Genomic DNA, 57,671 nt, shown 5'->3' on the forward strand with positions numbered 1-57,671 from the left:
AAATCGAGCATGTCTAAGGCGACACACAGAGGGATGATTATTCAACGTGCGAGATTCCATATGACCATTGAAAATCAAATTATAAACAGATGAAAATAAAGATTGCCCCGAAGCAGATGAAATAAGCGGGTAGCGGAAAAAAAAGCACGAAAGCTTGGCGGCAGGAATTTCATTCCGAACTGAGACTGTTTTCTACGATAGACAAACCAAGGTAAGATAGAATTAGTAGGGGAATTCCGGCTAATCCAAAAAGCAAAATCAAAGTTAGTCCAATTGCCAAAAGCGCATACCTGAATTTGTTTTCAGCCAAAGAGTAAGACTTAAATTTGAGTGCAATTAAGGGGAGTTCGGCTAGCAAAAGCAAGGCAAAAATCCAAGCGATCGCAATCAAGAAAACCGGAGATGTAAGCCAAGTTCCCACCCAAGGCCATTTAATAGCGAAGTAAGGCAGGGTACAAATGAATAGGGCATTTGCAGGAGTTGGAAGCCCAATGAACTTGTCGCTTTGTCTAGTGTCCAGATTGAACTTGACAAGACGTATAGCAGATAATAGGGGAACTATTAAAGTGAGATAGGGAAGCCATTCTATCCGGGTACCTACTTTAGCCATTTGGAAAAGTATCATCCCCGGGAGCACGCCAAAGGACACTAAGTCAGCCAGGGAATCCAATTGCTTTCCGATTTCACTTTGCACTTTCAAGAGTCTGGCGGCAAATCCATCAATGAAATCAAAAACTGCTGCCAGAATAATGAAATAGGCACCTGAAACTATATTTCCATTGATTACCCAAATTATTCCAACCACTCCGGAAAGTAAGTTGAGAAGTGTGACCGCATTTGGGATATGAGATTTAATTTTCAAAGTCTTGCGTTTTTACCCACGAATGGGTTGTGAGTTTTTTCGAAAGCTATGGTAGTTTCAGGGCCATGACCTGGGTAAATCACGGTTTCCTCGGGAAGTGCGAAAAGCTCTGATTTGATTTTACTTAAAAGTAAATTATGATTTCCTCCCGGTAAGTCGGTGCGTCCAATACTACCTCTGAAAAGAGTGTCTCCTGCTATGCATTGATGTGAAGGCTCATGGTAAAAGACCACGTGGCCGGGTGCATGGCCCGGGACGAAGATGATTTTGAGCGCTTCATCCCCGACTTTGATGTTTTCTCCCTCGATGAGATATCCATCCGCCTCACTGGTTTCGTAGCCCACAAAACCATAATTAGGAGCATAGACTTCCACTGCTTTCAGTATCGCAGCTTCTTCCTTGTGTATGAGAAGTTCTACGCCGAAAGTTTTTTTTGCCCAGGCATTTCCCAACACATGATCTACATGACAGTGAGTGTTCAGTAATTGGGTGACTCGTATTTTTTTTTCCGTCACAAAATCCAACAGCTCTTTTCGCTCGGCGAGATCAAAGCAACCTGGATCGATCAAAGTTCCCGTGCCTTTATCATCATACAGCAGATAGGTGTTTTCCTGAAAAGGGTTGAATGTAAAAGACTTAATATGAAGCATGGGAAATGTATGTGGGTATTGGAACAAAATAAGGAATTAAACCTTTATTTTGGGCTATGGAAATTGATTTTTTGCTCATTGGTCATGGACTTGCCGGTACAGCACTGGCTTATAGACTGAAGCAAGCAGGCAAGAAAATTAGGGTAATCGATCAGCCTGAGGCTAATAATTCGAGTAGAATTGCTGCAGGGCTTTTCAATCCGGTGACAGGGAGGAAGATGGTGAAAACCTGGAAAGCGGATGCATTGTTTCCGGTGATTGTACCATTTTATAAAGAGCTTGAAAGAATTACCGGAAGCAAGTTTCTAACTGAAAAAGCGATTTACAGGCCTTTTCTATCGATAGAAGAGCAAAATGAATGGATGGGACACAGTGCCGACCCTGACTTTGAAGTATACTTGAAGCAGATTTACTCCGAAAGCCAGTCGGAGTTTCTCAGGGATCCTTTTGGCGGGGTGATGCTACGCAACTCAGGTTGGTTGAATATCCGTAATCTACTTGATGCGATGTCCTCGTATTTTGAAGAGGAATTGATTTTGGAAAAATTTGATGAAAGCTTATTTTCACGTGAAGATGCATGTTGGTCTTATAAAGACCTGAAGGCAAAAGCTGTGGTTTATTGCAATGGTTTGGGAGCAATGAATTCCAGATTCTTCAGTTTTCTTCCTTTTGCTCCGGTGAAAGGAGAGATTTTGGAAGTAAAGCAGAAATTTACTCCTGATTACATAGTAAACCGCGGTGTTTTCAGAGTTCATTTGGGTAAGGGGATTCACCGGGTAGGTTCTACCTATACCAAGCATGATCTGGACGTAGGGGTGACAAATGCTGCCCAAACCGAAATTTTGGAAAAGTTGACAGATTTGGTTCGACTGCCGGTTGAGGAAATTATCAGTCATAAGACAGGAATTAGGCCGGCTACGAGAGATAGAAAACCTTTTCTGGGAAAACATCCTACTGAAGAAGGCGTTTACATATTCAATGGTTTTGGAGCCAAAGGAGTGTCATTAATTCCTTATTTTAGTGGAATAATGGCGACACATTTACTAAATGAAAAGGCTATTGACTCCGAAGTGGGCATAGCTCGGTATTTTAATTATATTTAAAGACATCTTTCAGCAACTCGAATGCGATATCATCTTTTCCGAATTTTAGTTTTTGCTGGTTTATGGCTGAGTTCATTTTTTGCCCTTGCCCAATTTGACCAAGAGCGTTTTGGGAAAAACAGAATTCAGCATAAACAATTTGAATGGTATTTATATTCCTCAAATAATTTTGAGGTGTATTATTATGACCGTGGTGGGGCAAACGCCAAAATGGCTATTGATTACCTGGAAAGCGAGTTTAATCGACTTACGCAGATGATAGGTTATGTGGCATACACAAAGCCTAAAATTTACATTTACAACTCCCCTGAGGAACTTTTACAAAGTAATATCAATCTCAACAAGGAGGAGTATAACGAGCAAGGACAGACAAATTTCAATCGATTGCTGGCTGAGGTAGCTTACAAAGGTGAGATAGATGCATTCAAGGAAGATTTGATCTACGGCACGGTAAAAGTGATCATTGAAGAGATGCTTTACGGCTCTTCTGTATCTGATGCTTTTCAGTCCAATCTTACCAATAGCTTTCCTGAATGGTATGTGAACGGTATTTCATTGTATTTGGCAAAAGGGTGGAGCAGGGAGATGGACGATTTTGTACGTCACTATTTCGAGGAAGATCAAAATCCAAAAATTCTCAAGCTTAGGGATAAGGAAGCTGCATTGGCAGGCCAGGCAGTATGGAATTACATAGCCGAGCGATATGGAAGAAGGTATGTCTCCAGTATCCTAAACCTCTCCCGGATAAATAGAAATGAAGAAAATAGTATCGCAAATACAGTGGGGCTGAATTATAAGACCTTCACTGCAGACTGGAAGAAGTTCTATTTGGATATAAATAAACAAGTTTCTTCGACCTTCAAAGATCCAAACAAAGAAGCATCTGTAGCACAGACGTCTCCCAGATTCATTGGAGCGATAAATGACATCAAATTTAGCCCTGATGGATTGAATCTGGCTTATGTGATTAATAACGGGGGCAAGTATAAAGTTCAGGTAAGGGAGTTGAGTTCTGGGAGAGAGCAAACAATTTTTGCAGGCGGGACGTCACTTCAGGACCAAGAGCCCAATTTTACTTCCCCAATAATTGCCTGGAGGGATTCGGCAAACATTGCTATCGCTTCTTTCAAAAGAGGGTTTACCACCTTGAGACTGAGGTCCCTTGATGGTTCTAATCAGGATAAGATTTTTTTAAGGAACATCACCCAGATTCTTAGCTTGGACTTCAACAGTACCGGTAAAAACATGGTGCTCTCGGCTATATCAAACGGTAAGTCTGATATTTATACCCTTAATGCCAGAGGAGCGGGAAGAAGGCTGACAAATGATTCCTTTGACGAATTGACTCCTGTTTTCTTAAATGATTCTACCATTATATACTCTTCAAATGCGACGAATCTGCCAGATTCCCTGATGGGAAAAAATTTGGAATTGGGTTCTTTGCCTAATTATTACAACCTCTATATGGTACAGGTGACAGATACTATTGTCACCAAGCAGCTGACCAATTCAAACAGTAAAAATATAAGGCCCAGAAAAGTAAACAGCAATACCATCGTATATCTCAGTGATCTGAGTGGGATAAATAACCTTATGCGTATGAGTATAGGAAATCAGGTTGCCAATCAAATTTCTGCATATAATAAAAGTTTAGAGGCTTTCGACGTCAATAGTAGAATGAATAAAATGGCTTATTCTGTCCGTGATGGGAGGGAGAGTTATCTGGTGGTGGAAGGATTCTCCAGTTCGGATCAGTTTACTCCCAGCACTCCAAGAATACAGCTGGAACAGGCCAAAAGCCTAAATGAAAGAATGGCTGCGAGAAGATTGCTGGAAGAAAAAGAAGCGAAGGAAAACCTGCCACAAGTTACCAGGGAGCCAATCCGTCCCGCCGAGCCATTAATACAGCTTGATACTATTCAGCTTGACACTATTGCGAAAAATACTACCTCGTCGATCGATCTCAAACGGCTGAGTTTTGAATCTAAAAATGGCATCAATACGGATAATTATACATTTGATACACTGCCAAGTAACCTTACTTCTCCTGCGGCTGCAGCTCCCCAGACCACCACAACTTTGCTGGAAACTTTTAGAAAACAGAGTCTTCAAAAGCGGGTGACCGGTCCTAGGAAAATGGAACCACAGTTTTTTGTCAATAATATCAATACCCGGTTTGTGGTAGATCCTTTAAGGGGATTTGGTATTGGTCTGACAGGGAAAATGACCGATTTGCTTGATAATCACTCGTTTCAAGGTGGAGTAATGACTACACTTGACTTTCGGTCCGGAGGAGATATTTTCTTTGAATATGAGTATTTGAAAAGTCGAGTGGATTTCAAAGGAAGATTTGACCGTAGAACTATCCGTATTTCTGAAGGAGATATCACATTCCAGAAATATGTGCTTACCAAAGTGGAAGCAGGATTTTCTTATCCTTTGAATGCCAACGCAAGATTTTCCCTTTCGCCATTTGTGGCTAAGACTCAATATTTCAACCTAAACCCTGACTCTCTTATCAACGGTCGAGATCCGGATCAAAATCGTTTTGACGTCAACTATGTGGGAGGAAAAGCAGAGTTTGTGTATGATCGTACACAGCCTTTGGGTCTTTATTCCCAAACAGGATTTAAAGGAAAAATCGGGTACTCCCAGTATCACTCTTTTGGCCAAAAGGACCGTTCGTTTAATAACTTCTATATGGATCTGAGAGAGTATAAGACGATTCATAAAAACATTGTCTTAGCCGCAAGATTATATGCCGGATCATTTATGGGAAACAATCCCCAGACATATATGGTAGGCGGAATGGACAACTGGCTCTTCAACGAGTTTTACCGGCCGCCGTCCAACAGACCTGAATCTTCTCCGATCAGAAACCCTACAGGAGTAGAAAATTCCAATATTCTCTTTGCTGACTTTGTCGATCTGAGAGGATATAATTACGATGAGATTAGGGGTAGGAACGTGATTACCTTTACAACTGAATTGAGAATTCCTGTGTTCTCTTACCTGACTAGAGGAAATATAACTTCGAATTTTATCCGAAATTTCCAGCTGGTAGGCTTCTATGATCTTGGATCAGCATGGAACGACTCAGCACCATGGGAGCGTGTAAATGATCAAAATACCGAGGTCATCAATACCGAGGGATCCCCATTTACTATAGTGCTGAATAATTTCAACAATCCTTGGTTGCAGAGTTATGGAGCTGGTTTAAGAACAGTTTTACTGAATTATTATGTAAAGCTGGACGTGGCAAGGCCAATCCGAAATTATGAAGCGGAAGACTTAAAGTTCTATGTAACTTTGGGCTACAATTTCTAACTACAAATCTTATTATGATTAAATCAATGACCGGCTTCGGAAATGCCGGATTTGAAGATGAGCGAATGGTAGTCCAGGTGGAAGTACGAACGCTCAATTCAAAGTTTTTGGATCTCTCCATCCGTAGCCCAAGACAGTTTAATGATAAAGAGCAGGAAATCAGAAATCTGGTCCAGTCCATTTTAGATCGTGGTAAAGTGAGTATATCGATAGACTTCCAATCTAAGGGGTCTGCCGAGATGCCTGTGAGCATTAATGAAGAGTTGTTCAAGCTGTTCTACTCCAAATACAAAGAGCTTGCTGATAGTGTGAAGGATAATTCCCAAGATATTTTCAAACTGGCTCTACAGGCCCCGAGTGTAATCACTCAGGTGGCCGGTGAGCAAAGGGATGATCAGGAAGATTGGGAGCAAATCAAAAAAGTACTCACAGTGGCACTTAATAAATGCGATTCTTTCCGACGGGATGAGGGAAATTCTTTGGAAGAAAAACTTCGCGGAAATATCAAAGCAATAGCTAGTGGTTTGAGTAAAATCGAGGCTGAAGAAGGTGCTAGAAAAGATAGGATCAAGCAAAAGATAAGAAACCATTTCAGCGAATGGCTTGACGAGAATTCATTTGATGCCAACCGTTTCGAACAGGAGTTGATCTATTATTTCGAAAAATTGGATATTACCGAAGAGATCGTTCGGCTTGACACACATTTGAAGTATTTCGCCACCTGTCTGAGTGAAGAAACCGGCCAAGGCAAAAAGCTGGGGTTCATTAGTCAGGAGATAGGCAGAGAGATCAATACCATAGGATCAAAGGCAAATGATGCTGCCATGCAGAAGCATGTGATTTTGATGAAAGATGAGCTGGAAAAAGTGAAGGAGCAATCATTGAACGTTTTATAGAAAAGGGGCCAGATGGCCCCTCATTTTTTTAAAAATACATCTGCGGCTAGTTCAGTCGAAAGCGAATCGGCATAGTCATACGGGATCTTACTGATTTGCCACCAATTCTTCCGGGAGTCCAATTTGGAGAGTTTTGAATTACTTCTTTGGCTACTTCATCACATCCTCCTCCGATTGTCCGCACCAATTCAATGTCCTGAATCGACCCATCAGTATTGACTACAAAGCGGACTATTACCATTCCTTCTATCCCCATTTTTTTCGCTTGAGAGGGGTATTTGAGGTTTTTGTTGAGATAGGTATACCAAGCGTCCATCCCACCCATAAAGGTTGCCTGAACATCTACGAAGTCTACAATCTCATCCACTGTCTCGATCATTGGAGGGCTGGATAATTCTATATCAGGGATAATAGTCTCCACTGAGGTATTTATATCTATCGTAGGGCTTGTGAGATCGTCTAGTATAATATCATCGGGTTTGATATTTATCTCGATAGGAACTAGGGGTGGAGGCGGAGGTGGAGTGTGGATGGTAATGGGAATATCGATGTCGTCCCAATCATCTTTCATTCCGTGAGATGTCTTGATACTCCCCTGATCTTTAGCTTTCCATTCGAAAGCCACCAAAACTACACCGAGACTGGCTGCCAGTCCCAGATTAAACAACATGCCGGACCATCTTTTTAGATCAGACTTAGGATTTTTTTTGTGTTCCATGAGTGTAATATTAGAGGTTAGAAAAAACTACTCTAATAATTTACACTACTTAAGTCATTGATACTAACGTGCTAACACTATTTAACTAAGCTAAAAGTTGTTAAAGGCTAAGACAAAAAAAAGACCCGATTTCTCGGGTCTCAAGGTCTGTATGATTAGCCAAGTTTGAATCTAATCGGAAGTCTCATACGGGTACGCACCGGGCGCCCACGTTGCTTACCAGGCTCCCAATTAGGAGCACTTTTCACTACTCTTATAGCTTCTTCGTCACATCCTCCGCCAATTCCTCTCAAGACATCAACATCTTGGATAGAACCATCCGTATTTACTACGAAAACTACGATTACTGTGCCTTCAATCCCCATTCTTCTTGCTTGAGTTGGGTATTTGAGGTTGTCGCTGAGGTATTTATTCCAGCCGGACATGCCCCCTGGAGGGTTCGGCTGAGTTTCCACTACGTCAAAGATAGCATCTACTTTTTCCTCTACAGGAGCTTCAGCGATTACCACTTCTTTGATTACAGTAGTTTCTTTTACATCGACATCAAAGTTTACTTCGATTTTTTCTTCGATTTCTACCTCATCAGGAATCTCCTGAATAATCGGCTGCTCTACAGGCGGCGGCGGTGGTGGCGGTGGCTGCTCTGTGATCGGAATATCTAGCAATTCTTCGAAGTTGTCAGATACTTGACCAAGGTCTTTCAAAGAACCATCGTCAAATGACTTCCATTCGAAGGCAGCAAGGACAGCACCTACAGCTACTGCCAGACCTAGATTCAGGAACATTCCTGACTTTCTGGTTAGATCAGCGCTGGGAGTCTTTTTTGCTTCCATGATAAGTTTGGTTTATAAAGGTTAATTTTTCTTCTATTTCAGACTAACAATTGTAATAATTAATAGGCATTAATCCAAGCCAATCTTGCCGGTTGGGATCTTAAAATATGCTAATAAGCCTAAGGCTCCGCCTATTCCATTGACAATCATGTCCATATAATCAAAAGATCGAAAAGGGATAAAGAGTTGGGCACTTTCCAAAACTATACCAGCGGCTAAACCGAAAATCAGATAGTTGATAAGTACCCGGCCCTGTAGACCTTTTACATCTGCTCTTTTTACTCCTACTCCGCACCATAGAAAACTTAAACCTCCAAAACAAATGAGGTGAATCAGTTTGTCCTCAGAATTAAATGAAGGCTCAGGGAAATTTCCCCCGGGAGTCAGCATGGCAACGGATATGGCTAGTAGCCAAACTATTGCAAGTCCTAATCTCACAATGACCGGCTTATTCTCCCACTAACTCAGCATACGCTGCTGCAGACAGCAAATCAGAAGGAAGCTCACCGGTGATTTTCACTTTGATCATCCAGCCTTTTTCATAGGGAGATTCATTTACCAATTCCGGAGAATCTTCCAAATCAGGATTTACTTCCAAAATCTCACCTGCAACAGGCATGAATAAATCTGAAACAGTTTTCACTGCTTCCACAGAGCCAAAAACTTCGTTGGTATCCAGTGTATCGCCTGTTGTTTCAACTTCTACATACACAATATCACCCAGTTCACCCGCGGCAAATTCAGTGATTCCAATAGTTGCAACATCACCGTCAATTTTAACCCATTCGTGGTCTTTGGTGTACTTTAGTTCTTGAGGGAAATCCATATTTGTGAATAGTTATATTGGCATCAAAATTAATAGGAATCGAGTAAGGATGAAATCTATTGACCTAAATTAAATCGAAGTTGACCACCGAAAGCTGTGGAAGTTCGCCTGTAGGCGGTTGTTACTCTTGGATCATTGATTGTTCTGTCGAAATAGAGGGTAAGGTTTAGATTTTGATTGATCAAATACGAGACTGTTGGTCGAAGAGATAGGTTTAGATTTCCACTTGTGACGGTACTTCCTTCTTCGATCTTTCGCTGAATTTGTTTAGTACTGACCACCTTTGAATCCAGTTTGAACTGGAGGTCATTCTTGAGAATTGTTTGTTTTCCCTGAAATTTGAAAGGGACTTTTACTCCGGCTTTAGTATATCCCAGCGACAAGCCAAAATCATTGCTTTTCTGTTCTGTCACTTGGGCGTTGGAGAAATTCAAGCCCAGATTCCGTTCTTTATTGTATAAGATAGAGATATTCAATCTGTCTTTTGTCAACATATCTATCCCCAGTAACGGTGCAAATCGCTCGGAGAGTACGACCTGATTAAGTACATAGATTGGGATGTACTGCCCTTCTTCATTTACTTGGGTAGGTCTGGGGATTTGTTGAAGAGTGTTGTATAGCTCTAGTCCTTGCTGATACTGCAATGAGTTGGAAAAATTGCTCACGTCATATCTAGAAGTGTACATATGCGTGATATTGATGCTGCTGAAGACCTCGCTAAGTGCTTTAATTCTGGAAAGACCCCGATAGTCCAAGCGCCAGTTTGGCAATGGCATTCTAGGGAAAGGATTCATGTTGAAATCGGCTGCATCCTTCCCTCGATAGGCTGCCAAGAAAGCAGGTATCAACACATCCTGGCCGTTGATTCCATATTCACCACCCCCGCCCAAGCCATCGAGCCTACTTTTGATGATGGCTCGATTATTCTCAAAATCCCTAAACAGGGATGATGCATTGTCAAATCCATCTTTGCTGAAGGTTGTCCCTATCATAATCGTCGATATGCTGTAAGACCCCAGTCGACTGGGACTTAAGGACTCATAAGTGCCGGGGTTGTCTATGGAATTTCTGAAAATCTCCTGATAGTCTCCCACCTCGCGTTTAGTGGCACTTAGGGTGATTTTAAAGTCTTGAAAAGGTTCTACCAAACTACCAAATGTCATATTGGTAACTTTGGATTGTCTGAAAGTTTGCGTGAGTTCACTACTTGGTGCCATGATTCCGGCTTGGGCAAATTCATTTCGCAGTCCGGGATCCTGACTACCTAGCAAGAATGCCAAACCTGGATTGTCAAATAGGCGGTCCATTCCCAAAAGGCCCGTATTTGGCATATAGCCAGGAAGAAAAGTCCCTTCGATTTTTCCGTAATTGAAGGTGACCTCTTTTACCATCATAAGCATTTTCACCAGCTTATTGGTGAAAGGTGTACCTATTGTATCTTCTGCCTGCACTCCGGTCCTGCCCGGAATGCTTGGTCGTTTGGGTGCATTTAAAGCTGCAAGCTTTTTGTTTTTATTGTAAAGCCTGATAAGGTCAAATTTACCGTTGAGCGATTGATCCCGGGTGTTTTGTATGGAATTACCCAGTGTGTCTCTTTGACCTATAGCCCCCGTAAGCCAAGTATATGTGGTGACGTATTTGTATTCCGCTCTTATCCAGTCTGTAAGAGGGGATTTGTCCAATGGTAGGGTATAATTGAGGTTAATGGAATGGTTGTAATTGGTACGCCTCCCAAATCTCCAAGCATTGTGCCTTACCGAATCGGATTTTTGCTCCGTGTCCAGATCACCTTGGGGTTCATCTACTACAGCCATTACACTTCCTGTATAATCGACACGTAGATTTTTAGTCAAATCCCAGTTTAAGGAGTAAAATCGGTTTATAAAGAAACTTTTCTGGAATAGCGGATCTACTCCGGTAGTAGTTAATTCATCATTTCTGTATTGGGATCTCAGATGCTTTCGATCAACATCCAATCTAGCCAATATTAGCGTAGGAGATAGGTTAAGATTGAAATCCTTAATCAGTTTCAGATGAGGGGAATTTAGGAAATCCGCATTCTTAAATGGCTCAAAGGCAAGGGGCTTTGGCTGAAAGCTGTAGGTAGCGTTACCACGATAGGTTTTGTAAGTGTAATCCTGAATTTGGGCATTAGTCTGATTCATTAATCCAAAAGCATACGAAAAGGAGAAATTGCTCAAATCGTAGAAATTGCTTTTTGCTTCAGGATTGGTCTTGATTTTTCTTACGTTATTGAAACTTATGTTTTTACGGTTTACTTGATCCATTGCGATCTTACGATAAGCATCTTTTTCATCCCGTGTTTCAAATTTCTGCAGAGCCATTTCAAAGGGAACATCGGGATTCAAAGGATCGTACTCAGGCTTGGTCGTGCTGTTTTCAATTGAAAAGTACATAGGAATACTTACACCCAAGGCTTCCGGAAGAAGTTTATGTATATCCACATTGGTGGAGATATCGTATTGAGTAGTTGATTCTCTGGCCCGTTGTGATAGCCTGGTTTCCAGTCCTCCAAAACCTATTGAGTTATGTCTGATAGATCCCGACACTACAGCCACATCAGCGATCTTTACGTTCATCAGCGCGTTGGCGGCCCAGCCATTTGATTTGGTGAAGCCGGTTACCCTAAGCTCATTAGCCCAAATACAAATACTTCTGCTTCCTCCACCGTTGGTGCCGGGATTCCGTACGCCGATCATCGCCGTTTGGGATTGGTTCAGTTCCGGACGGCCAACCACCGTTACTTTATATCGGTCTACTTGCTGGGAAAAGGGGATATTGAGTGGTACTTGCTGGTTGTCTCGGGCTACTTTCACACCTACTATATCCTGGATAGCAATGTCGATTTCATTTGCTTGAGGCCAGATCTGCCCAGGATCCCTCGTTCCTTTTGGCGTGATTATAAGAGGAACCTCGATCTCGTAATAGTTATCCGTATTGTCTGTGCCTAATCGTAGAAATGCCGTGATTTCCCCATCCATTGCATTTTCACTGTCTGCATGCAAGAACATTTTAATCCGTTCAAACTGCACCAAATCCAACGTGACATTTTTGAAAACAGCCCGGGCATCTTTAGCTCCAAGATCTTCTACGCACACCCGAAGTGATTGCTCGTTCAGCCTTCTTTCCACTGTGGATGTATTGTCCCTGTCTCTGAATATTCCCGGAGGGAGCACGTAAGGACTTTCGGTGGCACTTCCCTGACTATTTTCTTCTATACTTACCACATCTACGGTCACATTAGAATTGTCAGGTTCAGGGATTTCGAAGAGACCTTTCTCAAAAAGTGATTCTTGAAAAACTCTCCACTGACTTCCCACCATTCGGAAGTTGGCCATTCTAAGTACTACCGGTTGTTCGAAATCCGTCAAATAAGTCCTGATCCATCGAATGGATTTGAAACCTGAAATATCGCCTTCCACATGATCCGGCTGACGGACAGGAATACGGAATAAGTACCAATCCACATTTTCTCCGCCTTCATTGTGAGTGGTCTTATCCACAATGTAATTTTGACCTACTACCATGTTGCCCGGCTTCAGCTCCATCTCGTAGGAGTAGTAGTTTTCCAGCTCGTTGATCGTATTGTCATTGTTCAAATCCTCATTGTCAGGAGTGTTGGATCCGGAGGGAGTATAGGGAAGGTTTTGGTTGGCAGTTACAGGAGTATTGCCTTCCATACCGTTAAACTTTTTATAACGTTCTAGAATTTTAACATTGTTTTGATCAAAACTCTCATCTAGGTAGTATTTGAATAGATCTCCGGAAACATCCTCCAGAATTTGATTTCTCGCTGTAGCGTTTACATTTAAGCGGTTTAGGAATCGGGAGCCGAAATAAGCAGCTTCATCATCGTTTTTCAATCCATCCAGACCTACATCCTGATTTTGTCTAGATGTTTCCGAATTGTCAAATGCAGGTAACAGGAATTGCTCGCGGGTAATTCTTCCCCATTCATTCTCGCCGGTCTTGGCAGGATCTCCGTCAGCGGGAAGCCCGTTTTCGAAAGAATGACGGCCATCTTTCATTAAATCTTCCGAGATGTCTCCAAGGTTGATTAAAAGCTTACCCCCCGTAGTATTGTTTTGGTTAAATACACCATCAAGCACCCGTCCGTTTTCCCCCTCTATAAAAGGATCCAATAGCCAAAATTCTATGTATTCTATATTTGTTCGGTCAAAATCAACCTCCGTAGTAATAGCTCGGGTTACCCCACCATAATTGCTTTTTGGATCCGGAAGAAATCCATCTGAAGTCAGGTTTGTATTATAGTTATACATTCCCCGCTCGCTGGGGAAATAAGCCAGTTCAAAAAGGGGTTCTGGAGTGACAATTACCTCCCGGTCTTGCTGAGGAAAAATCTCTTGGGGTACTACACGTCTGACGTAGTGGTTTCGCCTATCTTCTCTGGTAATATTGGAAGGAACTCCCGGGCCACTCTCCCTATAGAAAATATTATCAATATTATACCATGCCACTCTTGCTCTACGGTATGATGCACCCAGGTTATCTTCTGTTTGGTGACTTAGGTCAAATTTATTGTCAAAGGTCTGGGGTGTAGATGCCAGTTTCCAGTTTTGGTTGGCCGCCCCTCCCAAATTATATGGGGTGATTGCAGCTTCAAAATCATCAATATAAGAAGCTTGATCTCCATTTACCCGATTGGATGTCCCCGGGATAAGGTGGGCGAATTCCCCACTGAACTGCACAAGGGAGGTCTCTTTGGTGTTGGTAAATGGGAGGGCATCCGCCATTTTGGTAAGCCATCTGGATTCATCACTGAAATTCCCATCCAAACCCCACAGACTATTCCTTAGAGTTTCATTGCCTGTGGCAATTCTGGTGACATTGGGCCTTTCATTTAAATAAAGGAAAGTACCTCCCAGATTAAATTTGTCGTTGAAGAGGTAATCAAGTCTGGTGCCCAACAAACTTCGGGTTTGGAAGGAAACCAAATCCGCTTTTTCAAAACTCACATTGATCTGTTTTCCGGATTGGAGTATTGCATCATTGATGATTACAAGCCTCCCTACATTATAATCGACGGTGAAGTCAATCCCTTCTGTCAATGGAATATTTCCTGCCTGTACTATCACAGAGCCCGGAGAGATGTTAAGTCCGGGTAGTTGGATCTCACTGGCAGAGCCGGCTGTCAGTCTGCCTTTAATAAAATACTTGTTGAGTCTGGTGACCAGCTCCGCATCTGCTTGGGTGGTTCTGTATAGTGTGTCGTAGACGTATTTCTCTTTTAGGACTACTTCTCCTGGTTGAAAATATTTTCCAAGATTTGATCCAAAGGGTTCTAGCACCGGAAATACCAAAAGTCCTTGATTTGTAAGTATGGTAAGCCCTTCCACAAAGTCAAAATTCCCATCAGGAGCAGGGTCATTTTGCGGATTCAGATTGTCCAGCCCTGTAAGCCGGATCAACGGTTTGTCTTTTACTTCTGCTCCCTCCAGAAGGGAAGGATTGTCAAGACCGGTTCTGTCATCCCGATAGATTACCTGAAGCTGAAAGCCGTCCCGCATGATTTGATTTGCATTCAGGCTGTAGACGTTTTTCATCATCAGGTCCCACGTTGGGGTACGGGTATTGATTCGGGCAGGTCGAAGAAGTTTCATGAAAATCATTTCATCTTCCCGCCTATTTTGATAGTCTTCAGTTAGTTCACCGACTTTATATACTTGTCCGTTGTAGGTATACTCGTAAGAAACAGCGAGAACTTCATCATTCTGTAGTCTTCTGAAAAGAGATAAATAGCCTAGTTGGGGATTGAAAAAATATTCCGTTTGATCCAATTTTCTTGCACCGTTTATTTGCTCAAAGTCCACTCCTTTTTTGATCCCCAAGCTTGATTCCATTGCTCTGGATCCAGTGTCAAAAGCGCGATAGACCGGATTGTTGGCTATACTTGAATATAGATTGTTGGCTGAATTCCCGGCTGGAGCAGAAGGGTTTCCAGATCCGATATTGGGGTTGTTGGGATTGTAAATCACTCTTCCCTCACCCAGATCCATGAATGCAGCAAAGTTCCTGAGTGTTTCGGTATTGGCCGCCCGGTTCATGATATAAACCTCAATTCTCGTCACATTCACACCGGAAAGTACCTGCGGAAGTCCTCTGAGCCATCTTTCATAATTGTCTCGGAAGAAATGTCCAATGAAGAAATGTCGATTTTCATCATATTGGGAAGCTTGAATATCAAAAGATCTGCCCTGACCATTTGCATCAATTGTGAGATTGTCACGCCGCCCCCGCTGGGTAGATGCCACGGCTGTGACGCCTAATTTTCCAAACTTAAGCTGGGTTTTGACACCAAATAGATTCTGGGCTCCTTGGATCAGCTGGTTTTGTACAGGCATGCTGACATTACCGATTTCAATGGATTGGATGATGTCTTCTTCAAAGCCGTTGAATTCCAGTTTCATTTGATTTTGAAAGTCGAAGGAATTGTTTGAGTCGAAATTGGCTCCGATTTTCACTTTTTCCCCAAGTGACCCATTTACAGCCATTTGAATCTGCTGATCAAAGTTGAAACCGCCGTTTCGCTGCTGTCTGATTGGTAGGGTAGGGTTGTCAACTCGTCTGAAAATGCCTCCAAAATCAAGATTGACATAGCCTGATGGAGTAATGTTGATTTCGCTTCCCCCGAAAAGCCTATCCAAAGAAGGACTTACGGTAAGAGGGGGAATTAACCCCCTTCCTTCTACTGCACTTTCACCATCACCCCCACGGGCTCTGCTTCTCCAGTAGCTCTGTCTTACTTTATACTCCTGGATTTTGGAAAAATCCTCAAAATCGTATTCTTGCTCATTGCCAACTCTGACGGTGTCCATCTGATCTGCGACATTATATCGAAGTGTGGAATCTACTCTTACTTGTACATTTTGGGTAATGGGATTAGCTTGAAAAAATGGAGCTTGTGACTGTAAAAATGGGTTGCGGGTGGGGAATAGTGGATTCGTCCTCAGATTTTGCCAGAGCAAATATGAGGGTGCTAGTCTCCTTCGATTCAAAGAATCAATCCGGGACTGAACACTGTCAGGATTGGTTTGTTGAGCCTCAGAAGTGGAGTAAGCAAGTAGGAGGCCACAAAGAACAAATAATTGAGGCCAACTACTGAGAAATCTCCTTCCGAAAAAAGTCAGTAAACTCCAAAAGTTCAATACAACTTAAAATTATGATGTCTTTAAAGATGCTTTAATTAAATCTTCCAATGAAATTTCTCCCGGGGTTTTTTTGAGAACTGTTGCTATATTTTTTTCAGCAGCGGCTTTTGGAAAACCCAACGTAATAAGTGCTTGTAACGCCTCCTCGCGTATTTTATTGTTTGGCTTCAAGAAACCAAGTGGCGCGAGGTTAGCATCAATTCCTCCTTTTCCTACTTTATCTTTTAACTCTAAAATTATCCTTTGGGCAGTTTTTGCTCCTATCCCTTTGACATGCTGTATGGTAGCTACGTCTCCGGCCAGAATCGCTTGTTCTATTTCGGCAGAACTAAGCGATGATAGAATCATTAAGCCGGTGCTTGGTCCAACTCCATTGATAGAAAGCAACATTAAAAACAGACGCTTCTCCTCTTCTTTCTTGAACCCAAAAAGTGTGTGAGCGTCTTCTTTGATATGAAGGAAGGTGAGGAGCTTTATTTGCTCCTCATCCTTAATTTCAGTATAGGTCTGTAGTGAGATTTTCACATGGTAGCCTATTCCATTTACATCTATGATGACATAGGTGGGGTCTTTGAAAACCAGTTTTCCCCGTAGATAATCGATCATAAATTGTTAGTGGATTGGGCATCGACTACAGCTACAGCCACCATATTTACTATTTCCCGAATAGAACTACCCAGCTGCAGGATGTGTACGGGCTTGTTCATTCCGAGCAAGATTGGACCGATTGCTTCAGAGTTACCCAATTCGGAAAGAAGCTTATATGCGATATTTCCTGAGCTCAAATCAGGGAAGATCAAGGTATTCGCTCTTTTATTGATGAGTTTGGAGAACGGATACATTTCGCGTTGAATGTCTTCATTTATAGCGACATTTGCCTGCATTTCTCCTTCAATCACCAAGTCCGGATATTTTTTCTGGGCAATCGCCGTTGCTTTGGCCATTTTCCCGGAAATATCTCCTTTGGCGGAGCCAAAATTAGAGTAGGAAAGAACAGCGATCCTAGGCTCCATATTAAAGAATCTCACCGCATCTGCCGTCAACCCAATGATCTCTACCAATTCTTCCGCAGTTGGATTGAGGTTTACTGTGGCATCAGCAAAGAAATATGGGCCTTTTGGAGTATTCATGATGTACATACCCGCTACGCGATTCACTCCAGGTTTCACACCAATCGTCTGAAGTGAAGGCAAAATAGTTTTCGGGTAATCTCTGGTAAGTCCGGAAATAAATGCATCTGCAGCTCCTGATTCTACCATCAATGCACCGAAATAATTTCTCTGACTGACTAGTCTGGCCGCATCACCGGCGGTCATTCCTTTTCTTTGACGTTTCTGGAAAAGCATACTTGCGAATTTCTCCAGCAGGTCTTTTTCTTCCAGAGGATCAATAATGGTGACGTTAGTCAGATCCAGCGCATTGTCTTCGATTAGCGATAATATTTTCTCCCGATTTCCCAGAAGTATTGGTTCTCCGATTTTTTCATCACGGATGATTTGCGCGGCCTTGAGGATTTTTCTATTATCAGCCTCTGCAAATACCACGCGTTTAGGATCTTTCTTAGCTCTGGCTATGACTACAGACATCAGTCTCTGATCTATCCCGATTCGCTCTTGAAGCTCCAGCTCGTAAGCGTCCCAGTCTTTTATAGGGTACTTTGCCACACCGGATTCCATCGCAGCTTTAGCTACAGCAGGAGCGATAGTTGTTATCAATCGAGGGTCGAGAGGTTTTGGGATCAGGTATAGTCGACCAAATCCCAGCTTATCTTCACCATATGCTTTGTTGACTATATCCGGCACCGGTTCTTTGGCCAATTTGGCAATGGCATGAGCTGCAGCGAGCTTCATTTCTTCGTTGATAGCCGTTGCCCGTACGTCCAATGCTCCGCGGAAAATATAGGGGAAACCAAGTACATTGTTCACCTGATTAGGATGATCAGAGCGACCTGTAGCCATGATGAGATCTTCCCGGGCTGCAACTGCTAAATCATAGGAGATTTCAGGGTCAGGATTTGCCAAAGCAAAAACAATCGGATTTGGTGCCATCAACATGAGCTGCTCTTGTGTCACAATATTGCCGGCGGAAAGCCCCAAAAATACATCAGCATCTTTCAACGCATCCGTAAGTGTATATAGGTCCCTATCAGTACAAAATTCTCTCCTGATATCATCCAGATCTATTCTGTCAGATCGAAGTATACCTACGATATCTATAAGGACAACATTTTCTCTTTTGATGCCAAGGGAAATGTAAAACCGGGTGCAAGAAATCGCTGCGGCACCGGCTCCGTTTACTACCAATTTGATTTTGGAAATATCCTTGCCAACAAGCTCCAAGGCATTTAGTAATGCTGCTCCTGAAATAATTGCGGTGCCGTGCTGGTCGTCATGCATGACAGGAATATTCATTTCCTGTTTGAGTGCGGCCTCGATTTCAAAGCATTCAGGTGCTTTGATATCCTCAAGATTTATACCCCCAAAAGTAGGCTCCAGGGATTTTATTGTCTGAATTAGCTTTTTCGGGTCTTTTTCGTTGATCTCAATGTCGAAAACGTCTATCCCAGCGAATTTTTTGAAAAGCACTCCTTTTCCTTCCATTACCGGTTTGGACGCTTCAGGCCCAATATCACCAAGCCCCAGTACTGCTGTCCCGTTGGATATCACCCCGACCAAATTACCTTTGGCGGTATATTTATAGATGTTTTCTACGTCTTCTGCGATTTCCTTGCATGGCTCAGCTACTCCGGGGGAGTAAGCAAGGGCAAGATCCATCTGACTGGAAAGCGGCTTGGTAGGGTTTACTTCGATTTTGCCGGGCGAGCCTTGCGTATGATAATTAAGTGCGTCTTCCTTGCGGATTTTGATTGCCATAAAAAACTAATATAATTGGGTTTTAAGCCCCCTGGTCATCCTTCCAACTCACGTTAGTGTTGAGAAGAATGGTCTCGATTTCACGAAGGGCATCTCTGTGTACTTCATTTGGATAAAATACGAAGCCCTCAATGTAATAAAGTTTTCCTTTTTTCTGATCAACCATCAGGTAACCCAAGTAAGATCCACCCATGCTGGTGTTGTTGGTTTTCCAGGAACCTCTCATTTCTGTGGTAAAATTATCATTAATCACCATGTTTCTGAAGACTGGAGGGATTTGTTTTTCAGATACTACATAAGAGGTGGTGTCTTCCGGATCACCGAAAATATGATGTTTTGTGATAGCATCTCTGAGTTTGAGGATGTTTGCAGGGAATGTTTGCTCCTCCGAGGTGTAATCTGTCTCATAAAAAAACAAACTGATATCAGCTCTATTTCCGCTTGGAGTGATTTGTCTTACCCATAGAAAGTCATTTTCAGACTTTGCTACTTGATATGAGGCAGGCACATTGATTTCGATTCCAAGGTTCTTTTTTGCTTCGAAAGCTGCGGCTGTATTTTTCCGGGCTAGAATGACCTTTTCCAGTCTACCTCTTTCTCTTACTTCTATTAAATTCTGAAGCCGGTTTCTGTTTTTCTTAAGATTTTCAATGAGTTGATCTTCATTGTTTCCAAATAGGTACAGGACTTCCTGACCGATTGCATATTCATCCTCCATTCTCAGGGAATAAAGTGAAGGATCATTCATCGCTTTTTCTTTAGATTCTTTGGAGAACTGGGCATTGATTGCTTGACTGGCAGCGCCTTTGTCGTCAAATGTGGTGACATAGATCAGGTTTGTTGACATTTTGAGCATACGGGTCATTGCTCGGGGATCAACGGTATTTACCTTGAATTTTGCTTCGGAGCGAATCATTCCCGGGATATCAGATTCGAAAATCTCTTTTAACTCAATCCCAACGGGTCCAGCCCATTTTGCTGAGTCTATTACTAAGATGATCTCTCCGATAGAGCCTCTTGCTTTTGGTTTGGAACTGTCAACCGCCGTTCCATCATTTTCGCAGGAAATAAGGAGAGTGCCTATTACTAGGGCTATGAGAAAGGATGAAAACGTCTTCATTTTTGATTGTTTTGTTCTTGGATAAGGTCAAATTAATGACATAACAACACATAACCTTATTTAGGATTGAATATTGCCATTAGTTAAAAAAAATTAACAAACTGAGGACAGGATTGCCTTGAATTAGCCGATGATGAGTTTCTGACCGGGCTTAATATTGTTTGAATTGAGGTTATTCAACCGTTTGATTTGTTCCACAGTCAAGCCTTCATGTTTCTTGGAAATAATCCACAAAGAATCACCCGGCTGTACAGTGTAAGTGGTTTGTCCTGAGGAGTTTGTTTGGGTAGAAGCAATGTTTCCGGACATTCCTGAGTTGATGTTCAATGTCTGGCCTACACGGATTAGATTTGAAGAGAGGTTATTCCATGATTTAATCTGGGCGACTGTGACTCCATGACGACTGGCTATTGTCCCCAGGACGTCTCCCGATTTTACTTTGTAGGTAGTGCCGTTTTGCCTGATCTCCTGTGCCAGGGCTTCTACGGATTGCACTTGTACGTTTGATGCCAGTAATACTGTTGGAGCATTGTTTAGAGAGTCACTCAGCCATGCAAGATTTTCTTTGATGTATGGGGCTTTCGATTTTGGAATACGAAGCGCCATGTTTCTGTTGCTGTCAGGCAATTTTTTGTTTTTGATTGCAGGATTTAAAGTTTGCAGATCTGCAACGCATAGGTTGGTGAGCTCTGCAAGTTTGTCCAAGCTAAGTGCTCTGTCAAAACGGATTTTCTCATACTCCACCACGTAGGTGGGATCTTCCGGATGGAAATTATGCTCTTCAAGGTGATTTAGTATATAAAGCATGGCTTGTACTTGGGGTACGTAGCTGCGTGTCTCTTTTGGCAAGTAATTGTAAATTCCCCAGAAGGTATTCTTGCCTCCAGATTTTCGTATGGCTTTTCTCACGTTGCCGGGACCACAATTATATGCAGCCATAGCTACTTCCCAATCCCCAAACATCCTATGGAGTGATTTCAGGTATTTTGCTGCGGCCTCAGTGGAAAGCTCCGGATCCATTCTGTCATCCACTTCATCGTTGGTGTTCATTCCATACATTCTGCCGGTAGCCGGCATAAACTGCCAAAGCCCCATCGCACCTACTCTAGAGCGGATCTGCGGATCCAGTCCGGATTCTATGATGGATAAATATTTGATTTCTAACGGCATCTCATGCTTTGCCATTGTTTGGTCAAACATCGGAAAGAACATCTCTTTACGGGCTATGACCATTTTGGTGTAGTCTCTGTTTCTTACCGTAAAGTATTGTATAAAGGAAAAAATGCGGTCGTTTAGCTCAAAAGACATCTCATGATCCATCGCTTTTACGCGGTGGTTAATGTCTTCATAAGTGAAATCAGGAATGTATTCGTAATGATAATTTGGCAAAACCTCCTCGTCAAGTAAGGGAGCTGCCGCTACAGATTCATCATCCTGACAAAAAGCTTTGGACAGAGGGATCAGACATGTGATAAGCGCAAGTGTGAAGGTTCTGGTCAAAGGTCTTTTCATTGGGATAATGGGTTTATTTATGAAGTCAATTCGGTCAGGTAATTGCTGAAAGCATACAATTCAGCCTCTTTGAATGAGTTGCAAATCACTTGCAATCCAATCGGCATTCCTTGCTTATCCTTGCCGTTAGGCAACGAAATAGAAGGAACTCCAGATACCGATGCCTGTACTGTGAATAGATCTTCCAGGTACATTGCTACCGGATCGCCGCTATGCTCACCAAACTTAAACGCTGTAGATGGTGTAGTCGGCATAATAATGTAGTCAAAATCATTCAAAAGATTTTCCGTGAAGTCTTTTATTAATCTTCTGACTTTCTGTGCTTTGGTGAAATATGCATCATAATAACTGGCGCTAAGCACAAAAGTGCCCAGCATGATTCTGCGTTTTACTTCCTCGCCAAATCCTTCACTTCTCGTCAGCTTGTACATGCTTTCCAGGTTATGTGCATTTGGCGTACGATAGCCATATTTCACACCATCAAAGCGGGACAAGTTAGAACTTGCCTCTGCGGTGGTCAAAATATAATAGGTAGGAAGGATAAAGTCCAGCAATGGGAAACTTACTTCTTCCACACTATGTCCTTCGGATTTCAGTTTTTCCAAAACCTTCAGGGTATTGGCTTTGATTTCAGGCTGAAGAGCCGCTGATTCTATCGTCTCTTTGAGGTAAGCAACTTTTGCTTTTTTGTCAAAATGTAGCAGTTGACTGTAGGGAAGTACTGATTTTCTTGAAGATGTACTGTCAAATTCATCGTGTCCTGCCATGATTTCCATGACGAGCGCATTGTCTTTTACCGTATGGGAAAATACGCCGATACAGTCAAAAGAAGAAGCATATGCAATCAAACCCCAGCGGGAAACGCGGGAGTAAGTCGGTTTCATTCCGATCACACCCGTAAATGCTGCAGGCTGTCTGACTGATCCACCCGTATCAGTACCCAAGGAAGTGGTACAAAGATTTGCCTGAACGGCAACTGCTGATCCTCCTGAGGATCCTCCGGGCACCCGTGATTCATCTGCGGCGTTCAATACTTTGCCATGGACTGAATTCTCATTGGAGCTTCCCATTCCGAATTCATCACAATTAAGTCTGCCGATGATGATGGCATCTTCATCCAATAGGCGTTGGATAGCTGTGGTGGTGAATTGTGATTCGAAACCACCAAGTATTTTGGAGGAGGCATTTGACTCATGGCCGGTATAGCAAAGCACATCTTTGATGCCGATGACCATTCCGGCAAGTTTACCTGCATTTCCCTTGGCCAATTTCTGATCGATAAGATCAGCTTGCTCCAATGCGGATTGCTCGTAAACTTCGACGAAGGCGTTGAGGTGCGCCTTCGTCTGAATGTTTTTTAAATAATATCTGACTATCTCGCAACAGTCTGTTTCCTTCTTTTCGAGCGATTTTTTGATTTCGTCGAATGAGATGAATTTTTCCAATTTTATTGGCTTAAGAGATTACTTTTTCTTGTCTTCTTTCAGTCCCTCTTCCAGGTCGTTCTGAATGTCCTTGGTAGCATCTTTGAATTCTCTGATACCACGCCCAAGGCCACGAGCCAATTCAGGTATTCTTTTAGCACCAAACAGGAGAAGGACGACCAATACGATCAGTACGATCGAGCCACCGCCCATGTTTTGAATGAAACCTAATGTAGTCATGATGGTGTGTGTTTAAGGGTAAATGAGGTTACAAAGATATAACTGTGATCCGCTTACACAAAGTTCAGCGGGGTAGGAGTCAATCTTTTTTATGAATATACGCAATTCTCTGCTACTTGGATGTAAGCCAGGCAGAAGGATTCATGACAGTCAGGCCTTTCCAGGTCTGAAAATGTACTTCCGATTCGCCGTTTGCTCCTGTAGCTACTTGACCAATTACGTCTTTTGCACTTACAGTTTGACCCGATTTTACAGTAATGGTTTTCAACTTGCTATACATGGTATAATACTCCCCATGTTTGATGATTACGGTTCCGCCAAAGCCGGGCATTGTGGTGATTTTGGTGACAGTACCATCGAACACCGCCCTTACAGAAGAGTTCGGCTGAGTTCGGATATCCAACCCGTCACTTTCCATAGTGATGCCTTTCAAAGTAGGGTGGGGATAAGTTCCAAATCCTTGGGAGACAAAACCTGTTTCCACAGGCCAAGGCAGCCTGCCTTTGTTTCCTGCAAACGAATTGGATAAAGCCGCTACTTCCGGAGTCATCGGCATACTGCTTCCGGATGATTTGGTAGCAGTACTGTTTTCTTTCTTTGCCGCCGCTTCCGCCCGTTTAATCTCATCTTCGATTACCTGCTTGATCATTCTGTTCAGTTGATCCTGCTGCTTTTTGGTTGCGGTAATCTGTTTCTTGATGTCTTTTTCCTTGCTCGTGAGGGTATTTACCAATCCCTCTTGCTCCCGCTTCATCTTATCCAACTGAGCGCGTTCCTTTTGCTCCTCAACCAGAACTTTTTCTTTTTCTATTTTTTTCTGATCCAGTAACACCCGCTGATTTGAAAGCTCAAGACTTAGTTTTTCGATTTGGGCTGCCTGTTGCTTACGGCTATCTGTGTATTGTTTCAAATACATCAGTCTGGAATAAAGCTGGTTGAAATTTGCTGAACTAAAGACAAACGAAACGATGGAAAGTCCTCTGTTAAGTTTGGAAGCATTGTAGATCATTCGACCGTATTCGGCTTTCAGATCTTTCAGCTGACTCTCCAGACCGACGATTTTTGATTCAGTCTCTTTGATCTCCTGATTGATCAGCTTTACTTCTCTATCGAGGGTATTGACCAGTTTGGTTTGAGTCTGGAACTGCCTGGTTACCGCATTTAATTCACCTATGGTACTTTTTTTAGTTGCTGTGGTCTGTTTGAGAATTTTGTCAAATTCCAGCAACCTAGCCTGTACCTCGGCTTTCTCCTTCTCAAGTTGCTCACGGGTTTTCTTGGTCTGCGCAGAAAGATCAACTGCCGAAAAAAATATCAATCCAATCAGAAGGCTAAATGGAATAAGGTATTTACTATACATGCAGGTCAAAATTTGAAAGGGAAGCTAAGTGGCTCGGAGTTAGGGTCTACGGATGTCCACTCCACATGGATGATCGTGTGTTGACCACCTTCAGGGAGCTGATAGGCAAGCTTATAGAGTACTTCAAAAGGGAATGGGTTAGAGTCCACTTCCTGAAAAGTAGCATAGCTGGCAAGTAAGGATCCCCTGTCATCCAGCGAATTGCTCACTAATTCTGAGACTTTTTTGTAATTGACATCGACTTTGGAGAAGTACCTGACCTTGTCCCGGACTTGGGTTAGTTCAAATGATTTGCCTACCCGAACCAATCTGTCTTTGTAATCTACCTCATGGGGAGGATTGGCAAAAAGCACGTTCTGGAAAATCTCAAGTGATAATTTTAGGCCATAGATTGATTCAAATTCGTCGAATGTGAGATTTATATCTTCCCGCCCTATTCTATCTTTGATTTGGATTTTGTCTTTTGTGATCAAACCGCGAACAGCCTCCATCCCCATGCCTGGCGAAATGACAAACCATAACACAGAATCTTTCTTCGCACGCAGGTTCAAACTACCACGGGTGATCTTGCCAGACTCTTCTTCTATTACTACTTTGGCCTTGGCACTCATGAATCCGTAGTCCGTATAGACAGGTGAAAATCCTTCCATTTTCCCGTCCGCCTGATAGATGATTGTCTTTTTGGAGCAGGAGAAAAGAAGGCCAAAACCTAAGACAAGCATGATTCCTGCAAAAAGTTTATTCATGGTATTTTCCTTCTTTAATTTTTCGTGAAAGTTTATCAGAAGCCTCAGGGCTTCCTTCTGCTTTTTTCCAATAACTTATTGCTTCATTCTCTTTACCCAAATGGAATAAAATGTCTCCATAATGCTCGAGCATCACTCCACTTGGCTCAGCTTCATGCTTCAGGGCTAGATCCATAAATTTCTTGGCTCCTTCGTAATCTTCCATCTGAAAAAGAACCCAAGCATGAGTATCAAGGAAAGTGCCATTCTCCGGAAATCGCTTGACAACTTTATCAGACATTGTCTTGGCCTTTTCCAGATTCTTCTTTTCCAGAGAAAGAAAATAGGAATAATTGTTCAGTACTTGCTCGTCATTAGGATTGATCTCCAGTGCTTTATCGAAATTCAGAAAAGCTTCTTCCTTATCCCCCAAATTATATAATGAGCTTCCCAAAGCCCCATAGGCTACTTGATCCAACTGAGGGTTTTTGCCGGCATTTAGCTCTATGGCTTTCTGCAGAGATGCCACAGCTTCTTCATCCTTCTTCTGAGCAGATTTTACTACCCCGTCATAAAACCAGAATTCTGGTTTTTGCGGAAATTCATCAACACCAAGAATGGTGAATTTTTCCAATTCAATGAAATCCGCATTTTCTCCAAAAGAACCTAAAATGACCTGCTCTAGCATTTTTGCATTCTTGGGATTAATCAGAAGTGATTTTTTGAAGTATTCTATCCCTTCGGCTTGCTTTTGCTCACGCATTTTTCTTTCGCCCAGAGCAGCATAGATCATGTCGTTATCAGGACTTGACATATTCATCAGTGTCTCCAGACTATCCAGTAATATCTCCTGATTTTGGGTTTTAATCTCGTTTAACTGGCTGATAAAAGTTTTTGATTTGACCTCGGGATCAAGATCAGGACTGGCAAACGCCGAATAAAGATAATGGATGGACTCGTCGATATTTCCCTTGTCTTTAAGTAGCGTGTGGGCGGCCATTTGCAATTCGGGTTGATTTGGATATTTTTTGATTTCCCCAAGGACCAATTCCAATGCTTGATCTACGCGATTATTGTTATACAGAATCTCGACTAGATTCATGACATAGGCTGGATTGCCCGGACGTGCTTCCATCAGCTTTTCACCTTCTGTGATAGCCTGACTTAGGTTGTTCTTATTTAAATAAATCCGCTGCTTCTGAAGTGTGATCGGCTCCATCACTCCATAATAATCTTCTGCTCTGTCAAGCACAGTCAAAGCCTTGTCGAGCTCTCCGGAATTTAAATAAATTGATGCTAGATCCAGGTTGTACTGCTGGTTGTTTTCTCCATCAGAAGTTAGCTTTTCCAATATGTCAGCAGCCTTGAGGGGCTGCTTGAGATTGGTATAAATCTCAGCTAGCATCAAGGAGTAATATTTGTTTTCAGGGTCTAGCTCTGCGGCTTTGGTAGCGTAGGGCATTGCCTTTTCTGCTTGGTTTGTTTTGACCAAAACCTCAGCAACTTTGTAATGGATGGCGGGTTCTTTCGGGGAGAATTCCATTGCTTTTTGGAAATAGAAATAAGCTTTTTCCATTTCATCAAGTACAAGGTTTTTCTCCCCCTCTATGAAGTAACGGGAGCCTTGCGATCCATTAAGCATGTCGGTTCGCTCTTTCTTGGAGAGTTTGTCTTGGGCAAAACCTGCTGTGGAGCCAATGACGGCTACGAGAAATATTAGGAGTATTCTTTTGAACTTCACGGGAAATAGGGACTGCAGCTTGAATCCACAAACATAATGCCTTTTATGCAATAAGGGGTTGTTTGCAGATAGGAATGAAATACTTAAAGTTTTTATTTTAAGGGCAATTGGATGTGTTAACGAGAGTTGACTCAAAAATGATCCCCGGTTGATGAAAATTAAGATTATAATTTTTTGCTCTTGGGTAAATAAGAAATGATTTGATCTTTCTCCAGTAAGAATATTAATCCAAAATAAACTAGAATCAGGCTGTTTTTGATAAAGAAATTCAACATAGGAATTCCTAGATCAATATAAAATCCCAAATAGCTAACAGCAAAGGATACAAGTAGATAAATAAATCCTTTTGTTGTTTTATAAGGGATAGGATAGTGTTTTTGTCCGTAAAGATAGCAAAGCAGGCACATCACCAGATAACAGGAAATCGTACTGAGCGCACCGCCCATGTACCCCCAGATCGGTACAAATACGAAGATTATCGCCACAGTGATTATCGCCCCGACCAATGTGATCCAAAAACTGTATTTGGTCTGATCGGTGATTTTAAACCATATAGAAAGATTGAAATAAATGCCGAGAAGTAAGTAGCCCATCAGGAGTGTAGGTACTATAAACAGCCCTTCTTCATAGCCGGCTTGTCTTAAAAACAATGGTCCCAACCAGTCTAGGTTTACCGAGATGGCGATCATCAGTACCGAGCAAAAAATAATAAACGCATGCATCACCTTTGCGTATAGCAGAGGAGAATTCTTGTCGGCTGATTGCTTGAAAAAGAACGGTTCGGCAGCATATTTAAATGCCTGAATCACCAAGTTCATCAGGATGGCAAGTTTGAAGTTGCCTCCGAATACTCCACCCGCTTCCCGTGCACTAAGTCCTGCATAAAAGTTGGGAGGCAATACATATTCAAATAAGAATCTGGAAAACAACTCATTGGTCACTCCTGCCAATCCCATAAATAGCAGCGGGATGGAATAGGTCCACATGGGCTTGATGATAGTTTTTTCCAGGCTGAACCGGAAGAAACCCGCTTTCCACCAGATAAGCGGAATGATCAAACCATTTGCAAAGAGATTTGATAGGAGAATGTATTCCACTCCCCAATCTGATCTGTATCCTAAAAAACCTTCTGAAATCACTCCTGTGGAAATCAAAAAGGGAAATCCTATGATCAGTAGAAGGTTGAAGAATATATTCAGGAGTATGTTGAAGATTTTGGCTCCTGCAAAAACCAGTGCTTTATTTTCTAAGCGGAGCTTGGCAAAAGGAATGGCTAGGACCGCATCAAAAGAAAGTATCAATGCAGTCCATCTGAATAAATAAGCCTGACCGGGATAGTCCAGCCATTCGGCAAGCGAAGGAGCCAGTAAATACAATCCGGAACCCAAAACCAGGGTGCTTGTGATCAGTAAGGATTGGGTAGAATTGTAAACCTTTGCCGGGTCTAGGTTTTTGCCTGTGGCAAATCTGAAAAAAGTAGTTTCCATCCCATAGGTGAAAACAATGTTAAGAAATCCGATTAATGCATAGATACTGGTGAACGATCCGAATGCCTCTTTGCTGAGGTATTGGGTGTACACGATGACCATTAAAAAATTGATCGACCGACCGAGGATACTACTCAGGCCATAAACTGCGGTTTGTCCGGCTAGTTTTTTGAAATTACCCATTAAGTAAAAAGGAGTTTATTCTCCTTTGAAATGCGGCTGTCTTTTTTCCAGAAAAGCAGAAGTCCCTTCTTTGTAATCTCCCGATTTCACACATCTGGCAAAGCTGTTTGCTTCTGTCTGAAAACCATTTTCGTCAGGCACGTAAACCGAGTTGACACAGTCAATGATCATACCGATAGCAAGCGGCGCTTTGCTAAGGATTTTGGCGATGATTTCTTCAGCTTTCCCTAGAGCTTCTTCTTTGGTAGGGAGAACGTAATTGACAAGCCCTAAGGTCTTGGCCTCTTCAGCGCCGATCATGTCACCTGTCATCATTAATTCGTTGGCTTTTCCTCTCCCGATAAGGATGGTCAACCGCTGAGTTCCTCCATAGCCCGGAATGATACCGAGATTGACTTCAGGTTGCCCGAATTTTGCATTTGCAGTAGCGATTCTCATATGACAGGCCATAGCGAGCTCACAGCCTCCGCCAAGCGTATAGCCATTATTCACAGCGATCACAGGCTTATGGCAATTTTCTATCTTGCTGAAGATTTCCTGTCCGTTCTCGGCGAATTTGCGCGCATTCACTTCATTCAGCGAAGCTATCTCACTGATGTCGGCTCCAGCCACAAAGGCCTTTTCGCCTGAACCCGTGATAATCACGGCTTTAATCTCTTTATTGTCAGAAACTTCTTCAAAAATCACCTTGAGCTCCTCCAATGTGTCAAAATTAAGTGCATTCATTTTGTCTTCTCTATTGACAGTCAGGTAGAGCACTCCATTCTTCACATCAGTTAGGATATTTTTGAAATCAGCCATAGTTCATCGTTGAGTATAAAACAAATATACAAGCAGGGTATTCAATCCCAAACTGCGCATAGAGAAAATGATAAGCCTAAGGTAAGGGATTATTACCCCTTTTGTAATTTAAGTATGGATAATGTCGATTTTATCCCAGGTCAAAAAACTGCTTCCACATTTTTATTTACTTTTGTTCGAAATCAAATTCTAACTAAATCCACTATAATAATATGTCTTCCAAAAGAAAAATTACGGTAGCCTATGGTGACGGGATAGGTCCCGAAATCATGAAGGCCACTTTGTCGATCCTAGAAGCAGCCGGTGCCCAGCTTGAATATGATGTGATAGAAATCGGAGAGCAAGTTTACCTGAAAGGTATCAGTTCAGGAATGGAGCCAAATGCTTTTGAATCGCTCAGAGAGACGAAAATTTTCCTGAAGGCACCTATCACTACTCCCCAAGGCGGTGGATTTAAGTCACTCAATGTCACTACCCGGACTTCCTTTGGTCTGTACGCAAATGTGAGGCCTTGTAAGGCTTTTTCACCGTTTATCAAGACGCATTTTCCTGAGACAGACTTGGTGATTATCCGTGAGAATGAAGAGGATTTATATGCAGGAATCGAGCATAGACAGACTCAGGAGGTATTTCAATCGTTGAAATTGATCTCAAAGCCGGGTTCTGAGAAGATTATCCGATATGCATTTGAGTATGCAAAAAAATACGGTCGTAAGAAGGTTACCTGTATGACCAAAGACAACATCATGAAGTTGGCTGATGGTCTTTTCCACAAGACATTTGATGAGATCTCCAAGGAATACCCCGATATCAAAACTGACCACAAAATCATCGATATCGGAACAGCTCTAATCGCGGACAGACCGGAGACATTTGATGTGATCGTGACCTTGAACCTATATGGTGACATCATTTCTGATGTGGCTGCTCAGGTGACAGGTTCTGTAGGACTTGGTGGCTCTGCCAATGTGGGTGAGGAAGTGGCCATGTTTGAAGCGATTCATGGCTCGGCACCTGATATCACAGGTATGGGCATCGCAAATCCATCCGGATTGCTCAATGGAGCGATCATGATGCTGGTTCATATAGGACAGCCTGAAGTTGCTGAAAAAATCTCAAATGCTTGGATGAAAACGTTGGAAGATGGAATCCACACAGGGGATATCTATCAAGAAGGACTTTCTACCAAGAAAGCCGGAACAGAGGAATTTGCCAATGCGGTAATCGAACGATTGGGACAAGTTCCATCTTCGATGATTCCGGCATCTTTTGACAAGGATACGACTCCTATGAATGTGTTCGTCTCTCCTGTGACCAAAGCCAACAAGGAATTGATCGGTGTGGATGTATTTGTAGATTGGGATGAGCCGGGAAGAGATCCGCAGGTGTTGGGTGAGAAACTCCGCCAGGCAAATGCTGATGGGTTGCAATTGACTTTGATCACCAACAGAGGGATTAAAGTTTTCCCTGACGGCATGCGTGAGTCTTTCTGTACCGATCATTGGAGATGTAGATTCCAGACTCCCGAGCAGTCAACGATTTCGCATGCTCAGATTCGTGAGTTATTGAAGCAAGTGGAAGAACTGGGATTTGATTTCATTAAGACTGAAAATTTATACTCCTTTGACGGTGTGAGAGGCTACTCTCTGGCAGAGGGAGAATAAGGAATTTAGAAATTTGAAATCTCAAATTTGAAATTGGGAACGAGGCTGTCTCATAATCATGTTTTCTTGTCAGGCTGAGCGAAGTCGAAGCCTTTTATGTGCTAATTAAGCCCATTTCGACTTCGCTCAATGTGACAATTATGAGTTATGAGACAGCCTCTTTTTTTGTAGAAATAGATTAGCCGGGACGCGGAGTTTTACGAGGAGAACGCAAGTGAGGTACTATGCCATTTGATTCTTGTTTCCGGACTTGGGTCCGGTTCAATGCGGTTTTCAGACTGCACTAGGTGAATGATCACAACTAAGACTGATTTTGAAGCAGAACTGTGACTGCTTACTGACCACTTCCCACATCCAGCCCTCTATTCAGTCCCGCTTTATCCTTCCATCTCCTTTTTGAATGCCGGTTCATTAATGTTCTTTTTAGAAATTTGATTTTATGGCCGGCTACTTGGTACTTTGTGCTTAATACCTTGTTCCAAATTATGTCCAAAAGAGTTCTAATCATTACGTATTATTGGCCACCAAGTGGAGGCTCCGGTGTACAGCGTTGGCTGAAATTTGCCAAATATCTACCGGAAGCAGGTTGGGAGCCGGTGATTTTTACACCGGAAAATCCTGACTTTGACCTGAAAGATGAGAGTTTGGAAAAGGAGATTTCAGCCAATGTGGAGGTAATGAAATTCCCGATTTGGGAACCATATCAACTTTTAGATAGATTCCGGGGGAAAAAAGAATCGCATCCGGGAAGAGTGCTGGAACAAAAAAATCACAGTTTTCTAGAAAAAGCAGCGATCTGGCTGAGGGCGAATTTGATGGTGCCTGATCCCCGGATTTTTTGGGTCAAACCTTCGGTCAAATTCTTGACTGAATTGGTGGAAAAAGGGCAGTTTCAGGCGATAATTACTACCGGGCCACCACATTCCATGCATTTGATTGGGAGAGAATTGAAGCGAAAAACGAATGTTTTTTGGCTTGCTGATTTTCGGGATCCTTGGTCACAATGGGAGTTTCTGGATAAACTTCCCATGCAGAGTCAAGTGCGGAAAAAACATGAAAAACTAGAGAGGCAGGTGCTGGGTGAAGCGGATGTGGTGACTACTATATCTCCCACGTTTCAGCATGATTTAAGGCTATTGGCACATCGTGAGATTCATTTGCTGACCAATGGGTTTGATTTGGCTGATATTCCTCCGGATTTTTCTGTGGGAGAAAAAAAAGCGGGCAGTTTGCATCTGGTGTATACCGGGATCATAGATTCGATCAGAAACCCAATGCCTTTGCTTAAGGCGATGAAAGAGGAGTTTTCAAAAGAGAAAGGGGAAGTGGTGTTCACTTTTGTAGGACGCGTAAGTGATCATGTACGTGAACAGATTGTAGCTGATCCCTGGCTTTCTGCCCATGTGGTTTTGGCGGGATATGTGTCTCATCAGGAAGTTTTTGGTTTTTATGAGAAGGCAGATGCTCTGGCTTTGATCCTCACTAATACTAAAAACGGCAAAGGGAATATCCCGGGGAAACTATTCGAATACATGGCGACCACCTTGCCGATTCTGGCTTTGGGAGATCCTGAAGGAGATTCTGCAAAGATTTTGGAAGAATCCGGAGCTGGGGAAGTTCTGTCTCATTCAGATTATGTGGCTATTCAGGTCAGTTTGAGGAAGTTGTTTGAGCGAAGTGGCGAAGCGGTTTCGGCAACTGAAATAGCGCATTATTCCCGAAGAAATTTAAGTTTTCAATTGGCCAAATTACTGGATGAGAGTTCCGTTTCTTGATTTGAAAAGAATGGATTCTGAGCTGAAATCAGCTTTGAAATCCAAATTTTCGGAAATGCTTGACGAAGGTGTTTTTTCCGGCGGAAAGGAGGTAAAGTCACTTGAGTCTAAAGTTTCAACTTACCTCAGCTCCCCATTTTCTATTGCATGTGCCAATGGTACAGATGCGCTGGAACTTGCCTTGCGGGCATTGCAAATCGGCTCCGGGGATGAGGTGATCGTTCCCGCGATGACTTGGGTATCCACCGCCGAGGCAGTAGTTATGGTGGGAGCAGAACCTATTTTCTGGGATACGGATGCGAATGGACTATTGGCTGCCGACTGGGAAGAAGCAATCACCGGGAAAACGAAAGCAGTGATGCCTGTTCATCTGTATGGCAAAATGGTGGACATGGAAAATCTGATGGCTAAAGCAAAGAAACATAAACTCTTTGTGATCGAAGACGGAGCCCAGTCTTTTGGATCCTTTCAGAAGAAGAAAGCCGCAGGTACTTTTGGAGACGTGGGATGCCTGAGTTTTTATCCTACTAAAAATCTCGGCGCTTTGGGAGAGGCGGGAATGTGCCTGACAGACTCACCTGAACTCAACGGGCGAATTAGACGGCTACTTAATCATGGGCAGAAAGCTCGTGATGAACATGAATTGGTAGGAAGAAATAGCAGAATCGATGCTATACAAGCAGGGTTTCTAGCTGTTTTTATGGACAGGTTTGCTTCATTCCAAGAATTACGAAAAAGATTTGCCGGGATGTATCTAAAGGAATTGGCAGATAGGGAAGAGCTAAGATTGCCTGCCGGCATTTTGGAAGAGGATCATAATGCCCATCTCTTTGTAGTGCAAACTCCTAAAAGAAATGAATTGAAAGAGTTTTTGTCCAAGCAAGGAGTGGGTACAGCCATTCATTATCCCCACAGCTTGCCTGAGATGAGGGGATTTGCCTGTGCGGGAAATTTTGAAAATGCGGGAAAGTTAAGTCGGCAGGGGCTCTCATTGCCACTTAATCCCTGGATGAGAGGAGAGGATATTGTATTTGTTTGTGCAAAAATCCGGGAGTTTTTCCATACGAGTGACCGATCAGGTCGGGAAGTTTTTTAGATGTGGGGGACAAGGTGGAATTTCTAATTAGGTAAAGTCCAAAACTGAGTTTGCTCAGAAAGTGATTTTTTACCTATTTTTCCCAATGACTTGGACTCAGGATCCCATTTACATCAGTGGAATGCTATGCATGTTTGTGCTGCTTTCTGTTTGGCTGGCAAAATTCAAGGGCTGGAAAACGATCGGCACACCTATATTGGTGATAGTGATTACGGCTATTGCAGCGAACTTCGGTATTATCCCTACTGCGACGAGCGGTAATCCTGTTTATACGGGGATATTCAAGTATTTGGCTCCGATGGGAATTTTTATTGCCTTGCTTGAGGTAGATCTCAAAAGTCTCAAAAAGGCAGGAATGCCGATTTTAGTGATGTTTGGCATTGGGGCGATGGGGACAATTATCGGAGTATTGGTCGCGTGGTATCTAGTGAAGCCGGCAGTAGAAATCGGGCCAATGGCAAATGCTGTAGCAGGGATGTATACAGGAACTTACATAGGAGGAAGTATCAATTTCAATGCGATAGCCTTGAGCTATCAAGTCAATGAAAATGCAGAATTGTTTGCTGCCACCACTGTGGTAGACAACCTCATCGGGACGCCTTGGATTATTGCTACGCTAATTTTGCCGAAGTATTTGCGGACTTTTTTGCCCAGAAAAAAACTCCTCCCGTCGGCAAATGAAGACCAAAAAATCAAAACCAACGAATCGATAAGCATTGCAGGTTTGGCAAGTATTCTAGGCTTAGCATTTCTGGCTATGGCAGTTTCAAAGTTAACCTTACAGTTTTTTCCGCAGATACCCGAGATACTCACACTCACCACCATCGCGTTGATTTTGGCTCAAATACGGCTACTGAATAAATTGGAGGGTACGCACACAATTGGCTTTTTCCTCATCTTACTTTTCCTGTCGGCTATCGGGACACTGTGTGATTTGGATACATTGGCGGGACTGGGCGATCTTGCAGGGGTGTTGTTTTTGTTTGTTTCAGTACTGGTTTTGATTCATGGACTGGTGATTTTTGGGCTTGGCGCACTAGTTAAAATAGATTGGGATATCATTTCAGTGGCTTCTCAGGCAAATGTGGGAGGAAACACCACGGCCCTGGCTGCAGCTGAAAGTTTGAACCGCCCGGATTTGTTGATTCCGGGGGTACTGGTAGGAAGCTTGGGTAATGCCTTGGGGACTTATGCAGGTTTTTTTATAGCGGGGATGCTAGGATGAAAACTAATGTGGAATAGTTGGTCTTTTTCTACAAATAGAAATTTAAAGTAAGTGTTTGATATAATATGAAAAACTTACTACCTTAAAATCGAATTTTACAGTAATAAAATTTTGAAAATGGGTAGCAAGCTTGATCTATTTATTTCAGGAAGTCCAAAAATCGGTTCATATTCTGACGAGAGAGCGTTGTGGCAAAGCTTGGTCAAAGGCAATGATCTTGCTTTTTCCAATTTATATCAGCGCTTTTCCAACTTGCTTTTCAATTATGGGATGCATTTTTGCTACAATAGGGAGCTGGTCAAAGACTGTATCCAAGAGTTGTTTACCACAATTTGGAATAGGAGGGAATCACTTTCGGAAGTAGATTCGGTCAAGTATTACCTCTTTAAGTCATTTCGTAATCTACTTATCCGGAATATTAACAGGGATCGAAAGCTCTTCACTGATTTGGATGAAGGTCAGGAGCCCATAGCTTTTGAATCTTCCATTGAAGATGATTTTGTTTACCTAGATTATATGAAGGAGAATGAGAGGAAGGTAGCCAACGCACTTGCCAAAATTTCTAAAAGACAGCGGGAAATCTTGGTACTCAAATATTTCAATAACCTGAGCTATTCAGAAATAGCTGACTTAATGTCAATCACACCGGCTTCTGCCCACAATCTTCTTTCAAAAGCATTACAGTGCATGAGGGTTGTAATAAAGGCTTGGCTGGTAGCTTCATTTTTTAATTATCTTGTGTTATAAAGAGGTTGTAACTATCTGTTTGTCATTTATTTAAGTATTTTTATGATTTAATTTCATTTTTTTTCTAGAAAAATGATGAGGTTTTCATGCCTTGATACTCTTAATAGGTATTAACCAAAAGAGTTGCAGTGAATCATAAATCTACCACTTACGATAATTTTTCTACAGATGACTTTGTCACTGATCCCTTTTTCAAAGAATGGGTACTCTTTTCAGATCCTGCTCATGAAGAGTTTTGGAATACTTGGAAAAAGGCTAACCCATCCAAAGTGAAATTGCTGGAAGAAGCAAAAGAGTTGGTTTTGAAACTTGAGAAGTCAAAGTTTGCAATGGACTCCAATGAATTGCTATCAGTCTGGGGTGCTATACAAGCGGATATTAAACACCCCTCGCAGAAGCTTAAATTGTCATCCCGAAAAAGGAATTTTTGGCCTTTTGCCTCTGCGGTTGCGTCTATCGTTTTCGCTTTACTTGTGTGGTATTGGTATGAAATGCCAAAAGAAATTGAATATCAAACTGCTTTTGGAGAGACCAGAGAGATCGTGCTTCCTGACGGCTCAAATGTGATTTTGAATTCTAATTCCAAATTGACTTTTGTAAATGATTGGGAAGACCAGACCGCCAGGGAAATCCGGATAGAAGGGGAGGCTTTTTTTAGTGTGGTTCATAAAACTGATCATCAACCTTTCAGAGTATTTAGTTCTCAAAATGTGGCTATAGAAGTATTGGGAACGGAATTTAATGTCTATAACCGATCGCAGGAGACAGAGGTGGTGCTCGCATCCGGGCTGGTAACCCTTAGCTTTCCGGTGAAAGAGAAGGAGGGGAAAATCCTGATGAAACCGGGGGAATTGGTAGAGTTTAAAGCAAGTAAGTTTCAGCGTAAGCAGGTAAATACCGCACACTATACATCCTGGAAAGATAAAGTTCTTCATCTGGATGAGACCAGCCTGGAAGAGATCATAAAAATGGCCAGAAATAATTACGGAATTGAGATCGATGTCCAAGATCAGGAAGTGCTAAAACAAACAGCATCAGGCTCTATGCCACTAAGTGATGCGGCGAATTTTATGGAGCAGATTTCCAAAATCTTCAATATCGAAATAGAAAACGAGCAAAATAAGTACCTGATTAAATAACCCATAATGAACTATTCCCCAAATAACCTCAACCCTATTTACAATGAGAAAGTTTGTACTATTAGTATGTATAAGCTATTCGATTTCTTGGTTTGCATCAGCGCAAGTCGAGGGTTTGATAGCTTCAGAAAAACACCTAGATACTTCTACATCTAGATATGACAACAGAGACCTGAAAGAGGTCCTGACCCAATTCGAGAGCAGATTCAAGGTCTCGATAGCTTACAAGGATGAATTGGTCCAGTCAAAAAAGATCAAGTCATCAAAATCTTCCTTCGATACAGTGGAGGAAGGGTTAAAAGCAGTTTTGAAAGAAACAGGACTCAGTTACGAAAAGGTAGGTGAGAATTTTTATGTGATATTTCAAAATAGGCCTAACCAGACTGCCCATGGAGCTGATTTGAAATTTATCCAAACAGCATCGCTGACCCCATCTTCGGAAGGGAGAATTTCCACTGCAAACGCAGGTATGGCCAGAAGTGTAAATTCAAGAATGGATAGCCGTAGAGTCCAGATTACCGGTAAAGTGACGGATGAAAATGGCGTGGGTTTTCCGGGAGTAAATGTATTGCTGAAGGGAACTGCTGTAGGTACAGTTACCGACAACAACGGGAATTATTCCATCAATGTGGATAGTGAATCCTCCGTTTTGGTTTTTTCTTTTGTAGGCTATCTCAATCAGGAAATTACGGTTGGCAACAGATCCGTGGTTGACTTGACAATGAAGGTGGATGAAAGTGATCTGGAAGAAGTAGTCGTGACTGCCTTGGGTATAGAAAAGTCTGCCAAAAGCCTCGGTTACTCTACTTCCACAGTGAAATCAGATGAATTGACTGTAAATAGGACTCCCAATGTCATGAATGCCCTTCAGGGAAAAGTAGCAGGTGTATCTATCTCTGCATTGGGATCAGGGCCCGGAGGTACATCCAAAATCCGTATACGTGGTCAATCTTCTATTTCAGGGCAAAACAATCCACTGATAGTAGTGAACGGAGTACCAATAGACAATACAAATTTTGGCACTAATCCAAACAGCAGCGGTTCTGAAAGTTCCATTGGTGTAAGGGGAGGGGGAGGGAATACCTCTGATGGTGGAGATGGGCTTTCCAGTATCAATCCGGATGATGTAGAATCCATGACGATTCTAAAAGGAGCTGCAGCGGCGGCATTATATGGTTCCCGTGCCAAAGATGGAGTGGTAATGATTACTACCAAAAGTAAAAATGATACAAAGGGGATTGGAATCACCTATAACCTGAATTATACAAATGAGGCACCTCTGGACTTTACCGATTATCAATATGAATACGGTCAGGGTGAACAAGGTGTAAGGCCCACCACCCCAAATCCGACTTCGGGACAATGGTCATTCGGAGAGAGGTTCCAGCCCGGAATGACGCAGATGCTGTTTAATGGCATAACGGTCCCTTACCAGCCTGTGAGGGGGATCATCAATGACTTTTTTCGCAACGGACAAAACATGACTAATTCTATAACCCTCGCTACATCTACGGAGAAAGGCGGGCTTAGTCTATCCTTTTCGGATCTAAACAGTAAGGGAATTGTACCCAACAATACCTTTAACAGAAAGACGATAAACATGGGTTTTGGCTATAATTTGACACCCAAATTTAGCTTCAAAGGCAATTTTAACTATTCCGTAGAGGAGAACAAAAACCCACCAAATATCGGGGAGCAAGACAATACCATTCCGGTGGCTCTATATAGTATGGCTAATTCAATGCCGCTGAATATCCTAGATGAAAATAAATATGATGCAAACGGGGACGAAGCAGTCTACTCAAGATTTCGCAACCGCACCAACCCATACTTCACCCTTGCTGAACAATTTCAGAACATAAAAAGGGATAGGATTTTCGGAAATATATCCGTGAAATATGATATCCTACCTTGGATGTTTATTCAGGGAAGAGTTGGAGAGGATTATTGGTCACGTGATCAAGACTATAATAATTTCCCCACAGGCCAAGCTTCCAGAGCGGCTGCACCGTCGGGATTTGTCAATGGTATGTACACTCAGGAATCCCGGCGATTCCGTGAAATCAATACGGATTTCCTTATTAATGTGAATCACAAATTTGGAGATTATACAGTAAATGCAAATTTTGGTGGAAACCATATGCAGCGCCGCTCAGATCGTAATAGTGTGCAGGTTACGGATTTTGTGGTAAGGGACTTATATACCGTGCAGAATGGAAGGGCCAAGGACCCTCTGTATGATTTGAATGAGCGTGCGGTTAATTCCCTCTATGGTTCGGCAGAATTCTCATTTAAGGATATGCTGTTTTTGACAGGTACTTTGAGAAATGATTGGTTTTCTACACTTTCCAAAGAAAATAGAAGCATTGTTTACCCTTCAGTATCTGCAAGCTGGGTTTTCACGGAAAATACAGGCAGTACGGGCTGGCTTAACTTCGGTAAGTTGCGGGCGGCATATGCAGAGGTGGGAAGCGATGCGGATGTTGGAGCCTATTCAAATGTGCTTTTTTATGGGATCAACAATAATTTACTGGACGGACAGCCGATAGGTGGCCCTGATGGTACTAATCTTCCCAATCCGGATCTGAGACCAATGAGAATCGGAGAAGCAGAGATTGGGCTTGAACTTAGTATGTTTCAGGCGAGGGTTTCCTTAGACTTAGCAGCATATAGAAAGCTCACCACAGATCAGATTGTCAGTGCGCAGATTTCGGATGCTTCGGGCTTTGTGAATACATCGATCAATAGTGGGAAGAGCACCAACAAAGGGGTGGAGATGCTCTTGAGAGTTGTACCTATTGAATCGGCAAATTTCTCGTGGGAGACATCTTTCAATGCAGCATATAACATAACAGAAGTTCTTAGTCTTCTGACAGATACCCCCGGTGAAAGAATAACAGTTGGTACTCACGTCTTTAATGGTGAGCTGCGGCAAATTGTCGGTATGGAAATGGGACAAGTAGCCGGTTTTGGCTATAAGAGAGATGATCAAGGCCGAAAAATTTTTGGTGCCAACGGACTTCCTCTCCGCACAAATGATTTGATCAATTTCGGAAGTGCTTTGCCGAATTGGGTGGGAGGAATCAACAACTCATTTAATTATAAAGGTGTAATGCTTTCATTTTTGATTGATTTCAAATTGGGCAATACCATGCTCTCAGGTACCAATTTTAATGCAACAAGACACGGTCTTCATAAGATGACTTTGGAAGGGCGTGAAGGTGGAGTTATTGGAGATGGCGTAAATGAAGCCGGGGAGATAAATACGGTGGTCGCCCCTGTACAATCGTACTGGGAGGTGGTGAGATCTCAGGCTTTGGTAGAGCCGGTAATTTATAATGCGGGATATTGGAAGCTTCGACAAATTACGTTAGGCTATGATTTTACAAAACACCTTCCGGAGAATCAGCCTTTCAAATCAGTCAAGCTGAATTTTGTAGCAAACAACGTATTCATGATTAAGAAATGGGTGGATAATATTGACCCAGAATCCTTCGGTTACTCCTCGGATAATCTAATTGGTATGGAATCCACCGGTCTTCCGTCCACAAGAGGTTTGGGTTTCAATCTTAATGTCAAATTTTAAGCTATAAAGACATGAAAAAGATCATTTATTATATCCTCTCAGTTTCGATATTGGCTGTTGCGATTTCTTGCGATAATAATTTCGATGAGCTCAATACTAACAAAGTAAGCGCTACTTCCATAGATCCGGCATTTCAATTAAACAATGCGACGATAAGTAGTGCGTATACCACGGGAACCTTGATTTATGAAATTGGAATAGTCCAACAGATTATATCTCCCAACTCCGGATTGATGACTGGAGCTAATTACAATCAGGACAATAGGGGTGTCACTGACGACAATTGGCAGGCGTACTATCGCAATGTGATCAAAAACACAAAAGATGTTATCAACCGGATAAAAGATGACCCAACTCGGGTGAATCTATACCACATGACAAGAATTATTCAGGCCAATGCTTTTATGGTATTGACTGATACTTATGGAAGTATCCCCTATTTCGAAGGAGGCGAAGGATATTCCCAGCAGATTTATCTTCCGGTATATGATAGTCAAGAGGCCATCTATGCTGATTTAATCAAGGAATTGACCGAAGCATCTGCTGCTCTGGATCCCGCCGGACGGATAGAGTCCGCGGACATCCTCTATGGAGGTGATATAATGAAGTGGAAGAGCTTTGGCTATTCGCTGTTGCTGCGGGCGGGCATGCGCTTGAGCGAAATTGATCCCGCCTTGGCTCGATCAGTAGTACAAGAAGCTGAACAGGGAGGAGTAATTCTTACCAATGCAGATAACGCTGTACTTGCCCATGATCCCAATTATACCAATCCAATCGGGAACATGCTTAATGCAACGGAAGCCTCTAATTTCTACCTCACAGATGTGTTTGTTAAGTTTCTTCAAAATACAGAAGATCCAAGGCTGAAGGCAATTGCGGTAACTTACGTAGGAGCTACCTCAGGTCCTGAGCAACTTCCTGCCAATGCGTCATTTGACCCTATGATTCAAGTGGGAATGCCCATGGGCAATGACAATGTCGGAGCAGTACGGGCAGCTTCGGAATTGGGACTGGCGAGTTTCTATGAATTTGCCCAAGTTGATAGAAGAAGACTTGCCAGTCTCACTGCACAGAACTTCCTTGTCACAGCCTCACAAAATTTTCTTTTACTGGCAGAAGCGAGACAGCGGGGATGGATTACTTCGGGAGAAGTAGAAACTTATTACAATGCCGCAGTGAGAGCTCATATGGATCAATTGGGGACAGTAAATGAAGCATCTTCTATTTCTATTGCCGAAGCAAATGCGTATTTGGCTGCCAACCCCTTTGAGGAAGCCAGAGCAATCGAACAGATCAATACGCAATATTGGGTGTCCTCATTTCTGAATGGCCCTGAAGCTTTTGCCAACTTCCGTCGAACAGGATATCCGATGTTGGCACCAAATCCTTTCCAAGGTAGGGAAGTGGAATTTATCAACCGCCTTACTTATCCCAACTCGGAAATTTCTGTGAATTCGGAAAATGTATCGGCAGCCATAGCAGCACAGGGGCCGGACAATCTGGCAACCAAAGTGTGGTGGGACAAATAAATAAAACAGGGCTTGGTGAATACTGAGCCCTGTTTTCATATAAAAATCAACAAGGACTATGATTAAGAAAATTACAACCTCCTTTTGTCTGATCCTGTTTGTTTCCTCAGGTCTGTTAGCTCAGCAAATTTCCAAAGAGGAAATGCTTTTCCTTACCCAACAATGGGAGGGAGAACGGTTTGAAGATGGTAGACCCAAGGTTCCTGATGATATTCTTCTACGCATGAGAGATGTGACCCATGATGAAGCTTGGGCGGTAATGAAAAACGCAGGCTATAAATATCAGTATGCCGATGGCTGGGGAGTAACGATCAATCCGGACAGTATTTTAGTTGGAAGGGCAGTGACGGCGACTTTTATGCCCGGCAGACCGGATATCCATGATGCGATAGATGAGCGTGGAAAGAAGGAAGGCAAAAGAGGTCAAAATTCTTGGCCTGTAGATATTCTGCAACAGGGAGATGTCTATGTGGTGGACCAGTTTGGTATTCATAATGGCGGACCCACCATCGGAGACAATGTGGGCAACGCCATTTATGCAAAGACCGGAAATGGAATTGTGTATGACGGAGCTGTAAGAGATATAGTCGGCCTAAAGGAAATGGGTTCTTTTACTTCATATGTATCCAGCTACCACCCTTCACATCACAATCAAGCCGGCGATCTGAATACCATGTTGATTGGAATTAATAAACCAACCAGGATTCATCAGGTAACTGTCATGGCTGGAGATGTAGTGCTCGGCAGGGATGGTGCGGTGTCTTTTATCCCGGCTCATTTAGCCGAAAAAGTGGTCGTAACCTCCGAGGTCGTCCGTTTGCGGGATATGTTTGGACATCAGCGGTTAAGAGAAGGAACTTACACTGCCGGGCAAATCGATACAAGATGGTCCGAAGAAATCGAAAAAGATTTCTCCCAATGGCTCACCGATCATATAGATGAACTTCCTATAGCGAAAGACCAGATTCAAGAAATCCTGAAAAACAGAACTTGGTAACGCTAGATATAACCTAAATAACCTGTGAAATCGAGCATGTCGAAGGTGATACACACTGGGATGATTATTCCATATGCGAGATTCTCCCGAATCAAGTTCGGGACAGGCTATCTGACCTCTTAAAACAAAATATAAACAGATGAAAAACAAGAATTCAAGGAGGGGTTTCCTTCAAAAAGGAGCCGCAGTTGGCTTAACCGGTGCCGGTTTGCTAGCTACTTTTGGACAGGGATTGAATGCCGCTGTAATCAAGCAGAACCCTTATTCAAATCCGGCTGATCTCAAAATAACCGACGTTAAGTGCGGTTTTGTAAGGGGAGCTGTTTATGTGAAAATTTATACCAATCAGGATGTGTGGGGCTGTGGAGAGGCTGTGGATGCGATTCACGGGTCTTATTATTTAGTCAAGCGATTGGGTGAGCAGATTAAAGGACAAAATCCTCTCAATCCTAACCGTCTTGCGGAGCAAATTCGAAAAGGAGCATTTTTCGGTGGAGCCCAGTCGGGCGTATTTGTGGCAGTATTGACAGCGATTGAGACGGCACTGTGGGACATAACGGGCAAAGTCTTTGGAGTTCCCGTCTATCAGCTGTTGGGAGGGAAATTCCGGGATAAAATCCGTGTGTATTGCGATACAGCACTTTATACATCTACAAATCCAACCCCGAATGATTACGCCGTTGCCGCTAAGGACGCTGTATCAAGAGGGTACAATGCAGTGAAATTTGATGTGGATGATGGCAGAGATCCCAATAAGTACGATCGCTTCAACTGGACAGCAAGCCCTGCTGAAATAGATAGGATGTACAATGCTATCGCGGCTGTAAGAGAAGCAGTGGGTCCCAAAATTGATGTTTGTGTGGATATGCATGGACGTTATGATGCGGTCACCGGTATGAAGATGGCCAAAATGTATGAGTCTCTGGATCTTATGTTTCTGGAGGAGCCTATACCGGCGGACAATCCGGAGGTCTACAAGCATATCACTCAGGAAACCAGCACCCCGATCTGTGCGGGAGAAAATATCTACCTCGCTTATGGATTCACAAAATTATTGTCGGATGGAGCTCTAAATATCATTATGCCTGATCTGCAGAAGGCAGGAGGCCTCGGAGAAGGTCAACGCATTGCCAATTTGGCCAATCTTTATTATGTGCCTTTTTCTCCTCATATGGTGGCTTCCTTTTTAGGTGCGATGGCGAGTTGCCATGTATGTGCTTCGGTACCAAACTTCCAGATTATGGAATGGCAAATCTATATGGACACTGACGATCTCTGGAAAGATATCGTGACCTACGATGGTCCGAAAACCGAAAATAGCTTTATCACTCTTTCAGAAAAACCCGGAATAGGAGTGGAAATAAATGAAGAAGGAATGAAAAAGTATGCAGTTCCGGGGATTCCTTTCTTCGAATAATGTCGATATAATTCTCGACTACTAGGTAAGCTGGATAGTAAAAATGACCAATTAACCGGAAAGAAGATTGTTGCTGATTGAAAATATCAACCGTAGAAAAACAGCTGATTGAGTGGATTAACAAAACCCTACTAAAATAACTATGAATATCTTTTATCTCAAATTAAGAACCTTGCGCTTAGCTTATTTCTCTGCTAGTTTACTGGCTGTAGCCCTTTTCACAGGTACTTCAGAGCTCACGGCACAAAATGTAGGAGCCTCTCCCGAATTCATTAAAGCACTTACGGCGGAATGGACAGGTGAGCGTTTTCCGGATGGGAGACCCAAGATTCCGGATTCCATTCTTGAGCGCTTGAAGGATATATCCATCGAAGAGGCCTGGGGTGTACTTAGAAACAAAGGCTATCAAAATCAATATGAAGGAGACTGGCAAATTATGCTACCTGATGAAGCAATGACAGGTCGCGTAGTTACTGCTCAGTACATGCCGCTAAGACCTGATTTGGAGAAGCAAGTCAAAGACCAGGGAGTAGATAAAGAAGGTAGGTCTCCTAAAGGTGGAACCAACTCATGGCCGATTGATATCCTTACCAACGGTGACGTATATGTCGCAGATGGATATGGAAAGATAGTGGATGGTACATTGATCGGTGACAATCTGGGAAATGCGATCTATGCCAAATCCAAGCGGGGAGTGATTTTCAATGGCTCGGTCCGCGATCAAGAAGGACTTTCTGAAATTGAAGGTTTCAATGCCTGGATGAAAGGCCAGGATCCATCCTATATCCAGCAAATGATGCTTACCTCCATCAATGCCCCCATACGCATAGGCCGGGCAACAGTGCTTCCGGGGGATGCGGTGCTGGCAAAGAAATATGGGGTGATTTTTATTCCTGCCTATCTGGTGGAGGAGCTTGTGTTGACATCTGAAGTGACCGGATTGAGAGATGAATTCGGGCACCAAAGGCTTCGGGAAGGAAAGTATTTAGCGGGCCAGATTGATAGTGAATGGACAGAGGAAATCAAAAAAGACTTTCTGGACTGGTTGAATAATTACCCTGGAAAACTTCCCATGACCAAGGAGGACTTGGACGATTACCTGAAAGAAAGAAATTATTGAGGTTAGATAATGTCCTAATAAACTTATTTTCAACTAGTTATAATATGATTATTTGCAATTAAATTGATAATAACAATAACCCAATTTACTATGAAAAGTACGCTTAAAGATCTGATTGAGAAAAACAAAACTAGAGAACAGCAGTATACCGCCCAGAGGCAAGCGGAAATTGACAGCCCATTTACAAAAGACAACAGAAGGGACTTTTTGAAGAAAACGGCACTTGGAGGACTGAGTTTGACAGCCCTTATGGGACTTAATATAGAAGATACCATGGCCGAAACGACCAAGAATGTGCGTAGAGCTTCAGCTCCCTCAGACCTGAAAATTACGGATATGAGATATGCCCATACTGCCGTAATGGGTGGTACCGCTATTTTACGTATTGATACCAATCAAGGTATTTATGGGCTGGGAGAAGTACGTGATGGCGCAGATCCAAAGTATGCCTTGATGCTGAAGAGCCGTATTCTTGGAGAGAATCCATGTAACGTAGAGAAGATTTTTAAGATTATCAAGCAGTTTGGCGGTCAATCCCGACAAGCGGGTGGGGTTTGCGGAGTAGAGATGGCACTATGGGATCTTTGTGGAAAAGCTTACAATGTACCGGCTTGGCAGCTGCTGGGTGGTCGATATAGGGATTCGGTGAGGCTGTATGCAGATACACCGGAGGCAAGTTCGCCGGAAGAGCAAAGGAAGCTTATCAAATACAGAACTGAGGAGCAGGGATATACTTGGCTGAAAATGGACGTTTCGATAGGGGAGATCATGGATATTCCCGGATGTTTGGTTAATCCTGAGATTTTTAAAATGGGTAAAAGTCAGTGGCAGGGAGGCTATATGTCCTACGCAAATACAGCGCATCCATTTACAGGAGTTCAGATCACAGAAAAAGGTCTTGATGAACTTGCTAAAATCGTGGACAATGTGCGGGGTATGGTCGGATATGATATTCCGATATCAACAGACCACTATGGACATTTTGACTTAAATAATTGCATCCGTCTGGGACAGGCACTTGATAAGTACCGCTTGGCATGGCTGGAAGATATGGTTCCTTGGCAGATGTGGCAACAGCATAAGACCATCACCGATGCACTGAATACACCTACGACCACAGGTGAAGACATCTATCTACTTGAATATTTCAAAGACCTCATCGATAATCATGCTGTAGATATTGTACATCCGGATTTGGCATCCTCAGGAGGTCTTTTGGAGACAAAGAGAATCGCGGATTATGCGGAAGAGAAAGGAATTAGTATGGCTATGCATCAAGCCGGAACGCCGGTTTCATTTATGGCAAATGTGCATTGTGCAGCAGCCACACAGAATTTTCTTGCCCTTGAGCACCATTCGGTAGATATACCTTGGTGGGAGGATCTGGTGACGATGACCGGTGGAGGTAAGATGATTGACAAAGGCTATGCACCGGTTCCGTTGGATGCACCGGGCCTAGGGATTGAGCTCAATGAAGAAGTCGTGAAGGCACATTTACATAAGTCGGATAGCTCGTATTTCGCACCTACGGATATGTGGAATGAAAAGCGGTCTCATGACCGTACCTACAGCTAAGACACCTATTTTACCTATTGATAGGCCCGAGAGCTGGTTGTATGACCGGTTTTCGGGTTGTTTTATGATTATCCATCCAAAATATCGACGTTTTGAATCCCAAAATCACACAAGCTCTTTCAGTTTTCACAGCTATTCTATTCTTAGCGGCTCTTGCCACTAGTCTTTTTTTAGGTATTGCATATGCCGGACTGTTGTGGATAGGTTTCTTTTTTAGCTGTGCTATTACTTTTCTGGGAAGTCCAAAGTTGAAAGGCTATGCTTACTCCATGATGATCTTTGGGTCTGTGGCGCTGGCACTTTATTTTCCGCACTATTTCATTGAGTACGGAAGCTTCAAGCTTAGTGGTTTGATAGTTCCTCTGATCCAGATAATTATGTTTGGCATGGGAACTTCTATGAGTATCAAAGATTTCCTCGGCGTAGTCAAAATGCCCAAAGGAGTTTTGATAGGCGTGTTATGTCAATTTACCATAATGCCTTTTATTGGTTTCTCACTTGCCAATATGAGTGGCTTTTCACCGGAAATCGCTGCCGGGATTATTCTGATCGGCTGTTCCCCAAGTGGAATGGCTTCCAATGTAATGAGCTACCTTGCCAGGGCGAATCTTGCTCTTTCCATTACCGTCACCTCTGTCACCACCTTGTTGGCGCCTTTTGTTACTCCATTTTTGATGGGATGGCTTGCAGGGGAATTTGTAGCGATAGACGTTATGGATATGATGTTTAGCATCGTGAAAATGGTGATTATACCGATAGGTGCGGGACTTATCTTCAATTATTTCCTGCAGGGTAAAGCCAAATGGCTGGATGATCTTATGCCGATAATTTCTATGGCTGCAATAGCCCTTATCCTAATAGTAATAGTAGCTGCAGGTAGGGATAGTTTATTGGAGATAGGTCCGCTATTGATTATTCTGGTTGTGATTCACAACCTTGCCGGATATACGCTGGGGTATTGGGCGAGTAGGTTGCTAAGGCTCAGTGAAAAAGACTGTAGAACTATTGCGATAGAAGTAGGAATGCAGAATGGCGGACTGGCTTCGGGCATCGCCAAGGAAATGGGCAAAATAGCCACAGTGGGACTGGCTCCGGCTGTTTTTGGCCCTTTGATGAATGTGACGGGTTCTTTACTTGCTTCCTATTGGCACAAAAAACCTATCAAGGGTGAGGATGAAGAATGATAGGCGATCAGTTTAGTTCGTATGCAGCCGGGTCAGGTTTATTGATTGTTTTTCGGTAGTAAGGCTGCTTTTTATGACGTAGATAATTCATCTTGGTTCGGTAGAAGTCATATCCGATGACAATTAGCAAGAAGATGCATACAATATAAAACACATTATAGGCTATTGTTAAGTAAATATATCCCGCACAGATTCCGCCTGCCAGATAAGAACCCATAATCGCAAGCAACAGTCTCCACTTCCTGAGGAGCTCAGGGTCTTTTCGGTTTTTCTCTTTGGTGAAGAGCGATACAAGTATTCCCAGATCAGTAGTAAGTCCTGTAAGGTGTGTCGTTTTGACTGCTGAGTTGGAGATGGTGGCCGTAAGACCATTTTGAATTCCCATAGCAAATAGCATAGTGCTCACCATCAGTTCAGTTTCCAAAAGGGTTTCTTTGTAATAAAACTGTATATATGTACCTACCGCCAATAGGCAAACTATCTCTAAAACTATGGGGAGTGAATGGGCGAGGTATGCATTACCAACACGGAAATTGATGACAATTATATTTGAAATGAAACTTCCGAAGAAAAAGAGAAAGATCCATCCCACGACCACTAACGCTTGATACCAGTTGCCATGAGAAATCTCTTGGGCTAGAATGGCGTAATGCCCTGTTACATTAGAGGTGAATGCAAAGAAAATAATCACAGAAATCACGTTCACCATGCCTGCAGAAAAGGCGGTTAGCGAGCCAAGCTGGATATTCTCTTTGTTGGTTCTATCGATATGTTTACTAATCATGTATTTTAAGCATTGATTTTTTCGAATGTCATTTTCACTATACCCCGTACTTGCATGTCAAAATTGAAGTATAGCACCATTCGATCTGAGCTGAGTTCCTGAATCTGGTAGTGTTCAATAGTGTTTTCTTCGCCGTGGAGTTGAAGGATGTTTCCTCTTCCCTTAAGTGTCCAGTGCAACGATTTGAAAGAGTCATTGCCTTTCATTTCTAGGGTGTCGTCTGTTGCAAACTTCCATATTTCGGCTTCATGGATGATCAGGTTTTTACTGATTTGCTCTTTGATATGGTCTGTAAGCGTATAGTCGAAACTGTCCTTCTTGGAGCTTAGCGTATCCATTTTCTCGTATTCCCATGACACTTCCTTCCACTCCCCGATGATGTTGGTTTGGGGGCTTTCCAGAAATGAAAGAAGTGTAAAGTATACTCCTATCAATAGAGTGAAAGTAACAGGGTATACCACTTGAGGTTTCATCGTTTGAGTGTTTATGTTAATGAGCTACTTGACCGTGATTGAAAAACAATGCAGCGAGTTCATCCTGACTGCTTTCTTGGCTGACAGAGGGAATTGCTTCCCAGTTGACTTCTATGGTGTTGAGTTTACTCTTGCTGAAATAGGGAGTAAGGTCAAAGCTATTGCTGCTTTTAAATTTGAACTTATAGTTTTTTGATAAGTATACCTCTTGGATATTGTTAGCTTCCAGGTAGTTATCAAATGCGTTCTGGTTGGTTCCGCTGAATATGTCGATAGTCATCTTTTCGATCACCTGTTCATATTTCCCCATCAGTAATTTGCAGCTAGCTTTGAAATCAGGAGTTTCTAATTTGTCAAGTAGTTTGCTTTTGGAATAGAATAACAAATCAGAGATGGAGGAGGGCATCCAATATCCATGTATCAGAATCAAAGTGAGCTTTTCGTTGTTTTCGAGTGCTTTTTGAAGCGATATCTTGGCAAGGTTGAGAGATTTTACGGTAAAATCGGTGGGTATTAAAATAGTCTTCGGCATAATTCCTCTTGTTTGTTGTGAACAGGGGTGAAATTATACCGGGCTTATTAGAATGAAATAAGGACGAGATTAAGATTTGATTAGAATGTGCGAAGAGAGATTAGAATAGGATTAAAGGACAAAATCCCCTTTAGGCAAACGGATTTCTACAGTGGTACCTTCCTCCAGGATAGAATTTATCCTCAATTCTCCATCATGGATACGGATAATGTTTCTTGCCAGCGGAAGACCAATACCATATCCTTCATAGTTTTTTGTGTTTGAGGCTCTGAAATATGGGTCAAAAATATACTCCTTCTCATCGGGAGGAATACCTATTCCATTATCTTTTACGATCACGATGATCTCACCATCGACTACTGCCAGTGCGATATTCACGGGCTTGCCATCAGAATATTTGCAGGCATTCAATACGATATTCGATACTGCCAAGTGTAGAAGCTGTTCATTTCCCAGGACTTTGAGTAAAAGTGGATTTTCAGGTAAAAGACTGAAATCAAGACATATTTTACTTTTGAATTGGATTTTTTCAACGGTTTCTTTCACATCCAAAATCAACTGGTCCATTCGCACTTTCCCAAACTTCTGCCGCTTTCCGTCAAATCCGGTCTGTGCAAGTAGAAGCAATGCTTGGACCTTTTTCTGGAGTTTTTCGGCCTCTCCCAGAATCGCTTGAAGTGATTCTACATATTCCTGGGGCTTTCTGAGTTTGGAAAGCGAGACATCCGCTTCGCCAATGATGGAGGTGAGCGGTGTATTTAGCTCGTGGGAGGCATTGCTGATGAAGTTTTTCTGTGTTTCAAATGAGGTTTCCAACCGGTTCAGCATATCATTGAACGTTTTGGCAAGTTCTCGCACAGAGTCATTACTTACCGGGACTTCCAGTCTCATGTGAAGATTTTCAGACCCTATTTTTTTGGTTTTTTGAATGATATTCTGGATTGGTTCTATGATCTTCCTCGAAAACATCACCGTGAATAATACGATCAAAAGAAAAGCAATGACTAAGGAGGTGAAAATAAGGTTCCTCAAATAGGCAATGTGGTGGGTGATAAAATAATTTTCGGCAGAGATAATGACCAAGTGATTTTTTTGATCAGGAGTACTGTACAAGGTGCCGTAATAAAACGACTCTTGATGACTGAAAGTGGCTATTCCTTTTTCTACAATTTCTTGTAGAAATGATCGGTTGTACTCATTGAGCTGGGAGTCTTTAACTACGTCTTTGATGTCGATATTCTCAAGGATAAACAGTTTTTCATTGGCTAAAGGCTCAAGATAATCTTGCCGTAGTTGTTGGACGACGTTGCTGTCATTTTGTTTTTCAAGCTCGATTTTAGCTGTTGCGATCGCCCGTATTTCCAGTCTTTTGTAGAAATCTGTAAATGCAAATCTGGAAATAGAATAATAGATAAATCCGCTGAATAACAGGGTGTAACCGAGGAATGCGGTAAGGAGTATATAAATTATCTTGTTTTGGAGTTTCATTAGTACTCTTTTAGTACATAGCCCATCCCGATTACTGTGTGAATAAGTTTCTGATCTCCGTATTTATCCAGTTTCTTTCGAAGGTAATTCACATATACGTCGACTACATTAGTACCCATGTCGAAATTCACTCCCCAAACTTCATGAAGCATATCTACTCTTGTCAGCACTTTTCGGGGATTTTTCATAAACATTAGCAAAAGACGAAATTCTGTTGAAGTAAGAGAGATCTCATTTTCATTTCGATGTACAGATTTTGCAGTATCGTCCAAAACAAGATCAGCAAAGTGGTAAATATCATGAGCCTCTCTATCCTTTTCTCCCACTTTTCCCCGGCGTCTCATGAGAGTTTTAATCCTGGCCAGCAGCTCAATGAATTTGAACGGCTTCACAAGGTAATCGTCCCCGCCGGATTCCAGTCCGATCACCACATTCTCAGTGCTCCCCATGGCGGTCAGAAATAAAATGGGTACGGAGGTGTCCTGCTCCCTGACCTGGCGGCATACTTCCAGTCCATTAATGATAGGAAGCATGATGTCTAAAATCAACAGATCGAATGGATTGTTTAGGGCTAATTGAAGTCCTGTTTTACCATCCATTGCAACTGTGACATCAAAGCCATTTTCACTTAGCCCTTTGTTAATAAAGCTGCACACCCGTGGGTCGTCTTCTACTAATAGTAATTTTTTCAACGAAATCGTATTTGGATGGATAGGGATTAGGCTAATTTATACGCCTGCCGTGCAATAAGTTTCCATTTCCCCTTTTCTTTTTGCCACACCAGCATCACACCGATTTTGATCGAGTTGGCCTGACCGCCATCCAGAACGTCTGCTTTCAGGTTGTGGCGGACTATCGCCACGTTTTTAGCTACGTGAATTGTCTGATCTTCGAAATCGACAGTAACGAAGTCAGATGCCCCACTCACCAAGGCTTCTATAAATTGGGCTTGATTTTCCAATTTTCCGCTTGAGTGTCCATAGCTTAGATCAGTCGAACTAAGCTCACTCAAGGTGCCCACGGAAGGATCAATCAATGCAAGACGGAGTTTCTCAACTTGGGAGGCGACTTCCTTGTCTGCTTGCGCAAAGGCAAAAGTAGCGCAGACAAAAAGAATCAAGGTTAAAATGGTTTTCATGGGTTTTTGAGCTTAAGGCCAAAAGAAATATCTCAGCAGCTATAGCTGATGTGATTTTTAAGTTACTAAAAATGATGCATACAAGTGCTCCAAATGTAAGAAATAAGGCCAATTATCCGGCAAAGGGGAGTTTCGATTACTATAGGCTTTAGGCAATCCAAATTTGTATATATCCGCTTTTCTGCCAATAAAGAGGTAAAAACAATATAAGATTTGATAAACTAATAGTATTTGGTAAACTATAGATTTTGGCAACTTCGGTCTGTTGGCCAGATTAACAAAGCAACTGAGGTGACCGGCGTCATTGATGATAATCATATCCAAATTTCATCGAAGACGACAGTAGTCTTATTTCTCCTGAAGAATGGTGAAAATATTTCTTTCTTTCACACCCTTCACTTCATGCTCCACCATCACAGGAATGTCGTAGGTATCAAATTCTTTGAGATGCAGCGTTTCTCCATCGATAAGAAACACTAGTTCACCTTGGAGTACGGTGAGTAGAGAAGGGTTGTTTGCAGTGTGCTTTTTTAGGATTTGGTTATGGATCAGTCCAATGGCAAAATAGTTGGTTTTGTCTGTTCGCTGGATCGGGCAGACTGATGGGCGATCATTATGGAAGGACAAGTTTTCGAGGATATTCATAGTTAGAATGGGTTAAGAGCTTGTAAGCTAATCATCTTTAAGGTAACCAAAGTTCTAAGGAATTGCTCTCAATATTTAAAGAAATTCAGCCCCAAAAAGCTATTTCAATGTGGGATGTTCTTCCTTTTGAGAACTGATAAAAGGAATCTTCGGAGCTAGGAAATATCCTGTCAGGCTTGCAAAAAGCATAGGTGTGAAGTAGCTGAAACCCGTAAGGGAAGCCAGCAAGATAGTCGTACCCATGGGAGGTTCTGGTGAGGCATGCGTTGACTCCTGCTAGATTGGGTTGCCCGGACGGCTTCGTAGTGTTCAGCAGGGTTCTATGTGAATCAGTACATTGCCAAGTTCAGGAATTACTTTGCAAAGTTTGTCTTTCAATTCATGAGAAATGGCGTGCCCTTCGGTCACGGTAAGTTCTCCGGGAACCAGTGCGTGCAAATCGACGTAATATTCCATTCCGGCTTTGCGGATATAGCATTTTTCTGTGCCTTTCACTCCGGGTACGGTTAGGGAAATCTGTCGGATTTGTGCTGTAAGTTCCTCATAATTGTTTTCGTCCATCACTTCTCCCAGTGCAGGGCGAAAGATTTTATAGCAATTGAAAAGGATCAGAGCCACTGCAAATAAGGCAGCGTAATCATCAGCCACCTCGAATCCCTCTCCTCCGAAAATTGCAATCGTGATCCCTATAAAAGCGGCCACAGATGTAATGGCATCGCTGCGGTGATGCCAGGCTTCTGCTTTAAGCGAACTGCTTTTCAGCTTTTTACTCCGTGACATTACTAGCTGAAAAGAGATTTCCTTCCAGATAATAATCCCTGCGAGGACGATCAGCGTAAAAGGCCTGGGTGATTGATGCGGAGTGATGATGTGTTGGTAAGCTTGCCAGGCGATAGTGACTGCCGAGATGATCAGAAATACCACTACCAAAAAAGTCATCAGTGGCTCAGCCTTTCCATGGCCATAGGGATGATTTTCATCTGCCGGTCTTGCGGAATATTTCAATCCAAAGAGAACCAGTGCAGAAGCGAAAACGTCCACTACCGATTCTATGCCATCTGCAATCAGTGCATATGAATTTCCAAATATGCCGGCGAGAAATTTGATCGCCGCCAGAATGACATTTCCCAGCATACTGAAAATGACTGTTCTGATCGCAAGATTTGAGTTGCTCATGGATTGTACTTATGGGAGAATGGCAAAAGTAGGAATTATTCTCTTCCGAATGGGAAGCTGGTCAGAAGGTCTTTTCCGGCCTTTTGTCTTGCTATGTAACAAATGAATCCCTTATAGCTAACATTTACCCCCCTTTAGAGACGGACAGAGTAAATACTTTTAGAGTCGTAAAAATAAACCCTATGAATAACCCTGCTAAATTTCTCATTTTAGTTCTTTCTCTTTCAATGACTTTTTTCTCCTGTGGAGAAAATGGAGAGCCGTTTGAATTCACAGTTTCTTCAACAACACTCCAATATGCCTCTGAAGAAGATTCCCAGGTCCTGTCGATCACCGGCAATCAAAATTGGACAATTGAAATAGAGGAACCTTGGATTACAGCTAACCCAAATTCCGGTTCGGGAAATGCTCAGATCACACTGACTGCCGGGGCGAACGGTTCAGAGGAGACTCGAACTGCTTTGATAAGAGTAAAGTCAGGAGCCATCGCTCAGGTAATTACTGTGAATCAGGCTGGTAGCACATCTATGCTTCCAGACTATTACATACCGTCGGACAAAACGGGAATGCGGGACATCGCAAGTTTGGATTTGGCCGGCGAAATGGGAATCGGCTGGAATCTCGGGAATTCTCTGGAAGCAATAGGTGGGGAAACTGCCTGGGATAACCCGGAAACCACAAAAGGGTTGATCGATGCAATCAAGGCTGCAGGTTTTCAGTCTGTAAGAATCCCGGTAGCATGGAGCAGATTCACCAATGCTGAAACATACCAAATAGACCCTGTCTGGATGGCTAGAGTAAATGAAGTAGTGGATTATGTGATAGACAATGATATGTATGCGCTCATGAATATTCACTGGGACGGAGGGTGGATGCAGCCGACTTTTGCGCAGCAAGACTATGTGAATGACAGACTGGAAAAAATGTGGGTGCAGATCGCATTGAATTTCCGGGATTACGATGATCATCTGCTTTTTGCAGGAACAAATGAGGTGATGGTAGACGGCGATTACGGCACTCCCAAACCGGAATATTATCAGGTTCAGAATTCATTCAATCAGACTTTCGTAGATGCCGTAAGGTCTACAGGAGGTAGGAATACCTATAGAAACTTAGTTGTACAAACATTTAATACCAATATAGATCATGGGGCAAATTTCTTTGAAATGCCTACAGACGACACAGCAGATCGCTTGATGGTGGAGGTTCATTATTATGACCCGTATGAGTTTGCTTTGAGAGAAGATGAAATCATCACCCAATGGGGGAAGGACGCAACTGATCCTGCTAAAACAGCAGTATGGGGTGGAGAATTACATGCTGACGGACAGTTTCAAAAGATGAAATCGAAATTCATTGATCAGGGTGTTCCTGTTCTGGTGGGAGAATATGGGGCAGTGCAAAAAAAGTCTGAAGAAAATCAGCATTATCTAGAATATTATTTACGCTATGTTACCAATAGCATGGTTGATCATGGATTGGTGCCGTTTTATTGGGACAATGGATATGCAGGGGACTATGGTTTTGCGCTGTTTAATAGAAGTTCGGGGGATCAAATACATCCTGAGCTGATCAAGGCAGTTACTGAGCCTTAACTAAAATGAAAAAGCCGGACTTCTTAAAGAACTCCGGCTTTTAACCTTTCATATAAGTCTTAGCTGGCAAAAGCCTCTGTGCTTCGCTTTCGACTGATGGTACCGGGTAGTTGCTGGTCCATTTTGAGCACTATAAATCCTCCAAATGCACACACACCCATTCCGATAACCATCGGCAATGCAGAGCTGGCATGAAACAGACTCACGATTGCAGTTACAATTCCGCCTATTGCCATTCTCATACTTCCCAGCATCGCAGACGCTGATCCTGCATTTCTGGAGAATGGAGCCATGGAAAGTGCAGTAGTATTGGGGCCATTTAGTCCATGGGCGGTTAGGAAAATAAACATCACTGCGATCAATGAATACACATTGAACAGATTGAAATAGACTCCAATAATTAGCAATAATCCCATGAAGCTCTGGTAATGCAGGGAGAAATTAATGATCTGCTGAGAAGAGAATCTCTTTAAAAGGATATGGTTCAGCTGCGTAGAACCTATCATGGCAAAGGCCAGAATAGCGAATATCCACCCAAATTGATGCTCACTCAATCCGTAGAGGTTCATAAATACATCCGCAGAACTGGCGATGTAGGCAAATGGTGCGGCTCCGGCAATTCCTCCTGCAAGCATGTAAACCAAGAACTGGCGATTCTCAAGAACTTTTAGATAGCTTTTCCAAACCTGTTTGGGTTTTAAAGATACCTCCCTGTCAGGAAGTGCTCCCGCAGGAAGTATGACCACAGTAGCTATCCAAATAATGGCAGTCAAGACAGCCAGAATGATAAAAACCCAGTGCCAATCATACGCCGCAGTCACAAACCCACCCAAAGCAGGGGCAATCATAGGGGAAACTGCGATCACCAATACAAGCAATGACATGGCTTGAGCGGTCTTTTCTACAGGGAAAATA

At 42.6% G+C, this 57,671-nt stretch carries 45 protein-coding genes (1 of these 45 running past the window's edge); 17 read left to right on the top strand and 28 right to left on the bottom strand.

The window, feature by feature from the left end:
- Positions 1 to 169: 169 nt before the first annotated feature.
- Together pssA and J2X69_RS21330 are read right to left on the bottom strand one after the other, a co-directional pair.
- Positions 170 to 862, bottom strand: a complete 693-nt coding sequence (pssA, locus tag J2X69_RS21325) for a CDP-diacylglycerol--serine O-phosphatidyltransferase (RefSeq protein WP_310107902.1) — start codon at positions 860 to 862, stop codon at positions 170 to 172.
- Positions 859 to 1,512, bottom strand: a complete 654-nt coding sequence (locus tag J2X69_RS21330; protein ID WP_310107904.1) for an MBL fold metallo-hydrolase — start codon at positions 1,510 to 1,512, stop codon at positions 859 to 861. Before J2X69_RS21330 ends, pssA begins: the two co-directional genes overlap by 4 nt.
- A gap of 56 nt (positions 1,513 to 1,568) precedes the next feature.
- Here J2X69_RS21330 and J2X69_RS21335 point away from each other — a divergent pair, with 56 nt between their 5' ends.
- The 3 genes from J2X69_RS21335 to J2X69_RS21345 are packed head-to-tail and all read left to right on the top strand — an operon-like array spanning position 1,569 to position 6,838.
- Positions 1,569 to 2,615, top strand: coding sequence for an FAD-dependent oxidoreductase (locus J2X69_RS21335; protein ID WP_310107906.1), 1,047 nt, complete (start codon positions 1,569 to 1,571; stop codon positions 2,613 to 2,615).
- 21 nt (positions 2,616 to 2,636) lie between these two features.
- Positions 2,637 to 5,942: a biopolymer transporter Tol gene (locus J2X69_RS21340; protein ID WP_310107908.1), complete on the top strand. Its 3,306-nt coding sequence runs from the start codon at positions 2,637 to 2,639 to the stop codon at positions 5,940 to 5,942.
- A gap of 14 nt (positions 5,943 to 5,956) precedes the next feature.
- Positions 5,957 to 6,838, top strand: coding sequence for a YicC/YloC family endoribonuclease (locus J2X69_RS21345; protein ID WP_310107910.1), 882 nt, complete (start codon positions 5,957 to 5,959; stop codon positions 6,836 to 6,838).
- A gap of 46 nt (positions 6,839 to 6,884) precedes the next feature.
- Here the strand turns inward: J2X69_RS21345 and J2X69_RS21350 are convergent, their stop codons facing one another.
- The 16 genes from J2X69_RS21350 to J2X69_RS21425 form a co-directional block, all read right to left on the bottom strand.
- A complete protein-coding gene (locus tag J2X69_RS21350; RefSeq protein WP_310107912.1) occupies positions 6,885 to 7,556 on the bottom strand; it encodes an energy transducer TonB in 672 nt (223 codons plus the stop codon).
- A gap of 155 nt (positions 7,557 to 7,711) precedes the next feature.
- Positions 7,712 to 8,389: an energy transducer TonB gene (locus J2X69_RS21355; protein ID WP_310107914.1), complete on the bottom strand. Its 678-nt coding sequence runs from the start codon at positions 8,387 to 8,389 to the stop codon at positions 7,712 to 7,714.
- A gap of 69 nt (positions 8,390 to 8,458) precedes the next feature.
- On the bottom strand, positions 8,459 to 8,827 hold the full coding sequence (locus J2X69_RS21360; RefSeq protein WP_310107916.1) for a VanZ family protein: 369 nt from the start codon (positions 8,825 to 8,827) through the stop codon (positions 8,459 to 8,461).
- Positions 8,828 to 8,837: 10 nt separating this feature from the next.
- Positions 8,838 to 9,215 carry a glycine cleavage system protein GcvH gene (gene gcvH / locus J2X69_RS21365; RefSeq protein WP_310107918.1) on the bottom strand — a complete coding sequence of 126 codons (378 nt, stop codon included), beginning with the start codon at positions 9,213 to 9,215 and terminating at the stop codon, positions 8,838 to 8,840.
- Between the two features lie 56 nt (positions 9,216 to 9,271).
- A complete protein-coding gene (sprA, locus tag J2X69_RS21370; RefSeq protein WP_310107920.1) occupies positions 9,272 to 16,222 on the bottom strand; it encodes a cell surface protein SprA in 6,951 nt (2,316 codons plus the stop codon).
- Positions 16,223 to 16,414: 192 nt separating this feature from the next.
- Positions 16,415 to 17,011, bottom strand: a complete 597-nt coding sequence (gene ruvA, locus J2X69_RS21375; RefSeq protein WP_310107922.1) for a Holliday junction branch migration protein RuvA — start codon at positions 17,009 to 17,011, stop codon at positions 16,415 to 16,417.
- A complete protein-coding gene (locus J2X69_RS21380; RefSeq protein WP_310107924.1) occupies positions 17,008 to 19,278 on the bottom strand; it encodes an NADP-dependent malic enzyme in 2,271 nt (756 codons plus the stop codon). The genes ruvA and J2X69_RS21380 overlap by 4 nt, the downstream gene beginning before the upstream one ends.
- Positions 19,279 to 19,300: 22 nt before the next feature.
- Positions 19,301 to 20,398 (bottom strand): DUF4837 family protein, encoded by a 1,098-nt coding sequence (locus J2X69_RS21385; protein ID WP_310107926.1) that lies wholly within the window; start codon positions 20,396 to 20,398, stop codon positions 19,301 to 19,303.
- Between the two features lie 123 nt (positions 20,399 to 20,521).
- Positions 20,522 to 21,910 (bottom strand): LysM peptidoglycan-binding domain-containing protein, encoded by a 1,389-nt coding sequence (locus J2X69_RS21390; RefSeq protein WP_310107927.1) that lies wholly within the window; start codon positions 21,908 to 21,910, stop codon positions 20,522 to 20,524.
- Between the two features lie 17 nt (positions 21,911 to 21,927).
- Positions 21,928 to 23,355 carry an Asp-tRNA(Asn)/Glu-tRNA(Gln) amidotransferase subunit GatA gene (gene gatA, locus J2X69_RS21395; protein ID WP_310107929.1) on the bottom strand — a complete coding sequence of 476 codons (1,428 nt, stop codon included), beginning with the start codon at positions 23,353 to 23,355 and terminating at the stop codon, positions 21,928 to 21,930.
- Between the two features lie 18 nt (positions 23,356 to 23,373).
- A complete protein-coding gene (locus tag J2X69_RS21400; RefSeq protein WP_310107930.1) occupies positions 23,374 to 23,574 on the bottom strand; it encodes a twin-arginine translocase TatA/TatE family subunit in 201 nt (66 codons plus the stop codon).
- 112 nt (positions 23,575 to 23,686) lie between these two features.
- Positions 23,687 to 24,934, bottom strand: a complete 1,248-nt coding sequence (locus tag J2X69_RS21405; RefSeq protein ID WP_310107931.1) for a peptidoglycan DD-metalloendopeptidase family protein — start codon at positions 24,932 to 24,934, stop codon at positions 23,687 to 23,689.
- A 5-nt stretch (positions 24,935 to 24,939) separates the two neighbouring features.
- Positions 24,940 to 25,680, bottom strand: coding sequence for a DUF4292 domain-containing protein (locus J2X69_RS21410; protein WP_310107933.1), 741 nt, complete (start codon positions 25,678 to 25,680; stop codon positions 24,940 to 24,942).
- Positions 25,673 to 27,400: a tetratricopeptide repeat protein gene (locus J2X69_RS21415; RefSeq protein ID WP_310107935.1), complete on the bottom strand. Its 1,728-nt coding sequence runs from the start codon at positions 27,398 to 27,400 to the stop codon at positions 25,673 to 25,675. Before J2X69_RS21415 ends, J2X69_RS21410 begins: the two co-directional genes overlap by 8 nt.
- Positions 27,401 to 27,564: 164 nt before the next feature.
- Positions 27,565 to 29,070, bottom strand: a complete 1,506-nt coding sequence (locus J2X69_RS21420) for a lipopolysaccharide biosynthesis protein (RefSeq protein ID WP_310107937.1) — start codon at positions 29,068 to 29,070, stop codon at positions 27,565 to 27,567.
- A gap of 15 nt (positions 29,071 to 29,085) precedes the next feature.
- Positions 29,086 to 29,871: an enoyl-CoA hydratase-related protein gene (locus J2X69_RS21425; RefSeq protein ID WP_310107939.1), complete on the bottom strand. Its 786-nt coding sequence runs from the start codon at positions 29,869 to 29,871 to the stop codon at positions 29,086 to 29,088.
- Positions 29,872 to 30,083: 212 nt separating this feature from the next.
- Between J2X69_RS21425 and J2X69_RS21430 the strand changes: the two genes are divergently transcribed.
- From J2X69_RS21430 to J2X69_RS21490, 13 genes are all read left to right on the top strand, one after another.
- Entirely contained in the window at positions 30,084 to 31,535 is a 1,452-nt protein-coding gene (locus J2X69_RS21430) for an NADP-dependent isocitrate dehydrogenase (RefSeq protein ID WP_310107941.1), read from the top strand.
- A 485-nt stretch (positions 31,536 to 32,020) separates the two neighbouring features.
- Positions 32,021 to 33,310 (top strand): glycosyltransferase family 4 protein, encoded by a 1,290-nt coding sequence (locus J2X69_RS21435; protein ID WP_310107944.1) that lies wholly within the window; start codon positions 32,021 to 32,023, stop codon positions 33,308 to 33,310.
- Entirely contained in the window at positions 33,291 to 34,406 is a 1,116-nt protein-coding gene (locus J2X69_RS21440) for a DegT/DnrJ/EryC1/StrS family aminotransferase (protein ID WP_310107947.1), read from the top strand. The genes J2X69_RS21435 and J2X69_RS21440 overlap by 20 nt, the downstream gene beginning before the upstream one ends.
- 85 nt (positions 34,407 to 34,491) lie before the next feature.
- Complete coding sequence (locus tag J2X69_RS21445) at positions 34,492 to 35,631, top strand: DUF819 family protein (protein WP_310107949.1); 1,140 nt, start codon at positions 34,492 to 34,494, stop codon at positions 35,629 to 35,631.
- 117 nt (positions 35,632 to 35,748) lie between these two features.
- On the top strand, positions 35,749 to 36,378 hold the full coding sequence (locus J2X69_RS21450; protein ID WP_310107951.1) for a sigma-70 family RNA polymerase sigma factor: 630 nt from the start codon (positions 35,749 to 35,751) through the stop codon (positions 36,376 to 36,378).
- 128 nt (positions 36,379 to 36,506) lie between these two features.
- Positions 36,507 to 37,517 (top strand): FecR domain-containing protein, encoded by a 1,011-nt coding sequence (locus tag J2X69_RS21455; protein ID WP_310107954.1) that lies wholly within the window; start codon positions 36,507 to 36,509, stop codon positions 37,515 to 37,517.
- A gap of 469 nt (positions 37,518 to 37,986) precedes the next feature.
- On the top strand, positions 37,987 to 41,103 hold the full coding sequence (locus J2X69_RS21460; RefSeq protein ID WP_409014467.1) for a SusC/RagA family TonB-linked outer membrane protein: 3,117 nt from the start codon (positions 37,987 to 37,989) through the stop codon (positions 41,101 to 41,103).
- An 11-nt stretch (positions 41,104 to 41,114) separates the two neighbouring features.
- Complete coding sequence (locus J2X69_RS21465; RefSeq protein WP_310107958.1) at positions 41,115 to 42,632, top strand: SusD/RagB family nutrient-binding outer membrane lipoprotein; 1,518 nt, start codon at positions 41,115 to 41,117, stop codon at positions 42,630 to 42,632.
- 58 nt (positions 42,633 to 42,690) lie between these two features.
- On the top strand, positions 42,691 to 43,629 hold the full coding sequence (locus tag J2X69_RS21470) for an RraA family protein (protein ID WP_310107961.1): 939 nt from the start codon (positions 42,691 to 42,693) through the stop codon (positions 43,627 to 43,629).
- 139 nt (positions 43,630 to 43,768) lie between these two features.
- The gene (locus tag J2X69_RS21475; protein ID WP_310107965.1) at positions 43,769 to 45,046 is read left to right on the top strand and encodes a mandelate racemase/muconate lactonizing enzyme family protein; all 1,278 of its coding nucleotides are present in this window, start codon (positions 43,769 to 43,771) and stop codon (positions 45,044 to 45,046) included.
- A gap of 142 nt (positions 45,047 to 45,188) precedes the next feature.
- On the top strand, positions 45,189 to 46,166 hold the full coding sequence (locus J2X69_RS21480; RefSeq protein ID WP_310107967.1) for an RraA family protein: 978 nt from the start codon (positions 45,189 to 45,191) through the stop codon (positions 46,164 to 46,166).
- A gap of 90 nt (positions 46,167 to 46,256) precedes the next feature.
- A complete protein-coding gene (locus J2X69_RS21485; protein WP_310107969.1) occupies positions 46,257 to 47,741 on the top strand; it encodes a mandelate racemase/muconate lactonizing enzyme family protein in 1,485 nt (494 codons plus the stop codon).
- Positions 47,742 to 47,833: 92 nt separating this feature from the next.
- Positions 47,834 to 48,925 (top strand): bile acid:sodium symporter family protein, encoded by a 1,092-nt coding sequence (locus J2X69_RS21490; RefSeq protein ID WP_409014463.1) that lies wholly within the window; start codon positions 47,834 to 47,836, stop codon positions 48,923 to 48,925.
- Between the two features lie 7 nt (positions 48,926 to 48,932).
- Here J2X69_RS21490 and J2X69_RS21495 read toward each other — a convergent pair whose 3' ends face one another.
- From J2X69_RS21495 to J2X69_RS21535, 9 genes are all read right to left on the bottom strand, one after another.
- Entirely contained in the window at positions 48,933 to 49,709 is a 777-nt protein-coding gene (locus J2X69_RS21495; protein WP_310107972.1) for a YoaK family protein, read from the bottom strand.
- 5 nt (positions 49,710 to 49,714) lie between these two features.
- The gene (locus J2X69_RS21500; protein WP_310107975.1) at positions 49,715 to 50,182 is read right to left on the bottom strand and encodes a hypothetical protein; all 468 of its coding nucleotides are present in this window, start codon (positions 50,180 to 50,182) and stop codon (positions 49,715 to 49,717) included.
- Positions 50,183 to 50,198: 16 nt separating this feature from the next.
- Positions 50,199 to 50,714, bottom strand: coding sequence for a hypothetical protein (locus tag J2X69_RS21505; protein ID WP_310107977.1), 516 nt, complete (start codon positions 50,712 to 50,714; stop codon positions 50,199 to 50,201).
- 111 nt (positions 50,715 to 50,825) lie between these two features.
- Entirely contained in the window at positions 50,826 to 52,202 is a 1,377-nt protein-coding gene (locus J2X69_RS21510; RefSeq protein WP_310107979.1) for a HAMP domain-containing sensor histidine kinase, read from the bottom strand.
- Complete coding sequence (locus J2X69_RS21515) at positions 52,202 to 52,894, bottom strand: response regulator transcription factor (RefSeq protein ID WP_310107981.1); 693 nt, start codon at positions 52,892 to 52,894, stop codon at positions 52,202 to 52,204. The genes J2X69_RS21510 and J2X69_RS21515 overlap by 1 nt, the downstream gene beginning before the upstream one ends.
- 26 nt (positions 52,895 to 52,920) lie before the next feature.
- Positions 52,921 to 53,340, bottom strand: a complete 420-nt coding sequence (locus J2X69_RS21520) for a nuclear transport factor 2 family protein (RefSeq protein ID WP_310107983.1) — start codon at positions 53,338 to 53,340, stop codon at positions 52,921 to 52,923.
- Positions 53,341 to 53,688: 348 nt separating this feature from the next.
- Positions 53,689 to 53,985, bottom strand: coding sequence for a hypothetical protein (locus J2X69_RS21525; protein WP_310107985.1), 297 nt, complete (start codon positions 53,983 to 53,985; stop codon positions 53,689 to 53,691).
- A gap of 99 nt (positions 53,986 to 54,084) precedes the next feature.
- Positions 54,085 to 54,228: a hypothetical protein gene (locus J2X69_RS21530; protein ID WP_310107988.1), complete on the bottom strand. Its 144-nt coding sequence runs from the start codon at positions 54,226 to 54,228 to the stop codon at positions 54,085 to 54,087.
- 66 nt (positions 54,229 to 54,294) lie between these two features.
- Positions 54,295 to 55,161: a cation diffusion facilitator family transporter gene (locus J2X69_RS21535; RefSeq protein WP_310107990.1), complete on the bottom strand. Its 867-nt coding sequence runs from the start codon at positions 55,159 to 55,161 to the stop codon at positions 54,295 to 54,297.
- 182 nt (positions 55,162 to 55,343) lie between these two features.
- Here J2X69_RS21535 and J2X69_RS21540 point away from each other — a divergent pair, with 182 nt between their 5' ends.
- Positions 55,344 to 56,756: a cellulase family glycosylhydrolase gene (locus tag J2X69_RS21540; RefSeq protein ID WP_310107992.1), complete on the top strand. Its 1,413-nt coding sequence runs from the start codon at positions 55,344 to 55,346 to the stop codon at positions 56,754 to 56,756.
- 59 nt (positions 56,757 to 56,815) lie between these two features.
- Here J2X69_RS21540 and J2X69_RS21545 read toward each other — a convergent pair whose 3' ends face one another.
- Positions 56,816 to 57,671, bottom strand: the 3' portion of a protein-coding gene (locus tag J2X69_RS21545; protein WP_310107994.1) for a multidrug effflux MFS transporter. The gene runs 380 nt beyond the window's last position; only the last 856 of its 1,236 coding nucleotides appear in the window; its start codon lies beyond the right edge, outside the window — the gene reads right to left on this strand; its stop codon occupies positions 56,816 to 56,818.

It is taken from the genome of Algoriphagus sp. 4150, assembly GCF_031457395.1.
Lineage (GTDB): Bacteria > Bacteroidota > Bacteroidia > Cytophagales > Cyclobacteriaceae > Algoriphagus.

What these genes read in the sequence shown, in the direction of transcription:
- J2X69_RS21330 (WP_310107904.1), bottom strand. Translation starts at nt 1,512, where the DNA reads ATGCTTCATATTAAGTCTTTTACATTCAACCCTTTTCAGGAAAACACC.
- J2X69_RS21335 (WP_310107906.1), top strand. Translation starts at nt 1,569, where the DNA reads ATGGAAATTGATTTTTTGCTCATTGGTCATGGACTTGCCGGTACAGCA.
- J2X69_RS21340 (WP_310107908.1), top strand. Translation starts at nt 2,637, where the DNA reads ATGCGATATCATCTTTTCCGAATTTTAGTTTTTGCTGGTTTATGGCTG.
- J2X69_RS21345 (WP_310107910.1), top strand. Translation starts at nt 5,957, where the DNA reads ATGATTAAATCAATGACCGGCTTCGGAAATGCCGGATTTGAAGATGAG.
- J2X69_RS21350 (WP_310107912.1), bottom strand. Translation starts at nt 7,556, where the DNA reads ATGGAACACAAAAAAAATCCTAAGTCTGATCTAAAAAGATGGTCCGGC.
- J2X69_RS21355 (WP_310107914.1), bottom strand. Translation starts at nt 8,389, where the DNA reads ATGGAAGCAAAAAAGACTCCCAGCGCTGATCTAACCAGAAAGTCAGGA.
- gcvH (WP_310107918.1), bottom strand. Translation starts at nt 9,215, where the DNA reads ATGGATTTCCCTCAAGAACTAAAGTACACCAAAGACCACGAATGGGTT.
- ruvA (WP_310107922.1), bottom strand. Translation starts at nt 17,011, where the DNA reads ATGATCGATTATCTACGGGGAAAACTGGTTTTCAAAGACCCCACCTAT.
- J2X69_RS21380 (WP_310107924.1), bottom strand. Translation starts at nt 19,278, where the DNA reads ATGGCAATCAAAATCCGCAAGGAAGACGCACTTAATTATCATACGCAA.
- J2X69_RS21385 (WP_310107926.1), bottom strand. Translation starts at nt 20,398, where the DNA reads ATGAAGACGTTTTCATCCTTTCTCATAGCCCTAGTAATAGGCACTCTC.
- J2X69_RS21390 (WP_310107927.1), bottom strand. Translation starts at nt 21,910, where the DNA reads ATGAAAAGACCTTTGACCAGAACCTTCACACTTGCGCTTATCACATGT.
- J2X69_RS21400 (WP_310107930.1), bottom strand. Translation starts at nt 23,574, where the DNA reads ATGACTACATTAGGTTTCATTCAAAACATGGGCGGTGGCTCGATCGTA.
- J2X69_RS21405 (WP_310107931.1), bottom strand. Translation starts at nt 24,934, where the DNA reads ATGTATAGTAAATACCTTATTCCATTTAGCCTTCTGATTGGATTGATA.
- J2X69_RS21410 (WP_310107933.1), bottom strand. Translation starts at nt 25,680, where the DNA reads ATGAATAAACTTTTTGCAGGAATCATGCTTGTCTTAGGTTTTGGCCTT.
- J2X69_RS21420 (WP_310107937.1), bottom strand. Translation starts at nt 29,070, where the DNA reads ATGGGTAATTTCAAAAAACTAGCCGGACAAACCGCAGTTTATGGCCTG.
- J2X69_RS21425 (WP_310107939.1), bottom strand. Translation starts at nt 29,871, where the DNA reads ATGGCTGATTTCAAAAATATCCTAACTGATGTGAAGAATGGAGTGCTC.
- J2X69_RS21430 (WP_310107941.1), top strand. Translation starts at nt 30,084, where the DNA reads ATGTCTTCCAAAAGAAAAATTACGGTAGCCTATGGTGACGGGATAGGT.
- J2X69_RS21435 (WP_310107944.1), top strand. Translation starts at nt 32,021, where the DNA reads ATGTCCAAAAGAGTTCTAATCATTACGTATTATTGGCCACCAAGTGGA.
- J2X69_RS21440 (WP_310107947.1), top strand. Translation starts at nt 33,291, where the DNA reads ATGAGAGTTCCGTTTCTTGATTTGAAAAGAATGGATTCTGAGCTGAAA.
- J2X69_RS21445 (WP_310107949.1), top strand. Translation starts at nt 34,492, where the DNA reads ATGACTTGGACTCAGGATCCCATTTACATCAGTGGAATGCTATGCATG.
- J2X69_RS21450 (WP_310107951.1), top strand. Translation starts at nt 35,749, where the DNA reads ATGGGTAGCAAGCTTGATCTATTTATTTCAGGAAGTCCAAAAATCGGT.
- J2X69_RS21460 (WP_409014467.1), top strand. Translation starts at nt 37,987, where the DNA reads ATGGCCAGAAGTGTAAATTCAAGAATGGATAGCCGTAGAGTCCAGATT.
- J2X69_RS21465 (WP_310107958.1), top strand. Translation starts at nt 41,115, where the DNA reads ATGAAAAAGATCATTTATTATATCCTCTCAGTTTCGATATTGGCTGTT.
- J2X69_RS21470 (WP_310107961.1), top strand. Translation starts at nt 42,691, where the DNA reads ATGATTAAGAAAATTACAACCTCCTTTTGTCTGATCCTGTTTGTTTCC.
- J2X69_RS21475 (WP_310107965.1), top strand. Translation starts at nt 43,769, where the DNA reads ATGAAAAACAAGAATTCAAGGAGGGGTTTCCTTCAAAAAGGAGCCGCA.
- J2X69_RS21480 (WP_310107967.1), top strand. Translation starts at nt 45,189, where the DNA reads ATGAATATCTTTTATCTCAAATTAAGAACCTTGCGCTTAGCTTATTTC.
- J2X69_RS21485 (WP_310107969.1), top strand. Translation starts at nt 46,257, where the DNA reads ATGAAAAGTACGCTTAAAGATCTGATTGAGAAAAACAAAACTAGAGAA.
- J2X69_RS21495 (WP_310107972.1), bottom strand. Translation starts at nt 49,709, where the DNA reads ATGATTAGTAAACATATCGATAGAACCAACAAAGAGAATATCCAGCTT.
- J2X69_RS21500 (WP_310107975.1), bottom strand. Translation starts at nt 50,182, where the DNA reads ATGAAACCTCAAGTGGTATACCCTGTTACTTTCACTCTATTGATAGGA.
- J2X69_RS21505 (WP_310107977.1), bottom strand. Translation starts at nt 50,714, where the DNA reads ATGCCGAAGACTATTTTAATACCCACCGATTTTACCGTAAAATCTCTC.
- J2X69_RS21510 (WP_310107979.1), bottom strand. Translation starts at nt 52,202, where the DNA reads ATGAAACTCCAAAACAAGATAATTTATATACTCCTTACCGCATTCCTC.
- J2X69_RS21520 (WP_310107983.1), bottom strand. Translation starts at nt 53,340, where the DNA reads ATGAAAACCATTTTAACCTTGATTCTTTTTGTCTGCGCTACTTTTGCC.
- J2X69_RS21525 (WP_310107985.1), bottom strand. Translation starts at nt 53,985, where the DNA reads ATGAATATCCTCGAAAACTTGTCCTTCCATAATGATCGCCCATCAGTC.
- J2X69_RS21530 (WP_310107988.1), bottom strand. Translation starts at nt 54,228, where the DNA reads ATGGGTACGACTATCTTGCTGGCTTCCCTTACGGGTTTCAGCTACTTC.
- J2X69_RS21535 (WP_310107990.1), bottom strand. Translation starts at nt 55,161, where the DNA reads ATGAGCAACTCAAATCTTGCGATCAGAACAGTCATTTTCAGTATGCTG.
- J2X69_RS21540 (WP_310107992.1), top strand. Translation starts at nt 55,344, where the DNA reads ATGAATAACCCTGCTAAATTTCTCATTTTAGTTCTTTCTCTTTCAATG.